This window comes from Streptococcus oralis (genome assembly GCF_001578935.1).
In the GTDB taxonomy this organism is placed as follows: domain Bacteria; phylum Bacillota; class Bacilli; order Lactobacillales; family Streptococcaceae; genus Streptococcus; species Streptococcus oralis_R.
This window is the reverse complement of sequence record NZ_KQ969521.1, coordinates 862,287-916,349: the sequence shown is the minus strand read 5'-3', so window position 1 is coordinate 916,349 and position 54,063 is coordinate 862,287. Positions and strand designations below refer to the sequence as shown.

At 40.8% G+C, this 54,063-nt stretch carries 41 protein-coding genes and 3 pseudogenes; 35 read left to right on the top strand and 9 right to left on the bottom strand.

Annotated elements, in window-relative coordinates; all coding sequences use genetic code 11:
• From SORDD15_RS04560 to metK, 6 genes and pseudogenes are all read left to right on the top strand, one after another.
• Nucleotides 1-1,947 (top strand): PTS transporter subunit IIBC (locus SORDD15_RS04560; RefSeq protein ID WP_231097632.1); only part of this gene is annotated, 1,947 nt, incomplete at its 5' end.
• 51 nt (nucleotides 1,948-1,998) lie between these two features.
• Nucleotides 1,999-2,814 carry an endonuclease/exonuclease/phosphatase family protein gene (locus SORDD15_RS04555; RefSeq protein WP_061414837.1) on the top strand — a complete coding sequence of 272 codons (816 nt, stop codon included), beginning with the start codon at nucleotides 1,999-2,001 and terminating at the stop codon, nucleotides 2,812-2,814.
• A gap of 103 nt (nucleotides 2,815-2,917) precedes the next feature.
• Entirely contained in the window at nucleotides 2,918-4,312 is a 1,395-nt protein-coding gene (locus SORDD15_RS04550; RefSeq protein WP_061414835.1) for a DEAD/DEAH box helicase, read from the top strand.
• Nucleotides 4,313-4,534: 222 nt separating this feature from the next.
• Nucleotides 4,535-5,009 (top strand): annotated as a pseudogene (gene tnpA / locus SORDD15_RS04545) (IS200/IS605 family transposase).
• Between the two features lie 345 nt (nucleotides 5,010-5,354).
• Complete coding sequence (locus SORDD15_RS04540; RefSeq protein ID WP_061414832.1) at nucleotides 5,355-6,734, top strand: VWA domain-containing protein; 1,380 nt, start codon at nucleotides 5,355-5,357, stop codon at nucleotides 6,732-6,734.
• Nucleotides 6,735-7,036: 302 nt separating this feature from the next.
• Nucleotides 7,037-8,227: a methionine adenosyltransferase gene (gene metK / locus SORDD15_RS04535; RefSeq protein ID WP_061414829.1), complete on the top strand. Its 1,191-nt coding sequence runs from the start codon at nucleotides 7,037-7,039 to the stop codon at nucleotides 8,225-8,227.
• 74 nt (nucleotides 8,228-8,301) lie between these two features.
• Here the strand turns inward: metK and SORDD15_RS04530 are convergent, their stop codons facing one another.
• Together SORDD15_RS04530 and SORDD15_RS04525 are read right to left on the bottom strand one after the other, a co-directional pair.
• Entirely contained in the window at nucleotides 8,302-8,601 is a 300-nt protein-coding gene (locus tag SORDD15_RS04530) for a DUF1827 family protein (RefSeq protein ID WP_061414826.1), read from the bottom strand.
• A 59-nt stretch (nucleotides 8,602-8,660) separates the two neighbouring features.
• Nucleotides 8,661-9,113: an NUDIX hydrolase gene (locus SORDD15_RS04525; RefSeq protein ID WP_061414823.1), complete on the bottom strand. Its 453-nt coding sequence runs from the start codon at nucleotides 9,111-9,113 to the stop codon at nucleotides 8,661-8,663.
• A gap of 176 nt (nucleotides 9,114-9,289) precedes the next feature.
• Here SORDD15_RS04525 and SORDD15_RS04520 point away from each other — a divergent pair, with 176 nt between their 5' ends.
• Complete coding sequence (locus SORDD15_RS04520) at nucleotides 9,290-10,192, top strand: helix-turn-helix transcriptional regulator (RefSeq protein ID WP_061414819.1); 903 nt, start codon at nucleotides 9,290-9,292, stop codon at nucleotides 10,190-10,192.
• A 54-nt stretch (nucleotides 10,193-10,246) separates the two neighbouring features.
• The gene (locus SORDD15_RS04515) at nucleotides 10,247-10,861 is read left to right on the top strand and encodes a GyrI-like domain-containing protein (RefSeq protein ID WP_061414816.1); all 615 of its coding nucleotides are present in this window, start codon (nucleotides 10,247-10,249) and stop codon (nucleotides 10,859-10,861) included.
• Nucleotides 10,862-10,903: 42 nt separating this feature from the next.
• On the opposite strand, the gene SORDD15_RS04510 is transcribed toward SORDD15_RS04515, so the two are convergent.
• Together SORDD15_RS04510 and SORDD15_RS04505 are read right to left on the bottom strand one after the other, a co-directional pair.
• Nucleotides 10,904-13,171 carry an ATP-dependent Clp protease ATP-binding subunit gene (locus SORDD15_RS04510; protein WP_061414813.1) on the bottom strand — a complete coding sequence of 756 codons (2,268 nt, stop codon included), beginning with the start codon at nucleotides 13,169-13,171 and terminating at the stop codon, nucleotides 10,904-10,906.
• A gap of 237 nt (nucleotides 13,172-13,408) precedes the next feature.
• Nucleotides 13,409-13,639: a DUF1797 family protein gene (locus SORDD15_RS04505; RefSeq protein WP_000443577.1), complete on the bottom strand. Its 231-nt coding sequence runs from the start codon at nucleotides 13,637-13,639 to the stop codon at nucleotides 13,409-13,411.
• A 189-nt stretch (nucleotides 13,640-13,828) separates the two neighbouring features.
• Here SORDD15_RS04505 and SORDD15_RS04500 point away from each other — a divergent pair, with 189 nt between their 5' ends.
• From SORDD15_RS04500 to SORDD15_RS04405, 20 genes and pseudogenes are all read left to right on the top strand, one after another.
• Entirely contained in the window at nucleotides 13,829-14,512 is a 684-nt protein-coding gene (locus SORDD15_RS04500; protein WP_001011622.1) for an amino acid ABC transporter permease, read from the top strand.
• A complete protein-coding gene (locus SORDD15_RS04495) occupies nucleotides 14,512-15,246 on the top strand; it encodes an amino acid ABC transporter ATP-binding protein (RefSeq protein ID WP_061414810.1) in 735 nt (244 codons plus the stop codon). Before SORDD15_RS04500 ends, SORDD15_RS04495 begins: the two co-directional genes overlap by 1 nt.
• A 33-nt stretch (nucleotides 15,247-15,279) precedes the next feature.
• Nucleotides 15,280-15,600 (top strand): annotated as a pseudogene (locus tag SORDD15_RS04490) (TfoX/Sxy family protein).
• A gap of 148 nt (nucleotides 15,601-15,748) precedes the next feature.
• Nucleotides 15,749-16,606: a bifunctional methylenetetrahydrofolate dehydrogenase/methenyltetrahydrofolate cyclohydrolase gene (locus SORDD15_RS04485; protein ID WP_061414807.1), complete on the top strand. Its 858-nt coding sequence runs from the start codon at nucleotides 15,749-15,751 to the stop codon at nucleotides 16,604-16,606.
• A 4-nt stretch (nucleotides 16,607-16,610) separates the two neighbouring features.
• Nucleotides 16,611-17,387 (top strand): HAD hydrolase family protein, encoded by a 777-nt coding sequence (locus SORDD15_RS04480; protein WP_061414804.1) that lies wholly within the window; start codon nucleotides 16,611-16,613, stop codon nucleotides 17,385-17,387.
• 52 nt (nucleotides 17,388-17,439) lie between these two features.
• Entirely contained in the window at nucleotides 17,440-18,291 is an 852-nt protein-coding gene (locus SORDD15_RS04475; protein ID WP_061414799.1) for an NAD(P)H-hydrate dehydratase, read from the top strand.
• A 199-nt stretch (nucleotides 18,292-18,490) separates the two neighbouring features.
• Complete coding sequence (locus SORDD15_RS04470; RefSeq protein WP_061415676.1) at nucleotides 18,491-20,980, top strand: bifunctional DnaQ family exonuclease/ATP-dependent helicase; 2,490 nt, start codon at nucleotides 18,491-18,493, stop codon at nucleotides 20,978-20,980.
• Nucleotides 20,981-20,985: 5 nt separating this feature from the next.
• Entirely contained in the window at nucleotides 20,986-22,209 is a 1,224-nt protein-coding gene (locus SORDD15_RS04465; protein WP_061414796.1) for an FtsW/RodA/SpoVE family cell cycle protein, read from the top strand.
• Between the two features lie 10 nt (nucleotides 22,210-22,219).
• A complete protein-coding gene (locus tag SORDD15_RS04460; RefSeq protein WP_061414793.1) occupies nucleotides 22,220-22,774 on the top strand; it encodes a DJ-1 family glyoxalase III in 555 nt (184 codons plus the stop codon).
• Nucleotides 22,775-23,148: 374 nt separating this feature from the next.
• Nucleotides 23,149-24,012, top strand: coding sequence for a helix-turn-helix domain-containing protein (locus tag SORDD15_RS04455; protein ID WP_061414791.1), 864 nt, complete (start codon nucleotides 23,149-23,151; stop codon nucleotides 24,010-24,012).
• 86 nt (nucleotides 24,013-24,098) lie between these two features.
• Nucleotides 24,099-28,826 carry a glycoside hydrolase family 70 protein gene (locus tag SORDD15_RS04450; RefSeq protein ID WP_061414788.1) on the top strand — a complete coding sequence of 1,576 codons (4,728 nt, stop codon included), beginning with the start codon at nucleotides 24,099-24,101 and terminating at the stop codon, nucleotides 28,824-28,826.
• Between the two features lie 460 nt (nucleotides 28,827-29,286).
• On the top strand, nucleotides 29,287-29,850 hold the full coding sequence (locus tag SORDD15_RS04445; protein ID WP_061415674.1) for an HAD-IA family hydrolase: 564 nt from the start codon (nucleotides 29,287-29,289) through the stop codon (nucleotides 29,848-29,850).
• A 13-nt stretch (nucleotides 29,851-29,863) separates the two neighbouring features.
• Entirely contained in the window at nucleotides 29,864-31,810 is a 1,947-nt protein-coding gene (gene gyrB / locus SORDD15_RS04440) for a DNA topoisomerase (ATP-hydrolyzing) subunit B (protein WP_061414785.1), read from the top strand.
• An 80-nt stretch (nucleotides 31,811-31,890) separates the two neighbouring features.
• Nucleotides 31,891-33,618 carry a septation ring formation regulator EzrA gene (gene ezrA, locus SORDD15_RS04435; RefSeq protein WP_061414782.1) on the top strand — a complete coding sequence of 576 codons (1,728 nt, stop codon included), beginning with the start codon at nucleotides 31,891-31,893 and terminating at the stop codon, nucleotides 33,616-33,618.
• A gap of 104 nt (nucleotides 33,619-33,722) precedes the next feature.
• Entirely contained in the window at nucleotides 33,723-35,114 is a 1,392-nt protein-coding gene (gene pgdA, locus SORDD15_RS04430; protein WP_061414779.1) for a peptidoglycan-N-acetylglucosamine deacetylase PgdA, read from the top strand.
• A 76-nt stretch (nucleotides 35,115-35,190) separates the two neighbouring features.
• A complete protein-coding gene (locus tag SORDD15_RS04425; protein WP_061414777.1) occupies nucleotides 35,191-36,033 on the top strand; it encodes an aldo/keto reductase in 843 nt (280 codons plus the stop codon).
• Between the two features lie 289 nt (nucleotides 36,034-36,322).
• On the top strand, nucleotides 36,323-40,834 hold the full coding sequence (locus SORDD15_RS04420) for a S8 family serine peptidase (protein WP_061414774.1): 4,512 nt from the start codon (nucleotides 36,323-36,325) through the stop codon (nucleotides 40,832-40,834).
• Nucleotides 40,835-41,331: 497 nt separating this feature from the next.
• A complete protein-coding gene (gene glyQ, locus SORDD15_RS04415) occupies nucleotides 41,332-42,249 on the top strand; it encodes a glycine--tRNA ligase subunit alpha (RefSeq protein ID WP_061414771.1) in 918 nt (305 codons plus the stop codon).
• A gap of 210 nt (nucleotides 42,250-42,459) precedes the next feature.
• Complete coding sequence (gene glyS / locus SORDD15_RS04410) at nucleotides 42,460-44,496, top strand: glycine--tRNA ligase subunit beta (RefSeq protein WP_061414768.1); 2,037 nt, start codon at nucleotides 42,460-42,462, stop codon at nucleotides 44,494-44,496.
• A gap of 42 nt (nucleotides 44,497-44,538) precedes the next feature.
• Entirely contained in the window at nucleotides 44,539-44,796 is a 258-nt protein-coding gene (locus tag SORDD15_RS04405; RefSeq protein ID WP_000371300.1) for a DUF896 family protein, read from the top strand.
• A gap of 82 nt (nucleotides 44,797-44,878) precedes the next feature.
• On the opposite strand, the gene SORDD15_RS04400 is transcribed toward SORDD15_RS04405, so the two are convergent.
• From SORDD15_RS04400 to SORDD15_RS04390, 3 genes are read right to left on the bottom strand one after another with little or no spacing between them, the layout of a single operon-like run.
• Nucleotides 44,879-46,123, bottom strand: coding sequence for an NAD(P)H-dependent oxidoreductase (locus tag SORDD15_RS04400; protein ID WP_061414765.1), 1,245 nt, complete (start codon nucleotides 46,121-46,123; stop codon nucleotides 44,879-44,881).
• A gap of 17 nt (nucleotides 46,124-46,140) precedes the next feature.
• Nucleotides 46,141-46,746 carry an NADPH-dependent FMN reductase gene (locus tag SORDD15_RS04395; RefSeq protein ID WP_000915930.1) on the bottom strand — a complete coding sequence of 202 codons (606 nt, stop codon included), beginning with the start codon at nucleotides 46,744-46,746 and terminating at the stop codon, nucleotides 46,141-46,143.
• Between the two features lie 18 nt (nucleotides 46,747-46,764).
• The gene (locus tag SORDD15_RS04390) at nucleotides 46,765-47,694 is read right to left on the bottom strand and encodes an FAD:protein FMN transferase (RefSeq protein WP_061415672.1); all 930 of its coding nucleotides are present in this window, start codon (nucleotides 47,692-47,694) and stop codon (nucleotides 46,765-46,767) included.
• A gap of 307 nt (nucleotides 47,695-48,001) precedes the next feature.
• Here SORDD15_RS04390 and nox point away from each other — a divergent pair, with 307 nt between their 5' ends.
• From nox to pdxT, 3 genes are all read left to right on the top strand, one after another.
• The gene (gene nox, locus SORDD15_RS04385) at nucleotides 48,002-49,381 is read left to right on the top strand and encodes a H2O-forming NADH oxidase (RefSeq protein ID WP_061414763.1); all 1,380 of its coding nucleotides are present in this window, start codon (nucleotides 48,002-48,004) and stop codon (nucleotides 49,379-49,381) included.
• Between the two features lie 257 nt (nucleotides 49,382-49,638).
• Nucleotides 49,639-50,514 carry a pyridoxal 5'-phosphate synthase lyase subunit PdxS gene (gene pdxS / locus SORDD15_RS04380; RefSeq protein ID WP_061414760.1) on the top strand — a complete coding sequence of 292 codons (876 nt, stop codon included), beginning with the start codon at nucleotides 49,639-49,641 and terminating at the stop codon, nucleotides 50,512-50,514.
• Nucleotides 50,515-51,096: a pyridoxal 5'-phosphate synthase glutaminase subunit PdxT gene (pdxT, locus tag SORDD15_RS04375; protein WP_061414757.1), complete on the top strand. Its 582-nt coding sequence runs from the start codon at nucleotides 50,515-50,517 to the stop codon at nucleotides 51,094-51,096. It abuts the gene before it with no gap.
• Between the two features lie 19 nt (nucleotides 51,097-51,115).
• Here the strand turns inward: pdxT and trhA are convergent, their stop codons facing one another.
• Together trhA and SORDD15_RS04365 are read right to left on the bottom strand one after the other, a co-directional pair.
• Nucleotides 51,116-51,763, bottom strand: coding sequence for a PAQR family membrane homeostasis protein TrhA (trhA, locus tag SORDD15_RS04370; RefSeq protein WP_061414754.1), 648 nt, complete (start codon nucleotides 51,761-51,763; stop codon nucleotides 51,116-51,118).
• Nucleotides 51,760-52,206, bottom strand: coding sequence for a DUF1836 domain-containing protein (locus SORDD15_RS04365; RefSeq protein ID WP_061414751.1), 447 nt, complete (start codon nucleotides 52,204-52,206; stop codon nucleotides 51,760-51,762). The genes trhA and SORDD15_RS04365 overlap by 4 nt, the downstream gene beginning before the upstream one ends.
• A gap of 134 nt (nucleotides 52,207-52,340) precedes the next feature.
• Here SORDD15_RS04365 and SORDD15_RS04360 point away from each other — a divergent pair, with 134 nt between their 5' ends.
• The 4 genes and pseudogenes from SORDD15_RS04360 to SORDD15_RS04345 all read left to right on the top strand — a co-directional run.
• Nucleotides 52,341-52,835 (top strand): GNAT family N-acetyltransferase, encoded by a 495-nt coding sequence (locus SORDD15_RS04360; protein WP_061414748.1) that lies wholly within the window; start codon nucleotides 52,341-52,343, stop codon nucleotides 52,833-52,835.
• Entirely contained in the window at nucleotides 52,832-53,347 is a 516-nt protein-coding gene (locus SORDD15_RS04355) for a methylated-DNA--[protein]-cysteine S-methyltransferase (protein ID WP_061414745.1), read from the top strand. The genes SORDD15_RS04360 and SORDD15_RS04355 overlap by 4 nt, the downstream gene beginning before the upstream one ends.
• 12 nt (nucleotides 53,348-53,359) lie before the next feature.
• The gene (locus SORDD15_RS04350; protein WP_061414740.1) at nucleotides 53,360-53,716 is read left to right on the top strand and encodes an arsenate reductase family protein; all 357 of its coding nucleotides are present in this window, start codon (nucleotides 53,360-53,362) and stop codon (nucleotides 53,714-53,716) included.
• 156 nt (nucleotides 53,717-53,872) lie between these two features.
• Nucleotides 53,873-54,063, top strand: a pseudogene (locus SORDD15_RS04345) (amino acid ABC transporter permease); the annotation flags it as partial.

The window sequence follows — 54,063 nt, the reverse complement described above, 5'->3', positions numbered from 1 at the left end:
AGCTGGGCAAAAGAACGTGCAGGTGGTGCATTTGCAGCCGGGCTTGCCTTTATCTTGATTAACCGTATCACAGGTACTATCTTTGGAGTTACAAGTGATATGCTGAAAAACCCTGAGGCTATGGTCACTACTCTCTTTGGGGGCTCAATCAAAGTTGCTGATTACTTCATCAGTGTTCTTGAAGCACCAGCATTGAACATGGGTGTTTTTGTAGGGATTATCTCTGGTTTTGTAGGGGCAACAGCTTATAACAAATACTACAACTTCCGTAAACTTCCTGATGCCCTTTCATTCTTTAACGGGAAACGTTTCGTACCATTTGTAGTTATTCTTCGTTCAGCAATCGCTGCAATCGTACTTTCAGCTTTTTGGCCAGTAGTTCAAACAGGTATCAATAACTTTGGTATTTGGATTGCCAACTCTCAAGAAACTGCGCCAGTTCTCGCACCATTCTTGTATGGTACTTTGGAGCGTTTGCTCTTGCCATTTGGTCTTCACCACATGTTGACAATCCCAATGAACTATACAGCTCTTGGTGGAACATACGAAATCCTTACTGGTGCAGCTAAAGGAACTCAAGTATTTGGTCAAGACCCACTTTGGCTTGCTTGGGTAACAGACCTTGTTAACCTTAAAGGTTCAAATGCTGACCAATACCAACACCTTCTTACAACAATCACCCCAGCTCGTTTCAAAGTTGGTCAAATGATCGGTTCATTCGGTATCTTGATGGGTATCATCGTTGCTATCTACCGCAATGTTGACGCTGACAAGAAACACCAATACAAGGGTATGATGATTGCGACAGCCCTTGCAACATTCTTGACAGGGGTTACTGAACCTATCGAGTATATGTTTATGTTCATCGCAACACCTCTTTACCTAGTGTATGCTCTTGTTCAAGGTGCTGCCTTTGCTATGGCGGATATTGTTCACCTTCGTATGCACTCATTCGGTTCAATTGAATTTTTAACTCGTACTCCGCTCGCTATCAACGCTGGTCTTGGTATGGATATCATTAACTTTATCTGGGTAACTGTCCTCTTTGCAGTCATCATGTACTTCATTGCCGACTTCATGATTAAGAAATTCAACTATGCAACTCCAGGACGTAACGGAAACTATGAAACTGCTGAAGGAGCATCAGAAGATGCAGCTCCAGGAGAAACAAAAGTTGCAGCAGCTTCTCAAGCTGTAAATATCATTAACCTTCTTGGTGGTCGTGCAAACATCGTAGATGTAGATGCATGTATGACTCGTCTTCGTGTAACTGTTAAGGATGCAGATCGTGTTGGTACTGAGGAACAATGGAAAGCTGAAGGAGCTATGGGTCTTGTCATGAAAGGACAAGGTGTCCAAGCTATCTATGGACCAAAAGCTGACGTATTGAAATCTGATATCCAAGATATCCTTGACTCAGGTGAAGTAATTCCTGAAACTCTTCCAAGCCAAATGACAGAAGCTCAAAAGAATACTGTACATTTTAAAGGTGTAACTGAGGAAGTTTACTCAGTAGCTGACGGTCAAGTTATTGCCTTGGAACAAGTGAAAGATCCAGTCTTTGCTCAAAAAATGATGGGTGATGGTTTTGCAGTAGAACCAGCAAATGGAAACATTGTATCTCCAGTTACAGGTACTGTATCAAGTATCTTCCCAACAAAACATGCTCTTGGTCTTGTGACTGAAGCAGGTCTTGAAGTATTGGTTCACATTGGTTTAGACACAGTAAGCCTTGAAGGAAAACCATTTACTGTTCACGTTTCTGAAGGACAAAAGGTTGCAGCAGGTGATCTTCTTGTGACAGCTGACTTGGATGCTATCCGTACAGCAGGTCGTGAAACATCAACAGTGGTTGTCTTTACAAATGGTGATGCTATCAAATCAGTTAAATTAGAACAAACAGGTTCTCTTGTGGCTAAAACAGCAGTTGCTAAAGTAGAATTGTAATATACTCGAGGTTGGAATCTGTTTTCTAACCTCTTGTTTTAGGAGAAAAGCATGAAATTTTTAACACTCAATACTCATAGTTGGATGGAAAAAGAAGCAGAGGAAAAATTCCAGCTCTTGCTCCAAGATATTCTTGACAAAGCTTATGATTTAATTTGTTTTCAAGAAATCAATCAAGAAATGACTTCGCCGGAGGTAGAGGTTAACAATCACTATCAAGCTTTGCCATCAGCAGAACCTATTCATCAGGATCACTATGTACGGCTCCTGATTGAAAAATTGGCTGAGAAAGGGAAAACCTACTACTGGACTTGGGCTTACAATCATATCGGCTATGACCGCTACCATGAAGGTGTAGCCATCTTATCCAAAACACCGATTAAGGCGCGTGAAATTTTAGTGTCAGATGTAGATGATCCAACGGACTACCATACTCGCCGTGTTGCCTTGGCGGAGACAGAGGTTGAAGGCAAGGAACTTGCTCTTGCAAGTGTCCATCTCTCTTGGTGGGATAAAGGTTTCCAAGAAGAGTGGGCACGATTTGAGGCTGTATTAAAAGAATTGGACAAACCTCTGATTTTAGCAGGTGATTTTAATAATCCAGCTGGTCAGGAAGGTTATCAAGCGATTTTAGCTAGCCCATTAGGAATACAAGATGCGTTTGAAGTTGCAAAAGAAAGAAGTGGTAGCTATACCGTTCCACCAGAAATTGATGGTTGGAAAGGCAATACTGAACCACTACGAATCGACTACGTCTTTACGACCAAAGAGTTAGAAGTAGAGAGTTTACAAGTAGTTTTTGATGGAGAAAATAGTCCACAAGTCAGTGATCACTATGGTTTGAATGCTGTATTGACCTGGAAATAAAAATGAAAGGAAGTAATTCCTTTCATTTTTTGTTTCTCGAACTGGACTACTGAAAATGTTTAAAATATGGTATAATGGTTAGATGAATAGAATTGAGGATAATATGTCATTTACGAAATTTCAGTTTAAAAACTATATAGAAAAGGCATTGGAGGAGTTGAAGTTTGCGACTCCTACCGAAGTTCAGGAAAAGTTGATTCCTATTGTCTTGGCGGGTCGTGACTTGGTGGGCGAGTCAAAAACAGGTTCAGGAAAAACCCACACTTTCTTACTCCCCATTTTTCAGCAATTAGATGAAACCAGCGATAGTGTGCAAGCAGTCATTACTGCACCAAGTCGTGAGTTAGCCACTCAAATCTACCAAGCAGCTCGTCAGATTGCAGCTCACTCAGATGTCGAAGTTCGTGTGGTTAATTATGTAGGTGGTACGGATAAGGCGCGTCAGATTGAAAAACTTGCCAGCAACCAACCACATATCGTTATCGGAACGCCAGGTCGCATCTATGACTTGGTCAAATCTGGTGATTTGGCTATTCACAAGGCCAAGACCTTTGTAATTGATGAAGCGGATATGACCTTGGATATGGGCTTCTTGGAAACCGTTGATAAGATTGCAGGAAGCCTTCCAAAAGACTTGCAATTCATGGTTTTTTCAGCGACTATTCCACAAAAATTGCAACCGTTCTTGAAGAAATACTTGTCAAATCCTGTCATGGAAAAAATCAAGACTAAAACAGTTATCTCAGATACGATTGACAACTGGTTGATTTCGACCAAGGGCCGCGACAAGAATGCTCAAATTTATCAGCTGACTCAGTTGATGCAGCCTTATTTGGCAATGTTCTTCGTTAATACCAAAACACGTGCTGATGAATTACATTCTTATTTGACAGCTCAAGGTTTAAAAGTGGCAAAAATCCATGGAGATATTCCCCCACGGGAGCGCAAGCGGATCATGAATCAGGTGAAAAATATGGATTTTGAGTACATTGTCGCAACGGACTTGGCAGCGCGTGGAATTGACATTGAAGGGGTCAGCCATGTTATCAATGATGCCATTCCGCAAGACTTGTCCTTCTTTGTTCACCGTGTTGGACGAACTGGACGCAATGGTCTACCTGGTACAGCGATTACCCTTTACCAGCCTAGTGATGACTCGGATATCCGTGAGTTGGAGAAATTAGGAATCAAGTTTACTCCTAAGATGGTCAAAGACGGAGAGTTTCAAGATACCTATGACCGTGATCGTCGTGCTAATCGTGAAAAGAAGCAGGATAAGCTTGATATTGAAATGATTGGCTTGGTTAAAAAGAAAAGAAAAAAGTCAAACCAGGCTATAAGAAGAAGATTCAATGGGCGGTGGATGAAAAACGCCGCAAAACCAAGCGTGCTGAAAATCGCGCACGTGGGCGTGCTGAGCGAAAAGCCAAACGCCAAACATTTTAAAAACTCAGTAGAATCACCTGACTCTACTGAGTTTTTATTATGTGACTATTAGTCCGTCTCGCTCCATTAGGTGCGAGACAAAAAAACCACCCGCTATGCGGGTGCGCTATCTACGGTTATACCAAAAAACTCCAAACGCGATACAATAAAGGTGTTCAAGTCAATTGTAAAGCGAAAGGAGAAGAAAAATTATCCAGTGGATGATTTTTGCCGAAACCTAAAAATAAAGAAGTTGAGGGCACAAAAGGCACATAGTTTATCACACACAAAGTGGATGTGTTCTATCATATTGTGTTCACCCCTAAGTATAGACGAAAAATCATTTATAAACAATATCGAAGTAGTTTGGGAGAAATATTCCACCGATTATGTAGTTATAAAGGTGTTGAGATTATCGAAGGTCACTTAATGCCTGATCATGTACATATGTTAGTCAGTATTCCACCGAGGATAAGTGTTTCAAGTTTCATGGGGTATTTAAAAGGTAAAAGTGCACTCATGATGTTTGACAAACACGCCAACCTCAAGTATAAGTTTGGAAATCGGCATTTCTGGGCAGAAGATTATTATGTAAGTACAGCAGGACTTAATGAAGCCACAATTAGGAAATATATTCAAGATTAAAGAAATGATCCAGTGGATGATTTCTTCACGAGTCTAAAAAGAGAAGAACGAGTAAAGCATGATATAGCACTAGACTCTTAAGTGTAAAAGAATATGAGGCTCCCTTTAGGGATAGTGGTAAGTAGTACCAAGGTCTCTTTAAGAGGCAAGTGACGAGTCAAGAGCAATGAGGCTTGAACAACGTGAAAGCCAGCGTCTTTAGGCGCTGGCTGGTAATGTGGGCTTATAGCTCTGGTGCAAACCACCCGTTAGACGGGTGGTTATGATTTTACGAAATATTCAAAATTGGTAATAATTATATATTTTAAATAATTTGAATCATAAAACAGTAACTGTTTTAAAGCTTGTTTTTAGACTGATATTTTATTTAAAACGTAAGGAAAAAATTGAAAACTATACAAATTTGTGTTATTATACTATAAAACAATCGGATTATACTATTTGATCCGTAAAAAGAAAAGGGGACTTCTATGGATAAAACATTTATGAAACAACAACGTTTTTCATTCCGTAAAATGAAAGTTGGGTTGGCTTCTGTAGCAATTTTGTTTGCTTTTGCTCAGGTAGGACAAGTGTCTGCAGATGAAACAACAAAACCGGCATCTACTTCAACTGAAACAGTAAAGAAAACTGAAGCAAGTAAATCGGCAGTCGAAACTGCTGTAGCAGAAATCAAAGCTGACGAGGCAAAACCAGTCGTTAACAAATCAGATGCAAAACCTGGAGAACTTGTTGATGTTTCTAAGAAGGTTTCACCTATTGACGTGAAAGAACGCCAAGAAGGTGATCAAAAGATTCATGAAGAAACTGCAACAGTAGAAGTTACAAAGACAGAAGTGGCACCTGTAAAAAGCGAAGAACTTCCTGCTCCAAAGACTGAAACAACTGAGAGTACAGTGAGTGGGAAAGATGAAGATGGAAATTCTTATACCCAATATGAACGTGTTGATAAAACAACTACAGTCGAAATCAAGAAAGCGACAAGAACGATTTCAAAATCTAAATCAGCCGATATCGTTTTTGTTGTTGATCGTTCGCTCTCAATGCAGACTGTTATTGATACTGTCCGAGATAATGTTAATGAGTTTGTTAATAATCTCTCGAAAGATGGTGTGGCAGCACGCTTTGGTTTAGCAACATTTAGCGATGAGGTTTATGGGCGTAAGTATAAAAAAACAAATGAAGGTACAATTCTAACAAAATTTGGTGGCTCTTATTTCACATCTGATCCAGCTGAACTAAAAAAAGCACTCGCTGCAATTGAGCTTGCTCATGGAGGAGATTCTAAGGAAACGTCAACACCTGCACTAAATCAAATTGTTTCGACATATGATTGGTCTAAATCACCTAAAAACAAAAAGTTTGCGGTCCTATTATCAGATAATCCAATTAAAGAAGATCCATCAGTTCCAAAAATTGCAGATACAATTGCAACATTAACTGCAAATGGTATTGAGAGAATTGTAGTAACGTCTAGCATATTTAAAAAAGACTACAAGGATTTTACTAATGATGATAAAATTCTGGATTACCGTAAGAAATTTGGAGATACCTTGACTAAAGATGTGGCGTCTTTGATTGTTGAAACTGTGACTGAAGGACACAATTACAAGGTAACGAAAGATAATTACCAATTCTACCTAGAACGCCGTACAACACTACCTATTGCTCAGACAGGAAGTGCGACTCCAACTTCCACAGTTCAGGTAGCTACAGCTTATAAAAAAGAAGTGGCGAAACTCCCTGATACAGGAAGTATTGATACAGCAAACTATGGTATTGTAGGACTTGGCCTCCTAATGGCTGGACTTGGCTTAACTGTAAGCAATAGAAAGTCAAAGGAACAGTAAGTCTAACTGGAAGATTGTTTGTAAGAACATTGTGATAAAAAATAGGTAGTTTGTAAACGAAGTATGCAGATAAGCATAGGTATGATCTTCTGTATTATGGAGTACAAACCGAATTTTTATGACGAGAAAAGAGCCGTAAGGTTCTTTTTTTCGATTTAGAGAAAATACTGCAAAAAAAAGTAAAAAGTGGTATAATGATAAGGTTATATAGTCCCGATAAGGTGGTAGGTATTCATTACTAGTAGTTTTCCTATCAGTACTTTGTAACTCTATAACAATATTTTTTAAGGGGGGACATTTTTATGTCAGAACGTAAATTATTCACGTCTGAATCTGTATCTGAGGGGCATCCGGATAAGATTGCAGACCAAATTTCAGATGCGATTTTGGATGCTATTTTAGCAAAGGATCCAGAGGCGCACGTTGCTGCTGAGACAGCTGTGTACACGGGTTCTGTCCATGTTTTTGGTGAAATTTCTACGAATGCCTATGTAGATATTAACCGTGTGGTTCGTGATACCATTGCAGAGATTGGTTATACCAATGCAGAATATGGTTTTTCTGCGGAGACGGTGGGAGTTCATCCGTCACTTGTTGAGCAGTCACCAGATATTGCCCAAGGTGTTAACGAAGCCTTGGAGGTCCGTGGAAATGCAGACCAAGATCCACTTGACTTGATTGGAGCTGGAGATCAAGGTCTCATGTTCGGGTTTGCAGTGGATGAGACAGAAGAACTCATGCCTTTGCCAATCTCACTTAGCCACAAGTTGGTTCGTCGTTTGGCAGAACTTCGTAAGTCTGGTGAAATCAGCTATCTCCGTCCAGATGCCAAATCACAAGTTACAGTTGAGTATGATGAAAATGACCGTCCGGTACGTGTGGACACAGTCGTTATTTCAACTCAGCACGATCCAGAAGCTACTAATGAACAAATCCACAAAGATGTGATTGACAAGGTTATCAAAGAAGTTATTCCAGCTTCCTACTTGGATGATCAAACAAAATTCTTCATCAATCCGACTGGCCGCTTTGTAATTGGTGGACCTCAAGGAGACTCAGGTTTGACTGGTCGTAAGATTATCGTGGATACCTATGGTGGCTACTCTCGTCATGGTGGTGGTGCCTTCTCTGGTAAGGATGCGACGAAGGTGGACCGTTCAGCCTCTTATGCAGCTCGCTACATTGCCAAGAATATCGTGGCAGCAGGTCTTGCTAAGAAAGCAGAAGTGCAATTGGCTTATGCTATCGGGGTAGCGCAGCCTGTTTCTGTTCGTATTGATACTTTTGGTACAGGAACAGTAGCTGAAAGTAAGCTTGAAAAAGCAGCGCGTCAAATCTTTGACCTTCGCCCTGCAGGAATTATCCAAATGCTGAATCTTAAATGTCCAATTTACCGTCAAACAGCGGCTTATGGACACATGGGACGTACAGATATTGACCTTCCATGGGAACGTTTGGACAAGGTAGATGCTTTGAAAGAAGCAGTGAAATAAAATGAAAAAAGATTGGTAGTTGCATACTGCCAATCTTTTTTGTGAGTGAAAACCAGCTTTCCCGACCAATCTTCTTATTTTATAGGGATTGAAATCTCAATCAATTTATCTGAATAGATAGTTTTGATATTGGCTTCGTCTACGGTTCCTTTATCTATTTTACGTTTCATGAAAAAGTCTTGGATAATTTCGATTTCAGAGTCACGAATAGCCCGGTGTTTGTTTGAAATGAGGATTTCATAGTGAAGCGGGGCTTGTGTAAAAACCACATCAGTATTTCCTGCAGAATAGACTTCAACAAGTGTTGCGTCTGTGCTTTCTAATTGACTTTTAACGAGATGCGAGTGCGAGTTTGTCGTATTGATGAGCTTCATAGTATACCCTCCTGTATTTCTAACTCTATTATAGCACTTTTTGGATAAAATCGTGTATTTTAGTCAATCCCATGCTGGATTTTCCATGCTTCAATGCCCCATTTGTGGCTACCACGTTTGAGTTTTTCAATTGCTTCATCAATAGGAAACCAAGCAATATGATTAAAATTTTCCAATGGTTTTTGTACTTCTTGGAAAGAAATAGCTTCATAGAGGTAAGCTGGATTGTAGTAGTAGGTATCACGGTGGCGAGAGTAGAAATACTCATCAGCTTGCCCATAATAGGTTCCAATCTCAGCTGTAAAGCCAAGTTCTTCGATTAGTTCTCTCTTCAGTGCTTCTTGATGATCTTCGCCTGCTTCAATCTCTCCACCTGGCAAGAACCAAGCACCATTGGGAGCTTGGACTAAGACGATTTGTTTTTTTTCTGCATCAGGAATAACTGCGTACACACCATGGCGGGGCTGGTAGGTCACATTCTCTTTTTTATCACCAAAAGTTGGGTTTGCCATTGCATTTTCCTCATTCTCTAGTATCTTTATTATTATCATAATGGACGAGGCGCTAGCTGTCAAGAATAAACCAACGAACTTGTGCAGAAAAAGCTACTTTGTCTTGATCAATACTTGTCTCGTTAAATTTTCCAATCCTAGCACTACAACTGGTATAATAAAAGAGAGGTGATTTTATGGCAGAATCAAGACTATTTCGTATCCTATATCTACTTTTAGAAAAAGGCAGTACAACGGCTCCTGAATTAGCCCGATTATTTGAAGTATCTGTACGAACGATTTATCGTGATATCGAGCGGTTGAGTATGGCGGGGATTCCCCTTTATTCGATACCTGGGAAGGCGGGCGGAATCTTTTTAATGAAAGACTTTGTTCTGGATCGTGCTCTCATATCTGAGGATGAAAAAATAGAACTTCTGTCAGCTTTGCAAGGGATTCAAGCCCTGACTGATGATAGGCAAGACCTGTTACTTGAAAAATTGGAATCTATTTTTCAAGTTTCTACCAGTCCTTGGATAGAAGTAGACTTGACTGACTGGAGAAAGCGAGAAGGTCAAAAAGAATTATTTGATAACATCAAACAAGCTATTCTTGAGAAAAGACGGCTGGTAATCACTTATCTAGGTGGGGGTGGTCAGAAAACGATTCGTGCAGTTGAACCTTTTAAACTCGTATTTAAAAAGAGAGATTGGTATCTTCATGCCTACTGTTGTTTGAAGGAAGAGTGGCGTTTTTTCAAATTGTCTAGAATTAGGAATTATCACCTAACAACTGAAACTGTGAAGCAGAAAAATGTGCTGGATTCCGTTGATAGTTCAGATCAAGTGGCAAATCAAATCGAAGTTTCCTTGAAGTTTAGCCCCAAGCTTGCTTTCCGGGTTTATGAAGATTTTTCAGAAGATGAGATTAGTTTGGGGAGAGATGGCTACTACTATGTCAAGACAGTCTTACCAGAGCACGAAAGTCTGTATACTTACCTTCTATCTTATCTAGATGGGGTGGAAACACTCGTCCCCAATCATCTGAAGAAGGAATTGCTTTCTAGATTAGAAAAAATCCAAAAACTTTACAAATCTTGACAGAAGATGTCAGGTTTTTGGTGCTATACTAGAGATAGAAAGGAGAAGAACCAAATGAAGTACGAATGGAGAAAAGAAGCGAAAGATCTTTATCAAGTGAAGGCTAAGCCCACTATATTGCAGGTATCTGGTCAATCCTATATCGTGATTGATGGTAAAGGCGATCCAAACCAAGAAGATTTTTCAGAACGAGTAGGGGCCTTATATGTCTTAGCCTATGCGATAAAGATGAAGTATAAAAAAACTCCTCTGGATGAGGTTTACACTGATTTTACTGTCTTTCCTTTAGAAGGTATCTGGAAAAAGGAGAAGGAAGGAGAACTGGTAAAAAGTGAGCTTTCTTATAGTATTATGATTGGGCAACCCGATTTTATTACGAGAGAACTATTTGAAAAAGCTTTGGAAGAGGTCAAAATCAAGAAGCCAAATCTTCTTTATGAGGCTATTCGTTTTGAAATGATAGAAGAAGGCCAAATCCTTGCTATGCTTCATGTAGGACCTTTTGATACTGAAAATGAGACTTTTGCAGAGATGGAGCATTTTTGTCAACTTCATAAACTCAAAAGAACTTCGGAAGTCCACCGAGAAATCTATCTCAATAATATTCATCGAACGGAGCCAAGTAAATTGAAAACAATTCTTCGCTATCAAGTTCAAGAAGAGAATTAAAAAAGAACAGGAAATCTTGTTTCCTGTTCTTTTTTACGAGTTCTAATCTTCTCTTTCAGAAGCAATTTCTTCTGCTTTCTCGATTTTTTTGGCAGATTTGATTTGAATCTTACCATTGCTTGTCATAACTGCCTTGAGTTCTTTTTCACTTGGGTTTTCAAGGTAGTAGTCTGTGATGGCATCCTCGATATGGTCTTGAATGGTACGACGGAGTGGGCGTGCTCCCATTTTTGGATCATATCCCAAGTCAACCAACTTTTCCTTGACCTTATCTGTCACATCGAGATGGATGTTGTTACTAGAGAGGCGTTTGTTGACATCCGCTAGCATAAGTTCGACGATTTGGAGAAGGTTGTCCTTGCTGAGAGGTTTAAATTCGATGATGCCGTCAAAACGGTTCATAAACTCTGGGCTAAAGAAGTTACCGAGTTCACCGAGAACAGAGTTGGTTCGACCTTCACGAGCTGCCCCAAAACCAACACTGGCTTCGGCCTTACCTGTACCTGCATTTGAGGTCATGATAATAATGGCGTCCTTGAAGCTAACGGTACGTCCTTGCCCATCTGTTAAACGGCCATCGTCCAAGACTTGGAGGAACATGTGCATCACATCTGGATGGGCTTTCTCGACTTCATCGAGAAGGATGAGAGAGTAAGGATTGCGACGAACTTTTTCTGTTAATTGACCCGCTTCATCGTAGCCTACATAACCTGGAGGGGCACCGACTAATTTAGCCACGCTGTGTTTTTCCATGTATTCGCTCATGTCAAAGCGAATCATGCTGTCAGCAGAACCAAAGAGCTCAATGGCTAGTTGTTTGGAAAGTTCTGTCTTACCGACACCAGTTGGTCCGACAAAGAGGAAGCTTCCGATTGGGCGGTTAGGAGTTCCAAGTCCAACACGATTTCGACGGATGGCTTTGGCAATCTTATCGACAGCTTCATCTTGACCAATGACATGAGCTTTGAGGTCGTCTGCTAGATGGATAAGCTGAGATTGTTCCTTTTCTTTGAGTTCTCCAACAGGGATATTGGTTTTCTGCTCAATGATATGTTCAATGGTTTTCTCGCTGATGATTGGAGTATCCTGATCGGTCACCTTGTTCTTTTGCATTTCCTTGTACTTGGCAATCTGATCGCGGAAATAAGCGGCTTTTTCAAAGTCTTCCTCTCGTGTAGCTTGAGCCTTGAGATTTTCAGCCTCAATTAAGCGCTGATCAATCACTTTAGGATCAATAAAGTTCAGCGTCAGATTCATCTTTGAACCAGCTTCATCTAACAGGTCAATAGCCTTGTCTGGTAAGAAGCGGTCTTGGATGTAGCGGTTGGAAAGATTTGCAGCAGCTTCGATAGCAGCATCAGTATACTTGACGTGATGGTAGTCTTCGTATTTCTTTTGAACCCCTTTAAGGATGATAATGGTTTCTTCGACAGTTGGTTCATCTACCTTGACAGGTTGCATACGGCGCTCTAGGGCAGCATCTTTTTCAATGATGCGGTATTCATTGAGAGTAGTGGCACCGACCAATTGCAATTCACCACGGGCAAGGGCTGGTTTGAGGATATTTCCTGCATCCATATTGCCATCGCCCGCCGAACCTGCACCGACAATTTCATGGATTTCATCGATAAAGAGGATGATGTCCTCTCGTTTGCGGATTTCTTCCATGAGCTTTTGCATACGTTCTTCAAATTGGCCTCGGATCCCTGTTCCTTGAACTAGACTGACCACATCCAAACGGATAACTTGCTTGCCTTGGAGTTTGTGTGGTACATCGCCATCAACGATTTTCTGAGCTAGACCTTCGACAACGGCAGTTTTACCAACACCTGGTTCTCCGATAAGGACAGGATTATTCTTGGTTCTACGATTGAGAATCTCGATGACACGGATAATCTCATCATCGCGCCCAATAACGGGATCGATATCGCCACGACGGGCAATCTCAGTTACGTTGATACCAAATTCTTCAAGCAGGCCTTTTTCTTGGCTTGGAGGCGGAGTTTGGGCAGGTCCACGATTTTGGGAACCATAACCGCCGTTTCCACCGTAACCTCCACCTGATTGGGTCGGGGGAGTAGGAGGAGTGTTGTTAGAAGGTCTGAAATTGTTTAGATCGTTGAAGAAATCGCCGAAAGGATCAAAGTCATGATTGTTTAAGTCAGTCATTCCTTTAAAGAGGGTATTATTTGGATCTGTTTTGATAATTTTATAGCAATTTTGACAGAGATCAATTTGCTTTTGTTGTCCATTGATATTGGTATACAGATGAATTGTTGAGTCGTTAATTTTACAGTTTTGACAGAGCATACATCTACCTCATTTCATTCTTATTCTTGGCCTAAGAAAAAGGTCAAGAATAGTCAAAGTTTTATACTCTCATTATAGCATGATTAAGGTGTAAAGCAAGTAAAAAGATTGGGAAGTGGTCGTTTTTAAAAGACGGATTCATGGAGAATCAAGCGACATTGAAGTTAAGAAAAAATCCCATTTGCGGTGACAAAAAGGATTCTCATTCATCGGGCCTTACTGCCCGTTGTTTTTATATTAGTAAAGGAGTTCGTAGATCTCCATTGCAATCAAATCAATGCTATCAAAGGTATAAGTTTCACGAGCTTCTACATCGCGAAGGGTGAAGAGTGATCCGTTTTCTTCGTCGTGGCTGTATGCAACTTCTGCGACGACAACACCTTCACGTTCAAAATTACGTTTTAGATTTCCACCATCTTTTGTCATTGCTTCTAGGCGGTTAATGATTCTAACCAAATGTGATTCCATTTTGATTCTCCTCCATTTCTTATCGTTTCTATTTTACCATAAACAAGAGGTAGTTGACTAGAAAAAAACTGTGATTTCTCTCTATTTCTCCATTCTATCAAGTTAATTGTTAAAATTAGAGAAAAAGGATTGCATTTTAATTCAATTCATGTTATAATCATACAAAAATGCATAGAAAGTTGATTGAATATGAATTTTTCTTTTTTACCAAAGTATTTACCATATTTTAACTATGGTGCTCTGATTACCGTTTTGATTTCCATCCTTGTTGTCTGCTTAGGGACCATTATAGGTGTGTTACTGGCCTTTGCTCAGCGATCACGCTTTAAACCGCTCGTTTGGTTTGCAAATGTGTATGTTTGGATCTTCCGTGGAACTCCGATGATGGTTCAAATAATGATTGCCTTTGCTCTTATGCATATCAATGCTCCGACTATCCAAGTGGGAATTTTAGGAGTTGATCTTTCTCGTTTGATTCCTGGTATTCTGATTATTTCTATGAACAGTGGAGCTTACGTTTCAGAAACTGTTCGTGCGGGGATCAATGCGGTTCCTAAAGGGCAGTTAGAGGCCGCTTACTCTCTTGGTATTCGTCCGAAAAATGCCATGCGTTATGTCATTTTGCCACAAGCTATCAAGAATATTCTTCCAGCTCTTGGAAATGAATTTATCACCATTATCAAGGATAGTTCTCTCTTATCAGCGATTGGGGTGATGGAGTTATGGAACGGTGCAACGACTGTAGCAACAACAACTTATTTACCATTGACTCCCCTTTTATTTGCAGCCTTTTACTATTTGATTATGACCTCTGTTTTGACAGTGGCGTTGAAAGCATTTGAAAAACATATTGGACAAGGAGACAAAAAATAATGGCAGAAACCTTGATTAAAATTGAAGAACTACATAAGTCTTTTGGGAAAAATGAAGTTTTAAAAGGCATCAATCTTGAGATTAAACGTGGAGAAGTTGTGGTCATTATCGGTCCGTCAGGGAGCGGGAAATCAACTCTCCTTCGTTCGATGAATCTCCTTGAAAAAGCAAGTAAAGGTAAGGTTATCTTTGAAGGAGTTGATATCACTGATAAGAAAAATGACCTTTTTGCCATGCGTGAAAAGATGGGCATGGTATTCCAACAATTCAACCTCTTTCCCAATATGACGGTGATGGAAAATATCACGTTGTCACCAATTAAAACCAAAGGTGAAAGCAAGGAAGTTGCGGAGAAAAGAGCACAGGAACTGTTAGAAAAAGTTGGTTTGCCAGATAAGGCAACGGCCTATCCACAGAGTTTGTCAGGTGGTCAGCAACAACGGATTGCCATTGCACGTGGACTTGCTATGGAACCAGATGTTTTGCTCTTTGATGAGCCGACGTCAGCCCTAGACCCTGAGATGGTTGGAGAAGTTTTAGCCGTTATGCAAGACCTTGCCAAGTCAGGGATGACTATGGTGATTGTGACGCATGAAATGGGCTTTGCGCGTGAGGTAGCAGACCGTGTTATCTTTATGGCGGATGGAGTTGTTGTCGAAGATGGTACGCCAGAAGAGATTTTCGATCAAACAAAAGAACAACGGACCAAGGAATTTTTGAGTAAGGTTTTGTAATACTTCATTTTTAGAAGAAATGGAATAGGCATCATGGCTTCCAGTAAGGAATATTTAGATTTCATTCTCGAACAGCTATCAGAGCTAGAGGAGATGAGTTATCGTCCAATGATGGGATAGTATATCCTTTATTAACGTGGGAAGATTATTGGGGGAATCTATGATAATCGTTTGTTACTGAAGCCTGTGAAGGTGGTCATGGATCAACTGAGACAGACTAGACTTGAACGTCCTTATGAAGAATCTAAGGAGATGATTTTGATAGAAGACATTGAAGATAAGTCATTTCTAACGAGATTAATCAAGGAGATGTATGAAGTCTTACCGGCTCCAAAAGTCAAAAAGAAAGCATGACAGATTTACCTAGTATAAATAGGCACAAAAGCTCGATATGAGCTTTTTCTTATAGTTTCAGACTATAAGGTCTATTAGTCAAGAAATGTTAGAATGACAAGGTATTTTTTGTTATAATAAAGGATATTTGATAGAAAAGAGAAGAGATATGGCACAGATTATTGATGGGAAGGCTCTTGCAGCTAAGTTACAAGGACAGTTAGCTGAAAAGACTGCCAAACTAAAAGAAGAAACAGGTTTAGTTCCAGGCTTGGTGGTGATTTTGGTGGGGAACAATCCAGCCAGCCAAGTCTACGTTCGCAACAAGGAACGGTCAGCTCTCGCTGCTGGCTTCCGTAGTGAAGTAGTGCGAGTTCCTGAAACCATTACACAAGCGGAATTGTTAGACTTGATTGCCAAATACAATCAAGATCCAGCTTGGCATGGGATTTTGGTCCAGTTACCATTACCAAGACATATTGATGAAGAGGCCGTTTTATTAGCCATTGACCCTGAAAAAGACGTGGATGGTTTTCATCCCCTAAACATGGGTCGCCTCTGGTCTGGTCATCCAGTTATGATTCCTTCAACACCAGCAGGAATTATGGAGATGTTTCATGAGTATGGGATTGATCTAGAAGGTAAACATGCGGTTGTTATCGGTCGCTCAAATATCGTTGGAAAACCGATGGCTCAGCTTCTTTTGGCTAAAAATGCAACAGTGACCTTGACTCACTCACGTACCCATCATCTTGCCAAGGTGGCTGCTAAGGCGGATATTCTTGTGGTTGCAATCGGTCGCGCTAAGTTTGTGACTGCTGACTTTGTCAAACCAGGAGCGGTTGTCATTGACGTTGGGATGAACCGAGATGAAAATGGCAAGCTTTGTGGAGATGTTGATTATGATGCTGTTGCACCACTTGCTAGTCACATCACACCTGTACCTGGTGGAGTTGGTCCTATGACCATTACTATGCTTATGGAGCAAACCTATCAGGCAGCGCTTCGAACACTGAACAAGGATTAGGAAGATGAAATTCGTATTTGACCTGGATGGAACGCTATCTTTTGACTACATGACCATAGATGAGGAGATTCAGCAGGTTCTTTTAAGGGCTGAAGATTATGGGCATGAGGTTGTGTTTGCTTCAGCTCGCTCTTATCGGGATTGTTTGGGTTTATTAGGTTCCGAACTCAGTCAGCGCTTGGTCATAGGGTTGAATGGAGGCGTAGCCTATCATCTGGGGAAGGCTATCTTTAAAAGGAATCTCGATGCTAAAGTTTATCAGGCGCTAGTGGATTATTGCCAGACTTATAATCTCCCTTTCTTTGTAGATGATTGCTTTGACTATAGTGGTCAGATTGTGGAGAAGATTCCATTTATTTCCAGTGTGGATCCCCTAAAGGTGGCTCGTCATCAGAAACTCGATGACTTAGGGACTCCGATTAAGGTAGTCGTTTATATGGGCGACCACGAGGAGTTGCTTGATGATCTGCTTGGTCAGCTAGAAAGGCTGGGGCAGGCTCATCTCTCCTATCATGCGCATGAAAAGTGCCTTTATGTTAATCCCTTGGATACTCATAAGGCGACAACTGTTGAAAAGTTATGTGGGGAGAACTTCATCGCTTTTGGAAATGACCAAAACGATATTGAACTATTTAAAACGTCTCTCTATTCAGTCCAGATAGGAGATTTTGCTGGCCTTACTCCATATGCAGATGACACGTTAGAGCTAAAAGGAGCTCCTTATCCAGCAGTGGCAGCTAAAATTTTACAGACCTTTGCGGAATTTAAGGGAAATAGATAGAAGGAGGTTTGCCCCTCCTTTTGTAGTATAATGGAGTGAGAGGGAAAAATCGATGAAAGTGATTGATCAAGCTTTATTAGAAAAGGTCATTATTGAACGGCCTCGTCACAGCCACAAGGGAGATTACGGGCGTCTGCTCTTGCTGGGAGGGACCTATCCATATGGAGGAGCTATCATTATGTCAGCCATTGCAGCTGTTAAAAGTGGGGCAGGGTTGGTGACTGTTGGTACAGATAAGGAGAATATTCCGGCTCTGCACAGCCATTTACCTGAGGCCATGGCTTTCTCTCTTCAAGACCAGCAATTGTTAGAAGAACAGTTGGTAAAGGCAGAAGTTGTCTTGTTAGGTCCGGGTTTGCGAGAGGATGCATTTGGAGAAGAACTCGTAAAACGGGTATTAGATAGGCTCAAAAATGACCAGATTTTGATTGCAGATGGCGGTGCTTTGGGCATCTTAGCAAACGGCCAGTTACCATTTCCTTCCAGTCAGCTCATCCTAACTCCCCACCAAAAGGAATGGGAAAGACTGTCTGGTATAGTTCTTGACCATCAAAATACAGAGACGACTGCTAGGGCTCTTTCAGCTTTTCCTCAAGGAACGATTCTTGTCGAGAAAGGTCCAGCGACTCGTATCTGGAAAGCTGGTCAGCCTGAATATTATCAGTTAGAAGTTGGAGGTCCCTATCAAGCAACTGGTGGGATGGGAGATACTCTGGCTGGGATGATTGCAGGTTTTGCAGGTCAGTTTCACCAAGTCAGTCTCTATCAGAGAGTGGTGGCAGCAACTCACCTTCATTCAGCTATTGCGCAAGAACTAGCTCAAGAAAACTACCTTGTCTTGCCTACCGAAATTAGTAAAGCTCTTCCGAAAACAATGAAAAAAATATCTCAAAAAGGCAGCTAATACCTTAGTTGTCTTTTTATGTTGATGTAGCTTTGTTAATAAGGTTTTCAAATACCTCAGAACCAGGAATCAACTGCTGAACTTGCGTGAAATTCTCACTTTTAAGGTCTGGGTTTTTACTCAAACTCACAAGGAAAGTGAGATTGTTATCAAAGTTGAGGGGTGTCAAATCATGCTTTTTTTGATATAATTTTTAATGATGAATGCGAGAAATGATCGGTATGTAGTCGTTGATTTAGAGGCGACCAGCACCGGAAGCAAGGCAAAAATTATTCAAGTAGGCATTGTGGTGATTGAGAATGGTGACATCATCGATCAGTATGCGACCGATGTCAATCCCCACGAACCCTTGGATTCTCATATCAAAGAATTAACGGGTCTGACCGATCAGCGTTTGGCTGCGGCACCAGAATTTTCTCAGGTGGCCGGAAAAATTTTTGAATTGGTTAAGGACGGTATTTTTGTTGCGCACAATGTACAGTTTGATGCTAACCTTCTTGCAGAATTCCTCTTTTTTGAAGGATATGAATTGCGTACACCGCGGGTGGATACAGTTGAGCTTGCCCAGATTCTGTATCCTCAGTTTGAAAAGTATAACTTAGGTATCCTTTGTCAAGAGCTGGGCATTGAGCTGGAACATGCCCATACTGCCCTATCAGATGCTCAGGCAACAGCTGAACTCTTGCTTTACATGCGTCAAAAACTTTTTGAACTACCTAAAGGGCTTTTAGAAAGCTTGTTAGACCTTGCAGACAACCTTCTCTATGAAAGTTATCTGGTGATTGAGGAGGTCTATCAGCAACAATCTCTCTTGTCTTCGCCAGACTTGATGGAACTTCATGGGCTTTTTCTCAGAAAGGAAAGCAAAGGCTTAGTCCCACGAAAGTTATCCAAAGACTTTGCTAAAAATATTTCTTTATTGGGGCTGGAGGAGCGACCGCAACAGTTGGAATTTGCGGAGAAGATTGAGCAATTATTGGAAGAACACCAGACATCCTTTATCCAAGCCCAAACGGGACTGGGCAAGACTTATGGTTATCTCCTCCCAGCTTTGAACTTGGAGAGTCAAGCAGGTATCCTAGTGAGCGTTCCGACCAAAATTCTTCAAAATCAAATCATGCAAGAAGAAGGTCAGCGTTTAAAAGAGGTCTTCCATCTGGAAATTCATAGTCTCAAGGGGCCTCAAAATTACTTGAAATTGGATGCTTTTCACCAAGTCCTCCATCGACCGGAGTCCAATCGTCTATTTACTCGCTTTAAAATGCAGTTACTTATCTGGCTAACAGAGACAGAGACAGGTGATTTGGACGAAATCGGGCAACTTTATCGCTACCAGCATTTTCTACCAGAACTAGTCCACGATGGCAAGCTTTCAAAGAAAAGTTTATTTGCTATGGAGGATTTTTGGAAACGAGGGCAGGAAAAGGCCAAGACCAGTCGTGTTCTTCTGACCAATCATGCCTATCTGGTCACTCGTTTGGAAGACAATCCAGAGTTTGTTGATAACCGTTTGGTAATTTTGGATGAAGCTCAAAAAATGCTGCTAGCCCTTGAAAATCTAGCCCAGCAGGCTTACCGCCTTGAGGAACTTGTAACTCAAATTGAAAAGTCCTTAGAGTCAGAGGAAGATTTGGTTCAGAAACGCTTGCTTGAGAGTATAGGTTTTGAATGTCGTTACTTGATGGAGCAGTATCAATCAGGTCTTAAGAATGGAAAGTGGTTGGATTCTCTTGAACAGTTGCGCCAGCATTTCTCGGAGTTAGCTCTCCCAGAGTATAGAGAGATTGCAAACTTTTTCACCTCGGACCGTGAATTTTGGCTTGCTGCAACTGAGAAGTCTAGCAAGGACGTCTTGATTTGTTCAAGCAAAAAAGGACGCTTTATACTAGCAGATTTATTGCCAGAAGACTGTAGGCTCCTAGGAGTATCTGCCACTCTTGAAATCAGCAATCGGGTTTCCCTAGCAGATTTATTGGGATTTCCAGATGCTCCGCTTGTTAAGCTTGATGTAGCAAAGCAGGGGCAACAAGAAGTCTTTCTAGTCGATGATTTTCCTCTTGTGACAGAAGTTTCACCTTTTGACTATGCTAGTGAAGTGGCTTCTGTTATCCGAAGCTTACAAGCCTTTCAAGAACCTATACTGGTCTTGTTTACCTCAAAAGAAATGTTACTGGCAGTTTCGGACCTGCTCGACCAATCGCATCTAGCTCAGTATAAAAATGGGGAACCAAGCCAACTGAAAAAACGTTTTGAAAAAGGTGAACGCCAGATCTTGCTTGGAACAGGTAGTTTCTGGGAAGGGGTTGATTTTTCAACACATCCTTGCGTGATTCAAGTGATTCCGAGATTGCCTTTCCAAAATCCCCAAGAACCTTTAACTAAAAAATTAAACCAAGAACTGCGCCAAGAAGGGAAAAATCCTTTCTATGATTATCAGTTGCCGATGGCGATCATTCGGCTAAAACAAGCCCTGGGCCGTACTGTTAGACGATCTGACCAAGGTTCGATTGCTCTAATCTTAGACAGCCGTGTCGTCAGCAAGCGTTACGGCAAACAAATCGCTCAGGCCTTGTCAAAAGAAAGGGCGGTTCAGGTTCTTTCTAGAGAACAGCTAGAGCCTGCTGTAGCTGATTTTCTCCAATCTCGTCGCAATAGAATGAAAGAAAAATCCAAGAAAGAGAAAAGGTAAAAAATATGAAACGTTCCTTCGACTCTCGAGTCGATTATAGCCTCCTCCTACCAGTGTTTTGTTTACTGGTGATTGGAGTAGTGGCCATTTATATAGCAGTTAGTCATGACTATCCAAATAATGTATTACCAATTCTAGGTCAGCAAATCGCTTGGATTTCCTTGGGGCTTGTCATTGGATTTGTGGTCATGTTCTTTAATACCGAGTTTTTATGGAAGGTGACTCCCTATCTTTATGGTCTAGGGCTAGCTTTGATGGTCCTCCCCCTTGTTTTCTACAATCCAAATCTTGTAGCGTCAACAGGTGCTAAGAACTGGGTATCGATTGGTGGAACGACACTTTTCCAGCCATCGGAGTTCATGAAGATTTCCTATATCTTGATGTTGGCTCGAGCCATTGTAAGATTCACTCAAAAACACAAGGAATGGCGACGGACTATTCCCTTGGATTTCCTACTGATTGGTTGGATGATTGCCTTTACCATACCAGTCTTGATCCTCTTAGCCCTACAAAGTGACTTGGGGACGGCCTTGGTCTTTGTAGCTATTTTTTCCGGTATGGTCCTCCTTTCAGGTGTTTCGTGGAAGATTATCATTCCTGTTTTTGCGACAGGAGTGACTGCAGTTGCAGGCTTTATGGCCATCTTTATAAGCAAGGATGGACGTGCCTTCTTGCATCAGATTGGGATGCCAACTTACCAGATCAACCGCATCTTGGCTTGGCTCAATCCCTTTGACTTTGCGCAAACAACGACATATCAACAGGCGCAGGGACAAATTGCGATTGGAAGTGGTGGCTTGTTTGGACAAGGTTTCAATGTGTCCAATCTCCTCATTCCAGTACGCGAAAGTGATATGATTTTCACCGTAATCGCTGAAGATTTTGGCTTTATTGGTTCAGTCTTTGTTGTTGCCCTGTACTTGCTTCTTATTTACCGGATGTTGAAGATTACACTTAAGTCAAACAACCAGTTTTACACCTATATTTCGACTGGTTTTATCATGATGTTGCTCTTCCATATCTTTGAAAATATCGGTGCCGTGACAGGCTTACTTCCTTTGACAGGGATTCCTCTGCCTTTCATTTCTCAAGGGGGCTCTGCGATTATAAGTAACCTCATTGGTGTTGGTCTCCTCTTATCTATGAGTTACCAGACAAATCTAGCAGAAGAGAAAAGTGGAAAAGTTCCATTCAAACGAAAGAAAGTCGTCCTAAAACAAATCAAATAAGGAGGCCACCATGGCAAAAGTAGCAGTTATTTTAGCCCAAGGTTTTGAAGAAATTGAAGCCTTGACAGTAGTCGATGTCTTGCGTCGAGCAAACATTTCTTGTGATATGGTAGGATTTGAAGAGCAGGTGACAGGGTCACATGACATTCAGGTAAAAGCCGACCGTATCTTTGATGGTGATTTGTCCGACTATGACTTAGTAGTTCTTCCAGGTGGCATGCCAGGCTCAGCTCACCTACGAGATAATCAAGCGCTCATTTCACAGATTAAAGCCTTTGATCAAGCAGGAAAGAAAATTGCTGCCATCTGTGCAGCCCCAATCGCTCTTCATCAAGCAGGTGTCCTGAAAGGCAAGCACTTTACTTGTTATGACGGAGTTCAGGAGCAAATTACTGACGGAATTTATCAAAAGCAAACAGTGGTTGTAGATGGCAATCTAACAACAAGCCGAGGACCGTCAACCGCACTTGCCTTTGCCTATAAGCTCGTAGAGCAATTAGGAGGAGATGCTGAAAGTTTACGAGACGGCATGCTCTATCGAGATGTCTTTGGAAATCAACAGTAAGACGAGAGTTCGGCTCTCGTTTTTTTATTTACTCCATCTCTAAAAAATATTTCATATGATTGTCCTGCGCTTTTATATCAATCTTTTATAAATCAACCAAGATTCGTTTAACATAAGAAGGAACTCTATCTCTAGAAATGTTAGTGTTTTCAAGTTGTTAGATAGAATACTTCAGATTGTTACTGAAATCAATAGATTCTTGAAAAAGATAGAATATTCAATAAATGCTATATTAAAATGCTTTATCATGCGAATTAATCTGCTTGTATTAATTTGAAATATAAAGTACTTTCTCTGTAATATAATTGAAACGTGTTACTAGTATATTAAAATTAGTAAGAATTTTTTGCATATACGAAACTGGGGGGAGTGATATGTTGAAAGCATTTGGAAAAATATTCAAAGTCATTAGAGAATCAAAAAAAATGTCCCTGAAAGAGGTAGCTGCTGGTGATATTTCCGTGGCTCAGCTATCTCGTTTTGAACGGGGAGTCAATGGGATCACACTTGATTCTTTTTATTGCTGTTTAAAAAATATGGCCGTTTCCCTAGAGGAGTTTCAGTATGTTTACCATAATTACATTGATTCAGATGATGTGCTGTTCTCAAAAAAAGTAGCTGATGCATATCAGGAAAACAATGTTGTCAAGCTCCAGAATATTTTGTCTAGCTCAGAAGCTTTGACCGAACAGTTTCCTGAGAAGAAAAACTATAAACTCAATACGATCATTGTCAGAGCTCTTCTGTCTTCCTGTTGCCCAGATTTTCAGATTAGCAAGAAGGATATAGAATTTCTGACGGATCATCTCTTTTCTGTTGAGGAGTGGGGGCGTTATGAACTCTGGCTCTTTACAAACAGTGTTGATTTGATGACCTTGGAAACGCTGGAAACCTTTGCTAGTGAGATGATCAATCGTACCCAGTTTTATAACAACCTACCTGAAAATCGCCGCCGTATTATCAAGATGCTACTTAATGTCATTAGCGTCTGTATAGAAGGAAACCATCTGCTAGTTGCTATGAGGTTTCTCAATTATCTCGATCACTCTAAAATTCCTGAAACAGATCTATATGATCGAACGCTGATTAAGTATCATAGGGCTCTGTATGCCTACAAGGTCGGGAATACCAATGCTTTAAATGATATCGAGCAATGTCTATCATTTTTTGAATTTTTAGATTCCTTTGGTGTTGCCCAAAAGCTTAAAGAACAGTTTGAAAGAATTTGCCTTTCATAGTTGTAGATGTGCAACAAAAAATGATCATTTTGAAAAATATACTAGAATAAGGGCATAACTTTATACTAAATTCAGAAGGAGGTTTTATGATGGAGAAAAAGATTCATTATAAGATGCATAAAGTTAAGAAAAACTGGGTAGCCATTGCTTTGACTACCTTGGCACTTATTGTAGCACCAAAGGTACTTGGTCTAGAACCAGGCGTTGTCCATGCGGATGATGTAAAGCAGGTTGTAGTTCAAGAACCTGCTACAGCTCAGACTAGTGGTCCGGGTCAGCAAACTCCAGCCCAAGCTAACGTAGCTTCTGAGAAAGAAGCAGAAAAAGCAACCCCTGCAGACAAGATGACAGGCGATGTTGCTGCTAGTGAAAAACCTGCTAAACCAGCAGAAAATACGGAAGCAACAGTTCAAACCAATGCTCAAGAGCCTGCTAAACCAGCAGATACGAAAGAAGCATCTACAGAAAAGGTTGCTGTTGCTGAAGAAGTTAAAGCTGCTAATGCAATCACAGAAAACCCTAAAACAGAAGTAGCAGAGCAGAATAAACAAGCAAGGCCAACAACTGCCCAAGAGCAAGATGACAGCAAACAAGAAAAAACGGCTGTTGCAGATAAGATTGTTGAAAATTCAAATATTGCAAAGAAAGATCGCTTGCCCGAACCTGCTCAAAAACAGGAAGCAATAGCTGAAAGAATGGTGGCAGATCAGGCTCAACCTGCACCTGTAAATGCTGACCACGATGATAATGTCCTATCTCACATCAAGACCATTGATGGTAAAAATTACTATGTTCAGGACGATGGTACAGTTAAAAAGAATTTTGCAGTTGAACTTAATGGGAGAATACTTTATTTTGATGCAGAAACTGGTGCCTTAGTTGATTCAAACGAATATCAGTTCCAACAAGGAACCAGCAGTCTCAATAATGAATTCTCCCAAAAGAATGCTTTCTATGGTACGACTGACAAGGATATTGAAACTGTAGACGGTTATTTGACAGCAGATAGCTGGTATCGTCCAAAGTTCATCTTAAAAGATGGAAAAACATGGACGGCTTCGACAGAAACAGACTTACGTCCCCTTTTGATGGCTTGGTGGCCTGATAAACGTACTCAAATTAATTACCTCAACTATATGAACCAGCAAGGTCTGGGAGCAGGTGCTTTTGAAAACAAAGTTGAACAAGCTCTCCTGACAGGAGCTTCTCAGCAGGTTCAGCGCAAAATTGAGGAAAAAATTGGTAAAGAAGGCGATACCAAATGGTTGAGAACGCTGATGGGTGCCTTTGTCAAAACCCAGCCAAACTGGAATATCAAGTCAGAGTCTGAAACAACTGGTACTAAAAAGGACCACTTGCAGGGTGGAGCTTTGCTTTATACCAATAATGAGAAGAGCTCTCATGCTAACTCTAAATTCCGTTTGCTTAACCGTACCCCTACTAGTCAAACAGGTACACCTAAGTACTTTATTGACAAGTCAAACGGTGGTTATGAGTTCTTGCTCGCTAACGACTTTGACAACTCTAATCCAGCTGTTCAGGCCGAACAACTCAACTGGTTGCATTTTATGATGAACTTTGGAAGCATCGTAGCCAATGATCCGACTGCTAATTTTGACGGAGTTCGTGTCGATGCGGTGGACAATGTTAACGCAGACTTGCTCCAAATCGCATCTGACTACTTCAAGTCTCGCTACAAGGTTGGAGAAAGTGAAGAAGAAGCTATTAAGCATTTGTCTATCTTGGAAGCTTGGTCTGATAACGATCCTGACTACAACAAAGATACTAAAGGCGCTCAACTAGCAATTGACAACAAGCTACGCTTGTCCTTGCTTTATTCATTCATGCGTAATCTATCTATCCGTAGCGGAGTAGAGCCAACGATTACAAATAGTCTAAATGACCGTTCTTCTGAAAAGAAAAATGGCGAACGGATGGCTAACTATATCTTTGTTCGGGCTCATGACAGTGAAGTACAAACCGTTATTGCCGACATCATCCGGGAAAATATCAATCCAAATACGGATGGTTTGACCTTTACCATGGATGAACTCAAGCAAGCCTTCAAGATCTACAACGAAGATATGCGCAAGGCAGACAAGAAGTATACGCAGTTCAACATCCCAACTGCTCATGCTCTCATGCTCTCCAATAAAGACTCTATCACTCGGGTCTACTATGGTGACCTCTATACCGATGATGGTCAATACATGGAGAAAAAATCTCCTTACCACGACGCTATCGATGCCTTGTTGCGTGCTCGTATTAAGTATGTAGCAGGTGGACAAGACATGAAAGTCACTTATATGGGTGTACCTCGTGAGGCTGATAAATGGTCTTACAATGGTATTTTGACTTCTGTGCGCTACGGTACTGGTGCCAATGAGGCAACAGATGAAGGAACAGCAGAAACTCGTACTCAAGGTATGGCTGTGATTGCTTCAAACAACCCTAATCTCAAGTTAAATGTATGGGATAAACTGCAAGTCAATATGGGAGCAGCCCACAAGAATCAATACTATCGCCCTGTACTTTTGACGACCAAAGATGGCATTTCCCGCTATCTAACTGACGAAGAAGTGCCACAGTCGCTCTGGAAGAAGACAGATGCTAATGGTATTTTAACCTTTGATATGAATGATATTGCAGGCTATAGCAATGTACAGGTTTCTGGATATCTGGCTGTTTGGGTACCAGTTGGCGCTAAGGCAGATCAGGATGCCCGTACAACAGCAAGCAAGAAGAAAAACGCTAGTGGTCAGGTCTACGAATCTAGCGCAGCCCTTGATTCTCAGTTGATTTACGAAGGATTTTCTAACTTCCAGGACTTTGCAACCCGCGATGACCAATATACCAATAAAGTCATTGCTAAAAATGTCAACCTCTTCAAGGAATGGGGAGTAACTTCATTTGAGCTACCACCTCAGTATGTATCTAGCCAAGACGGTACTTTCTTAGATTCTATCATTCAGAATGGTTATGCCTTTGAAGACCGCTACGATATGGCGATGAGCAAGAATAATAAATATGGTTCTCTAAAAGATTTGCTCAATGCTCTTCGTGCGCTTCACAGTGTCAATATCCAAGCCATCGCGGACTGGGTACCAGACCAAATCTATAACCTACCAGGTAAGGAAGTGGTAACAGCAACACGTGTCAATAACTATGGAACCTACCGTGAAGGTGCAGAAATCAAGGAAAAACTCTATGTAGCTAATAGTAAGACCAATGGGACTGATTTCCAAGGTAAGTACGGTGGAGCCTACTTGGATGAGCTTAAAGCTAAATATCCAGAGATCTTTGAACGAGTACAGATTTCCAATGGTCAAAAGATGACAACAGATGAGAAGATTACCAAGTGGTCGGCTAAGTACTTCAATGGTACCAATATCTTAGGTCGTGGTGCTTACTATGTTCTTAAAGACTGGGCTAGCAACGACTATCTCACTAACAAAAATGGCGAGATAGTATTGCCTAAGCAATTAGTTAATAAGAATGCTTACACAGGATTTGTTAGTGATGCCAATGGTACTAAGTTCTATTCAACTAGTGGTTATCAAGCAAAAAATTCCTTTATCCAAGATGAAAATGGAAATTGGTATTACTTCGATAAACGAGGCTATCTTGTAACAGGTGCTCATGAAATTGATGGCAAGCACATTTATTTCTTGAAGAATGGTATTCAACTTCGTGATTCTATCCGTGAAGATGAAAATGGTAATCAGTACTACTATGATCAAACTGGTGCCCAAGTTCTTAACCGTTACTACACTACTGATGGTCAAAACTGGCGTTACTTTGATGCTAAGGGTGTTATGGCTCGAGGTCTTGTCAAGATAGGAGATGGACAGCAATACTTTGACCAAAATGGTTATCAAGTCAAGGGCAAGATTGTGAGTGCTAAGGATGGCAAACTTCGTTACTTTGACAAGGATTCAGGAAATGCTGGTACAAACCGCTTTGCCCAAGGTGATAACCCAAATGATTGGTACTATTTCGGAGCAGATGGAGTTGCTGTGACAGGCCTTCAGAAGATTGGCAAACAAACACTTTACTTTGACCAAGATGGCAAGCAAGTCAAGGGTAAAGTAGTAACTTTGGCTGATAAAACCATCCGTTACTTTGATGCCAATTCAGGAGAAATGGCAGTCGGCAAGTTTGCAGAAGGTGCCAAGAGCGAATGGTATTACTTTGACCAAACTGGAAAAGCAGTGACAGGTCTCCAAAAGATTGGCAAACAAACACTTTACTTTGACCAAGATGGTAAGCAAGTCAAGGGTAAAGTAGTAACTTTGGCTGATAAAACCATCCGTTACTTTGATGCCAATTCAGGAGAAATGGCAGTCGGCAAGTTTGCAGAAGGTGCCAAGAGCGAATGGTATTACTTTGACCAAACTGGAAAAGTAGTAACAGGTCTTCAAAAGATTGGCAAACAAACACTTTACTTCGACCAAGATGGCAAGCAAGTCAAGGGCAAAATCGTGACACTTTCAGATAAGAGTATCCGTTACTTTGATGCTAACTCAGGAGAGATGGCAATCAACAAGTTTGTCGAAGGTTCCCAAAATGAGTGGTATTATTTTGATCAAGCTGGAAAAGCAGTGACAGGCTTGCAGCAGGTTGGTCAACAGACTCTTTATTTCACGCAAGACGGCAAGCAAGTCAAAGGAAAAGTTGTTGATGTGAATGGAGTTAGTCGATATTTCGATGTCAATTCAGGGGATATGGCTCGAAGCAAATGGATTCAACTTGAAGATGGAAGTTGGATGTATTTTGACCGCGATGGTAGAGGTCAAAACTTCGGAAGAAACTAATCGAATTTAGCTCAATAAAAATCAAACTTTATCTGACGATATACAAAAACGATAACTCCTTTAAAGGACGTTATCGTTTTTTGCCTGTTTGGAGAAGAAATTACAATTGAAAAGAAAGATGGAATCATTGGAAACTGAAATGAATTAACAAGAGATTCCATATTGGAATAATCTTTTTCTGCTCTCTAATGTGGTATTCAAAGCAATGAGGATTCTATTTTTAAAGTTTGGAAATCCAAAAGCGTTTCGTTTGCGAATAATGATGTAGTTGTTAGTAGTTTCTATTTTTTAATTTGTACATTTGAGATAGGAAAGATTTTGCTTGATTATTCATAGAGGAGCTTTTCTTCACAAAAAGACTCTATAGATGCAATAGTGTTTTACCCTCTATAGAAATTATAGAGCCGAAAAATCTAGGAAATCATCGCTTTTTTCATAAAAAAATGGTATAATGAAGGGTATGAAATATCACGACTATATATGGGATTTAGGTGGTACCCTATTGGATAATTATGAGTCTTCTACAGCAGCCTTTGTAGAAACCTTAGCCCAATACGGAATAGAGCAAGAACACGACCGTGTCTACGAAGCTTTGAAGGTTTCGACAGCTTTTGCCATTGAGAAGTTTGCACCAAATATCGAGGGGGTTTTAGAGAACTACAAAGAAAATGAAGCGCGTGAGCTAGAGCATCCAGTTTTGTTTGAGGGAATTCCAGAATTACTCAAAGACATTTCGGACAAGGGTGGTCGCCATTTCTTGGTTTCTCATCGAAATGACCAAGTGCTAGAACTTCTTGCTAAGACCCAGATAGCGAACTACTTCACCGAGGTGGTGACTGCCAGTTCTGGCTTTAAACGAAAACCAGATCCTGAATCCATGATTTATTTACGTGATAAATATCACATTACATCTGGTTTGGTCATTGGTGACAGAAATATTGATGTAGAAGCAGGTGAAGCTGCCGGCTTAGATGCCTATCTTTTTAAAAACGTTGTGACACTGAGACAAGCAATAGACATGTAAGAAAAGGGAAAAAATGACAGAAGAAATCAAAAATCAACAGGCACAAGATTATGATGCCAGTCAAATTCAAGTTTTGGAGGGACTTGAAGCTGTTCGTATGCGTCCAGGTATGTATATTGGATCGACTTCAAAAGAAGGTCTTCACCATCTAGTATGGGAAATCGTTGATAACTCAATTGACGAAGCCCTAGCTGGATTTGCCAGTCACATCCAAGTCTTTATAGAGCCTGATAATTCCATCACCGTTGTGGATGATGGGCGTGGAATTCCTGTTGATATTCAGGAAAAGACAGGACGTCCCGCTGTTGAGACCGTTTTTACAGTCCTTCACGCTGGAGGAAAATTCGGCGGTGGCGGATACAAGGTTTCAGGTGGATTGCACGGTGTAGGTTCATCAGTAGTAAATGCTCTCTCAACTCAACTAGATGTTCATGTTCATAAAAACGGTAAGATTCATTACCAAGAATACCGTCGTGGTCATGTTGTTGCAGATCTTGAGGTGGTTGGGGACACAGATAGAACTGGAACAACAGTTCATTTTACACCGGATCCAGAAATCTTCACTGAAACAACAACTTTTGATTTTGATAAATTAAATAAACGGATTCAAGAGTTAGCCTTTCTAAATCGCGGTCTTCAAATCTCCATCACAGATAAGCGTGAAGGTCTGGAACAAATCAATCATTACCACTATGAAGGTGGGATTGCTAGCTACGTTGAATATATCAACGAGAACAAGGATGTGATCTTTGATACACCAATCTACACAGACGGTGAGATGGATGATATCACAGTTGAAGTAGCCATGCAGTACACAACCGGTTACCACGAAAACGTCATGAGTTTCGCCAATAACATTCACACCCATGAAGGTGGTACGCATGAGCAAGGTTTCCGTACAGCACTGACGCGTGTTATCAACGATTATGCTCGTAAGAATAAGTTGCTTAAAGATAATGAAGACAACTTAACAGGGGAAGATGTTCGCGAAGGATTAACTGCGGTAATTTCAGTTAAACACCCAAATCCACAGTTTGAAGGACAAACTAAGACCAAACTTGGAAATAGCGAAGTAGTTAAGATTACCAATCGTCTCTTCAGTGATGCTTTCTCTGATTTTCTCATGGAAAATCCTCAGATTGCCAAGCGTATCGTGGAAAAAGGAATTTTAGCTGCCAAGGCTCGTGTAGCTGCCAAGCGTGCGCGTGAAGTCACACGCAAGAAATCTGGTTTGGAAATTTCCAATCTTCCTGGAAAACTAGCAGACTGTTCTTCGAACAACCCTGCTGAAACCGAACTCTTCATCGTCGAAGGAGACTCAGCTGGTGGATCAGCCAAATCTGGTCGTAACCGTGAGTTCCAAGCTATCTTACCAATTCGTGGTAAGATCTTGAACGTTGAAAAGGCTAGCATGGATAAAATTCTTGCTAACGAAGAAATTCGGAGTCTCTTCACAGCCATGGGGACAGGATTTGGTGCAGAATTTGATGTTACTAAGGCTCGTTACCAAAAACTCGTTTTGATGACCGATGCCGATGTTGATGGAGCCCACATTCGAACTCTCTTGCTAACCTTGATTTATCGCTATATGAAACCAATCTTAGAGGCTGGTTATGTCTACATTGCCCAACCACCGATTTATGGGGTTAAAGTTGGAAGTGAGATCAAAGAATACATTCAACCTGGTGCAGATCAAGAAACTAAACTCCAAGAAGCCCTAGCACGTCACAGTGAAGGGCGTTCAAAACCAACCATCCAACGTTATAAAGGTTTGGGAGAAATGGATGACCACCAATTGTGGGAAACAACCATGGATCCTGAACATCGCTTGATGGCGCGTGTTTCGGTAGATGATGCTGCCGAAGCAGATAAAATCTTTGATATGTTGATGGGAGATCGAGTGGAACCTCGTCGCGAATTTATCGAAGAAAACGCTGTTTACAGTACACTTGACGTCTAAAAAATGTGGGAAATAGTTCCCTTGGTTTAAAAAATATGATATAATCATTACGATTGTTTCTAGTATAAAAGGAGTTTAATATGTCTAACGGACAACTAATTTATCTTATGGTTGCAATTGCAGTCATTTTGATTCTAGCTTATGGAGTAGCCATATTTTTACGTAAGCGCAATGTAAGTAGGTTAACAGCTCTCGAAGAAAGAAAAGAAGAGCTTTACAATCTTCCTGTCAATGATGAAGTTGAAGCCGTTAAAAATATGCACTTGATTGGTCAAAGTCAGGTAACCTTTCGTGAATGGAATCAAAAATGGGTTGATTTATCTCTGAACTCATTTGCTGACATTGAAAATCATCTCTTTGAAGCTGAAGGCTACAATAATTCTTTCCGTTTCTTTAAGGCAACACACAAACTTGATCAAATTGAGAGCCAAATCGGCTTGATTGAAGAAGACATTGCTGCTATTCGCAATGCTCTCTCAGAACTTGAAAAACAAGAATCTAAGAACAGTGGTCGTGTCCTTCATGCCTTGGACTTGTTTGAATCCCTTCAACATACCGTTGCAGAAGATTCAGAGAAATATGGTAAGGCCCTTCCTGAGATTGAGAAACAATTGGAAAACATTCAATCTGAATTCTCTCAATTTGTTACCCTAAATTCATCAGGTGACCCAGTTGAAGCGGCTGCAATTCTTGATTCAACCGAAAATCATATTCTCGCTTTGACACACATCGTTGAGCGAATTCCAGCTCTTGTTGAAAACTTGACAAAAGAATTGCCAGACCAATTGGCAGATTTGGAAGAAGGCTATCGCAAGCTGTTGGATGCCAACTACCACTTTACAGAAACAGATATCGAGTCTCGTTTCCAACTTTTGCACGAATCTCTGAAAAATAATCAAGAAAATATTCGTCAGTTGGAATTGGACAATGCAGAGTATGAAAATAATCGCATCCAAGAAGAAATCAACGCACTTTATGATATCTTCACTCGTGAAATTGCAGCTCAAAAAGTAGTTGAAAGTCTTCTTGCTACATTACCAACTTATCTCAACCACTTGAAAGAAAATAATCAGGTGCTTGTTCAAGATCTTGAACGCTTGACTAAAACCTACCTTCTTCCTGAAAGTGATGGAAATCATGTTCGTCGTCTTCAAGCAGAATTGGCTGCACTTGATACGGCAATCATGGAAGTGACAGAGGATCAAGGTGAGTCAACACAAGCCTACTCTGTTCTTGAAGAACAGTTGGAAATGCTTCAAAGCAACCTCAAGGATATTGAGGATGAGCAAATCTCTGTTAGCGAACGACTTGCGCAAATTGAAAAAGACGACCTCAATGCTCGCCAAAAAGCAAATGTCTATGTGAACCGTTTGCATACCATCAAACGTTACATGGAGAAGAGAAACTTGCCAGGTATTCCTCAAAGTTTCTTGAAACTTTTCTTTACTGCGAGTCATAACACAGAAGATCTGATGGCAGAGTTAGAACAACCGCAAGTGAATATTGAATCGGTTAAACGCGTTCTTGAAATTGCAACAAATGATATGGAAGCACTTGAAACAGAAACCTATGATATCGTTCAATATGCAACCTTGACGGAGCAACTCTTGCAATACTCAAACCGTTACCGTTCATTCGATGAACGTATCCAAGAAGCATTCAACGAAGCGCTTGAAATTTTTGAAAAAGAGTTTGACTACAAGGCATCATTTGAAAAAATTTCACAAGCCTTGGAAGTTGCTGAACCAGGGGTTACAAACCGTTTTGTAACCTCATATGAGAAAACACGTGAAGCGATTCGTTTTTAAAAATAGAAGCTTAGAAGATTTCTAAGCTTTTTTATTTTCCTAAAAAGAAGCCAGAATCCCTGTTTATCATTGAAATAATAGCCTCGATTTGATATGATGGAAATATGAAAAAAAATAGAGCGAAACGTGTTTCTCACGATAAAACGAGAAGGCTATTGCTTTCCCTTATTGGAATCTTTGGAATTGCTACGATTCTATTAGGGAGTGCTATTGGTTATAAGCTACTACAAAAGCAATCTTACGAACAAAAAATTGAAGTGCTAAAAAGCGAAAAGGACCAGCAATTTAACTCAGGTAGTCAGAAGGACCATTTTCGAAAAGGTCAAGCTGAGGTGATTGCCTACTACCCTCTGCAAGGAGAGGAAGTCATTGCGTCTGTTAGAGAAAAAATCAACCAGGATATTAAAGAAAAGCTGGAAGATAAAGAGGATTTGGTCTTTTATTATACTGAACAGTTGGATCCTGTCTTAAAGGGAGTTGTTGCTCGTAATATCAGCAAGCAAGTCTACGATTTATCTGCATCAAAGGTTGAAGAAAAAGAAAAGACTTCTTTAGGGAAAATTTTCTTGACTGAAGATGGGAAAGATTTTGACCTCAGCAAACTCTTCAAAGATGCAAGCAAGGCTAAGGAACTCTTACTGACTCAAATCAAATCAACTCTAGAAGATAAGAAACTTGACCAGGCAAAAATTGATCAAGTTATAAAGAGCTTCACAGACCAAGAATTGACATCTTGGACTTTTGATTATAAGGATAGTCAAATCATCCTTTATCCTGCTAATGCTGGAGAGACTGTTGAGGAAATTGCTTTACCAATATCCAGTTTCTTTGATGTCGTTGAGTCCTCTTATCTATTAGAAAAGGACGCTGAACTCTACCAAGCTTACTTTGTAAAGAAAAATAAAAAAGTTGTAGCCCTCACATTTGATGATGGTCCAAATCCGTCTACAACTCCACAAGCTTTGGATACTTTAGCTAAGTACGGTGTAAAAGCAACCTTCTTTGTACTTGGAAAAAACATCTCAGGTAATGAAGACCTTCTCAAGCGTATGAAATCTGAAGGTCATGTTATTGGAAATCATAGTTGGGATCATCCTGTTCTTTCTAAATTGTCTCTTGAAGATGCTAAAAAGCAAATCACTGATACAGAAGATTTGTTAATTCAAGTTCTAGGCTCAAGCTCTAAACTGATGCGTCCACCTTATGGAGCAATCACTGATGATATTCAAAATAATCTTGACTTGAGTTTTATCATGTGGGATGTGGATAGTTTGGACTGGAAGAGTAGAAATGAAACAGCTATTTTAACAGAGATTCAGCATCAGGCACGTAATGGTTCCATTATTCTCATGCACGATATCCATGAGACAACAGTTCATTGTTTACCTAAAGTTATTGAGTATTTGAAGAGTGAAGGGTATGAATTTGTAACGGTTCCAGAGTTGCTCAACGGTCGCTTAAAGGCGCATGAACTCTACTATGATAATAATCAATAAGCATAAAATCTAGAGAGAATGTTCGGCTTTCCCGAAGTAATCTCTTTAGATTTTCTTGTATGTGAAAGGAAATAGAATGAAAAATTACCAATTAAATAATGGAGTGGAAATTCCTGTCTTAGGATTTGGAACATGGAAAGTTGAAAATGGAGAGGTAGCCTACCAAGCCGTTTTAGAAGCCTTAAAGGCTGGTTATCGTCATATCGATACTGCAGCTATCTATAAAAATGAGGAGAGTGTTGGTCGTGTTATACGAGATAGCGGTATTTCACGCCAAGAAATCTTTGTAACGACCAAACTCTGGAATACCAATCACAGCTATGATGAAGCTCGCCAAGCATTTGAAGAATCAATGGAAAAACTGGGCTTGGATTATCTAGATTTGTACCTTATCCATTGGCCAAATCCAAAACCACTAAGAGAAAATGACGAATGGAAAATTCGCAATGCTGAAGTCTGGAGAGCGATGGAGGACCTTTATAAAGAAGGTAAAATCCGTGCTATCGGCGTTAGTAATTTTCTTCCCCATCATTTGGATGCTTTGCTTGAGACAGCAAGAGTCATTCCAGCGGTCAATCAGGTGCGCTTGGCGCCAGGGGTTTACCAAGAGGAAGTGGTTGACTACTGTAGAGAGAGAGGAATTCTCTTAGAGTCTTGGGGACCATTTGGGCAAGGGGAGTTGTTTGAACAGAAAGAAGTCCGAGAAATTGCTGCTAAGCATGGGAAATCAGTAGCTCAAATTGCCTTGGCTTGGAGTTTGGCAGAAGGATTTTTACCTCTACCTAAGTCAGTGACAGCCTCTCGTATCCAGAGCAATCTTGACTGTTTTGGGATTGAACTCAGCAAAGAAGAGAGAGAAGTCTTAAAGACCATCTCGGTGACTTCTGGTGCACCGCGTGTGGATGAGATGGATTTTTAGATTGTAAAATCTATTTATACCGAAATAACAAAGACTAGGAATTTTAAATCCTAGTCTTTTTGTGTATAAAAAATCTAAATTGTTTGTATAATGAAATAATTCTATGGATTGAAATATAGGAACGAACTTAGAAAATATTGGTTTGATAGAGCAAATAACACGAATGATAAAATTAAATAAGTAAAACATATACGTAAATATTACATTTTTGTGACAATTCAGATTTTTATGAAAATTTATGGTTATTTGCGTTATAATAGGTATACTTTAAAGAAAAAGGAGATTATTTATGAATAGACGACAACGTTTTTCATTACGGAAATACAAATTTGGTCTTGCTTCAGTTTTATTGGGAACTGCTTTGGTTTTTGGAGCAAGTCAAGTCAGTGCCAATGAGCAGAGTACAGGTGAAAATCAAGCACAAACTCAGGCAATCAAGACAGAGCTAAAAGACGATAAACACTCAAACTCTTCAACAGACCAAACCAAAACTAATGTGATAGCTCCAGTAGTTGGAGAGAAACAAGAAGCTGAAACTTCTAAAGAGGATGCTAGTAAACAAGATGCTAAGGTAGAAGCTCCGGTTGATAAAACTGCTGAAGCCCAAGAATCAGGGAAAGATAGCGCAGTTGCAAATGAAGAAAATCAAGGTGTCGTTCAAAAAGAAACAACAGTAGATACCAGTCCAGCGCCTGCTACTGAGAAGGCTTTTGACTTGGAGAAAAAAGAGGCTAAAGTAACGACAGCTCCGAAAACTACTGGCGAGACAGCAACTACTGAAAAGGAAAAACAAAATACTGAATCTGCAAAACCCAATAGTCTTTCAAGTAATGATATCATCACAGTACCGAAAACTTGGAAGGCTGGTTACAAGGGGACAGGGACCGTTGTTGCCATTATTGACTCAGGGATTGATTTGAATCATGAGGTTCTTCGAATTTCGGATCCGTCAAAAGCAAAATTTAAAAACAAGGAAGCCATCGAAGCAGCTAAAAAGGCTACTGGAATCGACTACGGTAAATGGTATAGTGATAAGGTTGTCTATGCCTATGATTACTTTGACGGAACAGATAGAATCAAAGAAGCAGAAAGAACTTCTCATGGAATGCACGTAACAGGGATTGCAGCTGGAAACCCTGATAAAGAAGCACCAAATGGTGAAAAGGTCTATGGTGTGGCGCCAGAAGCCCAAGTTATGTTTATGCGTGTCTTTTCAGACCGCCAAAAAACGACCAGTTCTGCCCTTTATGTAAAGGCGATTGATGACGCAGTTGCCTTGGGAGCAGATGCCATTAATATGAGTTTGGGATCTAGCACTGGTTCTATGGTAGATGCTGGTTCTGATATTGTGGATGCCATCAAACGGGCTCGTACCAAGGGAGTTTCTGTTCTTATCTCAGCAGGAAATAGCAATACATTCGGAAATGGTTATTCAAAACCACTAGCCGAAAACCCAGACTATGGCTTGGTTGGAAATCCATCCACTGTTGAGGATTCGATTTCAGTTGCTTCTGTCAACAACAAAACATTGACAACAGCGGTTTTTGAAGTCAAAGGTCTAGAGGGAAATGCCGGTCTTCATAACGGAAAATTTGATTATAATCAACCTGAAGCAGATAAGGACTTTGAAAAAGGAAAAGAGTATGAATACGTCGAAGCAGGGTTAGGTCGTGAAGAAGACTTTGCGAAGTTGGATTTAACTGGGAAACTTGCCCTCATTCAGCGAGGAGCTATGAACTTTTCAGAGAAGATCAAAAATGCACGAAAACACGGTGCAGTTGGTGCTTTGATCTACAATAATGTAGAAGGTGCAAACATCAATATGTCTATTGATGATGAGGCAAAGAAAATTCCTTCCGTATTTATTTCTAAACAGTATGGTGAAGCCTTAAAATCAGGAAACTACAAGATTGTTTTTAATGGTAAGATGGACAATCGTCCTTCGGATGTAGCCAATCAGCTATCTGACTTTTCAAGTTGGGGAGTGACCACCGATGGACAATTGAAACCGGATGTGACAGCTCCTGGCGGCAATATCTACTCATCCTTTAACGACAATACCTATGGTAGTATCAGCGGAACCAGTATGGCGGCTCCTCACGTTACGGGTGTTGCAGTTCTGGTTAAGGAATACCTTCAAAAACACCATTCAGAATTGACTCCTGAGCAAGTATCAGAGACTGTCAAGGCCTTGATTATGTCAACTGCAAAACCACATGTTAATAAGGATACAGGCACTTATACCTCACCTCGTCAGCAAGGTTCTGGTATTGTGGATACAGCTGCTGCAGTTTCAACCGACCTCTATGTAACTGGTGAAAATGGTTATCCGAGTGTGACTTTGGGAAATGTTGGAGACCAATTTACTTTTAAGGTTACTGTACACAATATTTCAGATACTGACCGTACTCTCAAGATGGTAGTGAATACCAATACAGATGATATCCAAGATGGAAAATTCACCCTTCGACCTCGAAAACTAACGGAGACAGTCTGGCCTGAAGTGATGGTCAAAGCCCACAGCAGTCAAACAGTCACTGTTAAAGTGGATGCTCGAAAATTTGCTGATCAACTCAGCAAACAAATGCCAAATGGCTATTTCCTTGAAGGTTTTGTTCGCTTTGTAGATCCAGCAGATGATGGGGATATTGTGAGTCTTGCATTTATGGGCTTTCGAGGAGAATTCCAAAATCTCCCCGCTGTCGAAAAACCAATTTACAATCTTGTCCGAGAAGGGAAAAATGGATTTTACACGGAAGTTGACAAGGAAAATCCTGCCGTTAACTACTCTAATGATGCCACCTATCTCGCTACCTTGCAAAATGATCTTCTAGTTTCTAAAGGTCAACGCCAAGGACGCCGAATTACCGTTCTTGGAATCGAACAAAATGCTGAAGGCAAGCATGTTCTTCAGTTGGACGAAAAAGGGAATGTCCGTCTTGCTATTTCTCCAAACGATGATGGAAACAAAGACCTAGTTGAATACAAAACGGTTGCTTTGAGAAATCTTGTAAATCTTCGGGCTACAGTTTATGCGGCTACGGATACCAAGCATGAACATCCTATTTGGGAGGGCGATGCAAAGGATCTTCGTAAGAATTATTTTGATGGAGACAGTAGAAATCTGAAGAGTTATATTCTAGATAATACCGCTTGGAGAGGTCAGGATTTTGATGGCAATACCGTTGCAGATGGTTTATATGACTATGTTATTAGTTACACACCAGATGTTCCAGGAGCCAAAGAACAATACACGACCTTCAAAATTCAAATTGATACTCAAAAACCTGTCATCACAAGTGGTTATATTCGCTTTAAAGATGGAAACCAAGAATTCGTAGCTCGCAAACCCAAAGATGTGGGTCAAGGCGGTATCCTTTCAGAAAAAGTCTTCTATATCACACCATTTGACCAGAATGGGACCATGGTTCTATCTGAGAAAGACCAGTCTGGAACTCGTGCGCTTGAGAACACCCATCTGATTAAGGCCAATGCTGACGGTAGTTATACACTTCCTAAGGATGTTGACAAGGCTAATATTTACTATCTTGTTGAGGATCATGCAGGAAATGTAGACTATATCTCACTTGCTGAACTTGTGCGCGATCAAAATAGTGGTCGAGTGAAAATTGCCTTGAAGGATGCAAAAACAAACCAGGATATTGATACCCTCTACGTCTATCGAATCAAAAATAGCAAGGGACAATATGTTGATGTTGACAAGGCAAAAGCGATTCATTTTTTACAATTTGGTCATTATACAGCAGAAATTTTCAGTTATGATCGAACAGAATTGAAATTTATCAGTGCCTTGTCCCAAGAGTTTGACTTGACGGAAGAAAATAGTTTCCAAACCATTACCTTCCTAGCAAATCTCCTAGAATATGCACCTGTGTCTGTTTCCTTCAATCAAGCAGTTCCAAAGACGACTACTGTGGTTCTGAAAGGTGAAGATGGGACAAGTATCACTCTTCCTGCTGAAAAATACGGGCAATACGCCTTTGGTAAGAAAATTGCTACAGGTCGTTATACTGTAGAGGTCACCTTGCCAACTGGATATGAACTCATTGAAGATCTCGTTTCCTTGCTCGTTCAGCCAGGTCGAAACAATGCTTTGCGTCTATCTGTTGTGTCTAAGTTGGCCTTGCTTGCTGCGGTAAATCAACAAAAAGAACTGGTAGAAACGTCTCGCTACTTTAATAGTAGTGCAGATAAGAGAAAAGCTTATGACCAAGCTTTCCAAGTGGCGCAGTCAGCCTTGTCAAGCAAGTTGAAGCAAGAATTGATTGATGGCGTTCTCGCTAGTCTGGAAGCTGCTGGTAAGGCTTTGGATGGAAAAGATTCGAACGTTACAGCCTTGAAAGAAGCTATGAAAGCTTACTATGCAACAACTAAAACTGGACGATATGCTAATGCCAAGGAAAAAGTACGTCGAGCTTATGATCGTTCCTTCCAAGAAATTGCCTTACTAGTTGTGGATCCTAAAGTCAAACAGGATCAAATTGACCAATCTCTCATTGCTCTAGCAACAGCTAAAAGCAAATTAAATGGCAAAGCTACTGACTTCTCTAGTCTGAAGAAACTGATCAAGGATGAACGACTTTTCCAAGAAAAGAATGCGAGATTTATCTATGCAGACAAGAAAGAAAAAGTAGCTTATCTTCTAACTTTTAAAGAGGCACAGGAACTCCTTAATGATCCAGGAGCTAGCCAAGAAGATGTCAAAGATGCCATTACAGCCTTGAAACAAGCCAAGAGAAATTTGCATGGCAAAAAACCAAAGGCAAGAAGACTTCCTTAAACAGGACTTTCTGAAGCTTTACTATTAAATGAGTCTGGAACTTTGTTTTCAGACTCATTTTTTGTTTACACTAGCTAGAAAATCTGCTATAATACTAGCTAGGAAAGAAAGTCTTATGGCGTTCTTCAAGCGAGCTTGGGGTAGTGGGAGCCAAGTAGAACAAGGTAAGAAACTGGCGCTTTCTGTCGTATTTTTAAAAACAATGAAGTAATAAATTAGGGTGGAACCGCGTTTCAGACGCCCCTAGGTCACAGACTTAGGAGCAAAGACACGGTTCTTTTTGTATCCAAAGTCATAAGAATTTATAAAAAAGGAGTAAACAATGTCTAAAAAATTGACTTTCTACTGCGTCAGTGGCAGAGACCTCCTTATAGTCGGACTGCCCCACGCTCAGCACTAGGGTGCTGAGCTAGACGCAGTACTAACTCGTCTTGCCTCGTATAATCGACGAGGCAGACTCGTGTCGCAAGAAATCATTTTTTATTAAGGAGTATTCAATGTCTAAGAAATTAACATTTCAAGAAATTATTTTGACTTTGCAACAATTTTGGAATGGCCAAGGCTGTATGCTGATGCAGGCTTATGATAATGAGAAAGGTGCGGGGACGATGAGTCCTTACACTTTCCTTCGTGCTATCGGTCCTGAGCCATGGAATGCGGCTTATGTAGAGCCATCACGTCGTCCTGCTGACGGTCGTTACGGGGAAAATCCTAACCGCCTTTACCAACACCACCAATTTCAAGTGGTCATGAAGCCTTCTCCATCAAATATTCAAGAACTGTACCTTGAATCCTTGGAAAAATTGGGTATCAATCCTTTGGAGCACGATATTCGCTTCGTTGAAGATAACTGGGAAAATCCATCGACTGGTTCAGCTGGTCTTGGTTGGGAAGTTTGGCTTGATGGAATGGAAATCACTCAGTTCACTTATTTCCAACAAGTTGGTGGATTGGCAACGGGCCCTGTGACTGCGGAAGTTACCTATGGTTTGGAACGTTTGGCTTCTTACATTCAAGAAGTGGACTCTGTTTATGATATCGAGTGGGCCGATGGCGTAAAATATGGAGAAATTTTCATCCAGCCTGAGTACGAGCACTCAAAATATTCATTTGAAATTTCGGACCAAGAAATGTTACTTGAAAACTTTGATAAGTTTGAAAAAGAAGCTGGTCGTGCTTTGGAAGAAGGATTGGTTCACCCTGCCTATGACTATGTTCTCAAATGTTCACATACCTTTAACCTACTTGACGCGCGTGGTGCCGTATCCGTAACAGAGCGTGCAGGCTATATCGCTCGTATCCGTAACTTGGCCCGTGTCGTAGCCAAAACCTTTGTCGCAGAACGCAAACGCCTAGGCTACCCACTTTTGGATGAAGCAACACGAGCTAAACTCTTAGCAGAAGACGCAGAATAAAGAGAGTGACAAATTACGAAAATGGGCGAACAGAGTTAGCCCTGAGCCAGTTGCCACAGTGGTGAATGTATCCTTAGTGAAGCTAAGGATACTAGGCAAAATTGGAGACTTTTGGCTCCAATTTTAGCAATGAAACAACGAAGTTGGTTGCTTGCGTGCCAATCACATAAGGCCAACTGGAAAATAAAAAGATACTTTTCGGAGAAAAACATGACAAAAAACTTATTAGTAGAACTCGGTCTTGAAGAGTTACCAGCCTACGTAGTAACTCCAAGTGAAAAACAACTAGGTGAAAAAATGGCAGCCTTCCTCAAGGAAAACCGCCTGTCCTTTGAAGCCATTCAAACCTTCTCAACACCACGTCGTTTGGCTGTTCGTGTGACTGGTCTTGCAGACAAACAGTCTGATTTGACAGAGGATTTCAAGGGACCAGCAAAGAAAATTGCCTTGGATAGTGATGGAAACTTCACCAAAGCAGCTCAAGGATTTGTCCGTGGAAAAGGCTTGACAGTTGAAGATATTGAATTCCGTGAAATCAAGGGTGAAGAATATGTCTATGTTACCAAGGAAGAAGTGGGGCAACCAGTTGAAGCCATTGTTCCAGGTGTAGTAGACGTCTTGAAGTCACTAACTTTTCCTGTCAGCATGCACTGGGCTAACAACACTTTTGAATATATCCGCCCTGTACACACTTTGACAGTTCTTTTAGATGAAGAAGAGTTTGACTTGGATTTCCTTGATATTAAGGGCGGTCGTGTGAGTCGTGGTCATCGTTTCTTGGGACAAGAAACCAAGATTCAGTCAGCATTGAGCTACGAAGAAGACCTTCGTAAGCAGTTTGTAATCGCGGATCCACGTGAACGTGAGCAAATGATAGTTGACCAAATCAAAGCAATCGAAGCTGAACATGGCGTACGTATCGAAATTGATGCTGACTTACTGAACGAAGTCTTGAACTTGGTTGAATACCCAACTGCCTTTATGGGAAGTTTTGATGCCAAATACCTTGAAGTTCCAGAAGAAGTTTTGGTGACTTCGATGAAAGAGCACCAACGTTACTTCGTTGTTCGTGATCAAGACGGTAAACTCTTACCAAACTTCATTTCAGTCCGTAACGGGAACGCAGAGCATTTGGAAAATGTTATCAAGGGTAATGAAAAAGTCTTGGTAGCACGCCTGGAAGATGGAGAATTCTTCTGGCGTGAAGACCAAAAATTGGTGATTTCTGACCTTGTTGAAAAATTGAACCATGTGACCTTCCATGAAAAGATTGGTTCCCTTCGTGAACACATGATTCGTACAGGGCAGATTGCCATTCTTTTGGCAGAAAAAGCTGGTTTGTCAGTGGATGAAACAGTTGACCTAGCCCGTGCAGCAGCTATTTACAAATTTGACTTGTTGACAGGGATGGTTGGTGAGTTTGATGAACTCCAAGGAATTATGGGTGAGAAATATGCCCTTCTTGCTGGTGAAACTCCAGCAGTTGCAGCTGCTATTCGTGAACACTACATGCCGACAGCTGCTGAAGGAGAACTTCCAGAGAGTAAGGTAGGAGCCATTCTAGCCATTGCAGACAAATTGGATACGATTTTGAGTTTCTTCTCAGTAGGCTTGATTCCATCAGGTTCTAATGACCCTTATGCCCTTCGTCGTGCGACGCAAGGTGTGGTTCGTATCTTGGATGCTTTTGGTTGGCACATTGCTATGGATGAGTTGATTGATAGCCTTTATGCTTTGAAATTCGACAGCTTGACTTATGAAAATAAAGCAGAGGTTATGGACTTTATCAAGGCTCGTGTTGATAAGATGATGGGTTCAACTCCAAAAGACATTAAGGAAGCAGTTCTCGCAGGTTCAAACTTTATTGTGGCAGATATGCTAGAAGCAGCAAGTGCTCTTGTAGAAGCAAGCGAAAAAGAAGATTTCAAATCGTCTGTCGAATCTCTTTCTCGTGCCTTTAACTTGGCTGAAAAGGCCGAAGGAACTGATACTGTTGATCATGCTCTCTTTGAGAATGAAGAAGAGAAAGCCTTGGCGGAAGCCGTAGAATCTCTTGTTTTGTCAGGGGCTGCAAGTCAGCAATTAGAACAACTCTTTGCGCTTAGCCCAATTATTGATGCTTTCTTTGAAAATACCATGGTAATGGCTGAAGACCAGGCTGTCCGACAAAATCGCTTGGCTATCTTGTCGCAATTAACCAAGAAAGCAGCTAAACTTGCACGTTTCAACCAAATCAATACCAAATAAAATCTGGTAAATGGATTAAACCTTATCATAAAGGAGATAAACATGGATCCTAAAAAAATTGATCGTATTAACGAGCTTGCCAAAAAGAAAAAAACAGAAGGCTTAACTTCTGCTGAAAAAGTGGAACAAGCTAAACTTCGTGAGGAGTATATCGAAGGATATCGTCGTTCTGTTCGCCACCATATTGAAGGAATTAAAATTGTGGACGAGGAAGGAAATGATGTTACACCAGAAAAACTACGCCAAGTACAACGTGAAAAAGGTTTGCACGGCCGTAGTATAGATGATCCTAACTCATAAAATGAAAGGGGTTTGTAGATGATTTACAAGCCCCTTTTCTGTTGTAATAAAAAAAGGAGCCAAGTGGCTCCTTTTTGATTTCTTAGTTGCTTGCACCAGAAGTAGCGTCTGCGCCACCACCGTGGCCTCCCGCATCACCTGAATCCGAAGCGCCAGAAGTAGCATCGGCGTCTCCATGACCTCCAGCAGCAGGAGCAAATGGTCCGCTACCACCCACCAAACGTTGCCCAGTCTCTTTTAGGTACCAGTCAAGCCATGGTTGGAAGTTAAAGACGATTTCATTGATACCAGCGTATGATCCATCAGGATAGTACATTGCTTGGTAGTTGTGGGTGTTGATGACACCTGCAGGAGAGCCTGGAACAATCGTACGAACGTATTCTTGGTTTCCGTTGCGAAGTGTTCCGATAACCCACTCTACATTCTTCATACGTGCTGGTGGAAGAGAACCATGAACAGTAGACATACGGCTACCTGATTGAGGTGGTACACGTTTAGCAAACATGGTGTCTGGATCTTGGTGAGCGTTGTTGTAGTAGAGGAATTGGTTGTTGTCGTCAGCATATGTCAATTCAAATGGCATAGCTTTCAAGAACATATCGATTTGGTTAACTGTCAAGATACCGTGGTCCAATTTGACATAGGTATCACCAGAAACAGCTCCAGTGATTGCAGCAACTTTTTCTACCCATTCTGGATCGTCAGGATCAACTTCCGTAATGGTTGTAGCAATTGGTTTTCCACAATCCAAGTCTTCTGGTTCGATTGGTTTTGGTTTTTTCAATTTCGAAACGACTCCTACGTATTTTACAAAGTTATCTAAGCAAGTTTCAAGGAATTTAACAGTTCCTTCGTTGGTGATATTTCCGTCGTTATCAAAAGCTTCCTTAGCTTTACCAAGAAGGAATTCGTTACCTGGAAGCGTGTAGGCATTAACACCTGGAGCATCAAGGATTTTACGAAGGTGAACTTGGGCACGTGATGTTCCTTGGTCGTAGTATGATGCACCCACAATCATGACCGGCTTGTTTTCAAATGGATGAACTTCGTATGAAAGCCATTCAAGTAGAGATTTGAGTGAAGCTGAGATAGTGTGGTTGTGCTCAGGAGTGGCGATAATGACACCATCAGCACGTGTAATCTTGTTATACAAGAAACGCAATTGGAAGCTTTCGTCCCATTTTTCGTCTTGGTTAAACATTGGTACTTCGTCGATTTCAAGGACTTCTAATTCAAATTTGAATTTGAAATTGCGACGAATAAATTCCAAGAGTTTGCGGTTATATGATTGATCGTAGTTTGATCCAACAAGTCCAACAAATTTCATTCTTTCGGTCTCCTATCTTACAAATTTTCCCAGTCAAATTCTTCAGCATCTTTGCGAAGCAATTCTTGTGCATTGCGCAATTTTTCAGTAATTTTCACAAAGATACGGAAGTCATCAAAGATGGCATCCAATTTCTTGATGACGTCAAGGTCAACCAAGTCGCCACTTGGGTTAAATGCTTGAAGAGAGTGTGAAAGCAAGAATTCATCTGGTAGAACATTTGCCTTGATTTCAGGAGCGTTCAAGATTTGACGAAGTTGCAATTGGGCACGAGATGAACCAAGTGTACCATAGGAAGCACCAGTGATCATGATTGGTTTGTTCAAAAGTGGGTAGATACCGTAAGATAGCCAAGCAAGAGCGCTCATCAAAACTGCAGGGATAGAGTGGTCGTACTCAGGAGTACCGATAATCACACCATCAGCCTCTTCAATTTTAGCTGCAATTTCAAGAATTTCAGCGGGAAGAAGTTTATCTGCAGGTTTGTTGAAAACAGGGATATCCTTGATTTCAACGAGTTCAATTTCAGCTTTATCAGCAAAGTGTTTTTGCATGTATTGGAGCAATTGGCGGTTTGTAGAACGTTTAGAGTTCGTTCCAACAATGGCAATAAGTTTTAGCATGAGATTTCCTTTCTCTTTTTACATAATACAATTTTGAAGGCCTGAAGAACATGCAAGACGCCCCTCTTTGTCGATGAGGATGGCTTCAATGCCATCTATACTTTCGACTTGCCAGAGGATAGAAGCGCTTCGTTCTCCGAAAAGGCGAGTTGTCCATATCTCACCATCAACGGATTTATCAGAGACAATCGTTAGGCTAGCAAGATCGGTTTCGACAGGGAATCCTGTCTTACTATCAAAGATATGGTGATAGTCTTTTCCATCTACTGTCAGGTGGCGTTCATAGATACCTGAAGTGACAACGGATTTGTTAGAAGCAGGGATCGTTAGGAGATGATTGCCACGAGGATTTCGCGGATCTTGAATCCCAATCTGCCAGGCTTTCCCTTCTTTGGCTTGATTGTTCCCGATGGTGAGGATATTTCCTCCGAGATTGATCAAGGCAGAGGTGACACCGTGTTCTTTCAAATACTGGGCAACCTTATCTGCACTATAGCCCTTAGCTAAACAACCTAAATCAAGCTTCATTCCTTTCTTCTCTAAAAAGACAGTAGAGCTAGTCGGATCCAACTTGATAAAATGCGGGTCAACTAGAGGTAAGACAGCTTCGATTTCTTTAGAGTCTGGAAGCCGTGCATCTGCAAATCCGATTCGCCAGGTTTGAATCAAGGGGCCAATGCTGATGTTTAGATGGCTAGATGGAGCTAGGCTATGCTCAAGTCCAAGAGCAATCAGTTCAAATAGGTCAGGGTGAACCTTAACAGGTTTGATTCCAGCCTGGTAGTTGATTTCCATCAGTTCGGATTCTTGACTGTTGGCGTTAAAGCGGTATTCGAGTTCCTTGAGCAAATCAAAGGCTCCTTGAAGTAGGCAATCAGCCTGTTCATCTACTAATGAAATCGTGATCGTTGTTCCCATTAGCCGTTCAGAACGTGAATGAAGAGGCAAGCTACCAGCTCCTTTCTCTTTATAGGAAATCATTCAATATAAGGTCGTTAAAGAAAAATTAAACCCCTTACATTTTCTTTCCATGTATCTAGCATATCATAAAGTCAGCGTTTTCACAAATGAATTTTGACAAAAAGTCAAGAAATATGCTCAAAATTAATGTGAAAACGATAGAAAAATTAGATTTATCAATGTTAAGTGTATTTTTTTCTGAAAAAAAGAGAATTCTGAGCAAATGCCTTGTAAACGCTAACAGTAAATGATATACTAGAAAGGTAAATCAAAAATTAAAGGTAGGAATTTTTCTATGAGTAAAATCGTTGTAGTTGGTGCTAACCACGCTGGTACAGCTTGCATTAATACCATGTTGGACAACTTCGGACATGAGAACGAAATCGTAGTATTTGACCAAAACTCAAATATTTCATTCCTTGGTTGTGGAATGGCGCTTTGGATCGGGGAACAAATTGATGGCCCAGAAGGTCTCTTCTACTCTGATAAAGAAAAATTGGAAGCAAAAGGTGCTAAAGTTTACATGAACTCACCAGTTCTTTCAATTGACTACGATAACAAAGTTGTGACTGCAGAAGTTGAAGGTAAAGAACACAAAGAGTCTTATGATAAATTGATCTTTGCAACTGGTTCAACTCCAATTTTGCCACCAATAGAAGGTGTTGAAATTGTTAAAGGAAACCGCGAATTCAAAGCAACTCTTGAAAATGTACAATTTGTTAAATTGTACCAAAACGCTGAAGAAGTTATCGAAAAACTTGAAGACAAGAGCAAACACCTTGAGCGCATTGCCGTTGTTGGTGGTGGTTACATCGGTGTAGAACTTGCTGAAGCTTTTGAACGTCTTGGAAAAGAAGTTGTCCTTGTTGATATTGTAGATACTGTCTTGAACGGTTACTATGACAAAGACTTCACACAAATGATGGCGAAGAACTTGGAAGACCACAACATCCGCTTGGCTCTTGGTCAAACAGTTAAAGCCATTCAAGGTAATGGAAAAGTTGAACGCTTGGTGACAGACAAAGCAACATTTGATGTAGATATGGTGGTTCTTGCTGTTGGTTTCCGTCCAAACACAGCTCTTGCTGATGGTAAGATTGAACTCTTCCGCAACGGTGCCTTCCTTGTAGACAAGAAACAAGAAACTTCACTTCCAGGTGTATTTGCCGTTGGTGACTGTGCAACTGTTTATGACAATGCTCGTAAAGACACTAGCTACATCGCGCTTGCTTCAAACGCTGTTCGTACTGGAATCGTTGGTGCCTACAACGCTTGTGGACATGAATTGGAAGGAATCGGAGTTCAAGGATCAAATGGTATCTCTATCTACGGACTTCACATGGTTTCGACTGGTTTGACTCTTGAAAAAGCCAAGGCAGCTGGTTATAACGCAACTGAAACAGGCTTTAACGATCTTCAAAAACCAGAATTTATCAAACATGACAATCACGAAGTTGCCATCAAGATTGTCTTTGACAAAGACAGCCGTGAAATTCTTGGTGCACAAATGGTTTCACATGATGCCGCTATCAGTATGGGAATCCACATGTTCTCACTTGCTATCCAAGAGCATGTAACCATTGATAAATTGGCATTGACAGATCTATTCTTCTTGCCACACTTCAACAAACCATACAACTACATTACAATGGCTGCACTTACAGCTGAAAAATAAAAATTGACGAGCTATCTGGCCTTAGGTTAAGGTCAGATAGTTTTTTAGTTATACTCTTCGAAAATCAAATTCAAACCACGTCAGCTTCGCCTTACCGTACTCAAGTACAGCCTGCGGCTAGCTTCCTAGTTTGCTCTTTGATTTTCATTGAGTATCAATTTGTACCCATACAATTATCCTTTTTTTATCTTGTACTTCATTCTGTTCTGACTTAAAATGAAATGGTAGCTACCAATAAAAATGATGAGGATTAAGAAATGACTGAAAATCGTTATGAACTAAATAAAAACTTGGCACAGATGCTCAAAGGTGGGGTTATCATGGACGTTCAGAACCCTGAACAGGCTCGTATCGCAGAAGCTGCTGGTGCGGCAGCTGTGATGGCCTTGGAGCGGATTCCAGCAGATATTCGTGCTGCTGGTGGAGTTTCCCGCATGAGTGATCCAAAGATGATTAAGGAAATCCAAGAAGCAGTTAGCATTCCAGTGATGGCCAAGGTCAGAATCGGACATTTTGTTGAAGCTCAGATTTTAGAGGCTATTGAGATTGACTATATTGATGAGAGTGAAGTTCTATCTCCAGCTGACGATTGTTTCCATGTGGACAAGAAAGAATTCCAAGTTCCTTTTGTTTGTGGGGCTAAGGACTCGGGTGAAGCCTTGCGTCGTGTTGCTGAGGGAGCTTCCATGATTCGGACAAAAGGAGAACCCGGTACAGGAGATATCGTCCAAGCTGTTCGCCATATGCGCATGATGAATCAGGAAATTCGCCGCATTCAAAATCTACGTGAGGACGAACTTTATGTTGCTGCGAAGGACTTGCAAGTCCCTGTTGAATTGGTCCAATACGTTCATGAACATGGAAAATTGCCAGTTGTAAACTTCGCAGCTGGAGGTGTTGCAACACCAGCAGATGCTGCACTGATGATGCAATTGGGGGCAGAGGGCGTCTTTGTCGGTTCAGGTATTTTCAAGTCAGGCGACCCTGTTAAACGAGCAAGTGCTATTGTTAAGGCCGTAACCAACTACCAAAATCCTCAAATTCTGGCTCAAATCTCTGAAGACCTAGGGGAAGCCATGGTTGGTATCAATGAGAATGAAATTCAAATTCTCATGGCAGAGCGAGGAAAATAGATGAGAATTGGAATATTGGCCTTGCAAGGTGCCTTTGAAGAGCATGCAAAAGTGCTAGAAAAGTTAGGTGTTGCTAGTGTCGAAATCAGAAATTTAGATGATTTTCAACAAGGTCAGAGTGACTTGTCTGGTTTGATTTTGCCTGGTGGAGAATCTACAACCATGGGCAAACTCTTGCGTGACCAGCAGATGCTGCTTCCCATCCGAGAAGCCATTCTCAATGGCTTACCAGTCTTTGGAACCTGTGCGGGTTTGATTTTGCTAGCTAAGGAAGTCGCTTCCCAAGAAGAAAGTCATCTAGCGACTATGGACATAGTAGTAGAGCGCAATGCCTATGGGCGCCAACTAGGAAGTTTTTATACAGAAGCAGAATGTAAGGGAGTTGGTCAGATTCCCATGACCTTTATCCGTGGACCGATTATCAGCAGTGTTGGAGAGGGTGTAGAAATTCTAGCAACAGTAGACGATCAAATCGTTGCAGCTCAAGAACAGAATATGCTGGTAACTTCTTTTCATCCAGAATTGACAGATGATGCTCGCTTGCACCAGTATTTTATCAATATGTGTAAAGAAAAAAGTTGAGAAAAGATTCTCAACTTTTTTACATGTAATAAACAATCGCGATATATTGAAGTGCAGATGCTGCTAGGATAAAGAGATGCCAAATCATGTGGAAATAGGGTCTTTTCTTAGCGTAAAATCCAGCTCCAACTGTATAACAGAGTCCACCAGTTACCATAAGACTCCAGAAAATTGGCGTCGTTTGACTGATAATGGCAGGAATGATAGCCAGAACCAACCAGCCCATAATCAGGTAAAGGGCAAGGCTGAATTTCTCATTGACCTTTTTAGCAAAGATTTTATAGAGGATGCCAAAGATGGTCGTTCCCCACTGAATGGCAATAATTAGATATCCAAACCAGTTATTCATCAAAGTCAATACGACCGGCGTATAAGAGCCTGCGATAGCCACGTAAATCATAGAATGGTCGATGATTCGCAAGACGTATTTGTGGGTCGAACCATAGGCCATAGAGTGATAGATGGTTGACGAGAGGAACATGAGAAAGAGACTGATAACAAAGATAGAAACACCAAAAGATGATAAAAATCCATGTGCTTCATAACTATAGGTGGATGAAATAGGGAGCAAGATGAGCATGATAACGGCACCTACAGCATGGGTCACGCTATTAGCAATTTCCTCTCCAAAACTGAGTTTTTTACTGAGCTTTAGACGGGTGTTCATTGGATTTCCTCCTTGTCTTTACTAAGGATTAAGTCTAGAGTTTGATGATAGAGTTTAACCGTTTGACAGCTAGTTTGGATAATAGGATTTTCTGGATCAATCCCATGGTTCATGTAGTCTACAAAAGCGTCGTAGAGCTGGTCTGAGCTTGCTTGAGTTTGCAGAGTATTCAGTGTTTGAGCGATTTCTTGGATTGAAAAGACAGACTTGAGAGTGGTGATGGCAATCAAGCGGGCAATCTGTTTGCGTTGGTATTTTTTCTTGTCTGGCTTTGTCAGGTAACCATGTTTGACATAGTTATTGACCATGGATGCTGTTAGCCCTTTGTCCTTATCTGGAGAGATAGGGGCACAGACTTGATTGACATAAAGTAAAACCTGATCCAGATAGAGGTCAATGTTTGGAATGTCTTCCCATTTTGGGTAGGAAAAGTTAGAATTCATTTCCAACTCCTTTTTATCTAGTTTTGATAACTAGATTATAAAATAATAAAAAACAAAAGTCAAGTTTCAACTGCTTGTAGAAAGCTTTAAATTATGCTATGATGAGAGAAACTAGTCAGAAATGAGGAGAAAAGATGGAGATTCGTTTAGCTTTTCCAAATGAAGTAGATGCGATTATGCGGGTGATAGATGATGCTAAAAAACGTTTAGCAGATGCTGGTAGTGACCAGTGGCAAAATGGCTATCCAAATGCGGATGTTATTATCGATGATATCATCTCAGGTCAAGCCTATGTGGCCTTGGAAGAGGGAGAACTGTTAGCCTATGCTGCTGTGACCAAGAGTCCAGAGGAAGCCTATGAAGCCATTTATGAAGGAAGTTGGCAGGGGGGAGAATCAGAATATCTGGTCTTTCACCGTATCGCTGTGGCAGCAAATGTCCAAGGACAAGGTGTTGCTCAGACTTTCTTAGAAGGCTTGATTGAAGGTTTTGATTATCTAGATTTTCGTTCAGATACGCATGCACAAAACAAGGCTATGCAACATATTTTTGGAGAACTCGGTTTTAAACAGGTCGGTAAGGTGCCAGTAGATGGTGAACGCTTGGCCTATCAAAAATTAAAGAAATGAAGCAGAAAAAGTACGCAAAAATGCTCTACCCGTCGCCAATTGGAACCTTATCCTTAGTTGCTGATGACAATTATCTGTATGGCATTTGGGTGCAGGAGCAGAAGCATTTTGAGAGGGGATTAGGGGATGAAACGATAGAAGAAGTTGTTAGCCATCCTGTATTAGAGCAAGTTATTTCCTATTTAGATACCTATTTCGAAGGCAGTGGTGAGAATCTATCTGACTTACCTTTGGCTCCTATTGGAACAGATTTTGAAAAGCGGGTCTGGGCTTACTTACAGGACATTCCTTATGGTCAAATAGTAACTTACGGACAAATAGCTCAAGACCTGCAAGTGGCTTCTGCCCAAGCGATTGGCGGAGCAGTGGGGCGCAATCCTTGGTCCATCCTCGTTCCCTGTCACCGTGTGCTGGGGTCAGGCAATCGCTTGACAGGCTATGCATCGGGAGTCGAAAAGAAAGCCTGGCTCTTGCAACATGAAGGTGCAGCATTTCAAGAAAACAAAGAATAGAAAGCGAAGAAAATGTTAGAATTTATCGAATACCCAAAGTGTTCAACTTGTAAGAAAGCAAAAAATGAATTGAATCAACTTGGACTGGAATACCAAGCTGTCCACATCGTAGAAGAAACACCAAGTGAAGACGTGATTTTGAACTGGTTGGAAACTTCCGGATTTGAAGTGAAACAATTTTTCAATACTAGCGGGATCAAATACCGCGAACTGGGCCTAAAAGATAAGGTGGGAAGTCTGTCAAACCAAGAAGCAGCCAAGCTTCTAGCGAGCGATGGTATGTTATTGAAACGTCCAATTTTGGTGGAGAATGGTGCTGTTAAACAAATTGGCTATAGAAAACCCTATGAGAACTTAGGTTTGAGATAGTTTTTATTTATCTCCTTGATAGGTAAAATATATAGCCTCCCTGTTTTAAAGTGTGATAAACTAGAAGATAGACAAAGTCTGATCAGCCCGTAGCAAATAATTTGCTTGCGAGCAGAAGTATGATAGAATGAATCATTATCAGGAGAGGATGTTTTTATGACTGTTACAACATTTTTAGCATCAGATTGGTATCAAAGTTTGATGCAACTCATTCCGGATGGTAAGCTCTTTAGTTTGCGTTCGGTCTTTGATGGAATTCCAAGGATTGTCCAACAACTGCCGACAACCTTGATGTTGACGCTTGGGGGGGCTCTCTTTGGTTTAGTACTAGCTTTGATTTTTGCCAT

Coding starts and splice junctions, on each gene's coding strand:
- SORDD15_RS04555 (WP_061414837.1), top strand. CDS start 1,999: ATGAAATTTTTAACACTCAATACTCATAGTTGGATGGAAAAAGAAGCA.
- SORDD15_RS04550 (WP_061414835.1), top strand. CDS start 2,918: ATGTCATTTACGAAATTTCAGTTTAAAAACTATATAGAAAAGGCATTG.
- SORDD15_RS04540 (WP_061414832.1), top strand. CDS start 5,355: ATGGATAAAACATTTATGAAACAACAACGTTTTTCATTCCGTAAAATG.
- metK (WP_061414829.1), top strand. CDS start 7,037: ATGTCAGAACGTAAATTATTCACGTCTGAATCTGTATCTGAGGGGCAT.
- SORDD15_RS04530 (WP_061414826.1), bottom strand. CDS start 8,601: ATGAAGCTCATCAATACGACAAACTCGCACTCGCATCTCGTTAAAAGT.
- SORDD15_RS04525 (WP_061414823.1), bottom strand. CDS start 9,113: ATGGCAAACCCAACTTTTGGTGATAAAAAAGAGAATGTGACCTACCAG.
- SORDD15_RS04520 (WP_061414819.1), top strand. CDS start 9,290: ATGGCAGAATCAAGACTATTTCGTATCCTATATCTACTTTTAGAAAAA.
- SORDD15_RS04515 (WP_061414816.1), top strand. CDS start 10,247: ATGAAGTACGAATGGAGAAAAGAAGCGAAAGATCTTTATCAAGTGAAG.
- SORDD15_RS04510 (WP_061414813.1), bottom strand. CDS start 13,171: ATGCTCTGTCAAAACTGTAAAATTAACGACTCAACAATTCATCTGTAT.
- SORDD15_RS04505 (WP_000443577.1), bottom strand. CDS start 13,639: ATGGAATCACATTTGGTTAGAATCATTAACCGCCTAGAAGCAATGACA.
- SORDD15_RS04500 (WP_001011622.1), top strand. CDS start 13,829: ATGAATTTTTCTTTTTTACCAAAGTATTTACCATATTTTAACTATGGT.
- SORDD15_RS04495 (WP_061414810.1), top strand. CDS start 14,512: ATGGCAGAAACCTTGATTAAAATTGAAGAACTACATAAGTCTTTTGGG.
- SORDD15_RS04485 (WP_061414807.1), top strand. CDS start 15,749: ATGGCACAGATTATTGATGGGAAGGCTCTTGCAGCTAAGTTACAAGGA.
- SORDD15_RS04480 (WP_061414804.1), top strand. CDS start 16,611: ATGAAATTCGTATTTGACCTGGATGGAACGCTATCTTTTGACTACATG.
- SORDD15_RS04475 (WP_061414799.1), top strand. CDS start 17,440: ATGAAAGTGATTGATCAAGCTTTATTAGAAAAGGTCATTATTGAACGG.
- SORDD15_RS04470 (WP_061415676.1), top strand. CDS start 18,491: ATGAATGCGAGAAATGATCGGTATGTAGTCGTTGATTTAGAGGCGACC.
- SORDD15_RS04465 (WP_061414796.1), top strand. CDS start 20,986: ATGAAACGTTCCTTCGACTCTCGAGTCGATTATAGCCTCCTCCTACCA.
- SORDD15_RS04460 (WP_061414793.1), top strand. CDS start 22,220: ATGGCAAAAGTAGCAGTTATTTTAGCCCAAGGTTTTGAAGAAATTGAA.
- SORDD15_RS04455 (WP_061414791.1), top strand. CDS start 23,149: ATGTTGAAAGCATTTGGAAAAATATTCAAAGTCATTAGAGAATCAAAA.
- SORDD15_RS04450 (WP_061414788.1), top strand. CDS start 24,099: ATGATGGAGAAAAAGATTCATTATAAGATGCATAAAGTTAAGAAAAAC.
- SORDD15_RS04445 (WP_061415674.1), top strand. CDS start 29,287: ATGAAATATCACGACTATATATGGGATTTAGGTGGTACCCTATTGGAT.
- gyrB (WP_061414785.1), top strand. CDS start 29,864: ATGACAGAAGAAATCAAAAATCAACAGGCACAAGATTATGATGCCAGT.
- ezrA (WP_061414782.1), top strand. CDS start 31,891: ATGTCTAACGGACAACTAATTTATCTTATGGTTGCAATTGCAGTCATT.
- pgdA (WP_061414779.1), top strand. CDS start 33,723: ATGAAAAAAAATAGAGCGAAACGTGTTTCTCACGATAAAACGAGAAGG.
- SORDD15_RS04425 (WP_061414777.1), top strand. CDS start 35,191: ATGAAAAATTACCAATTAAATAATGGAGTGGAAATTCCTGTCTTAGGA.
- SORDD15_RS04420 (WP_061414774.1), top strand. CDS start 36,323: ATGAATAGACGACAACGTTTTTCATTACGGAAATACAAATTTGGTCTT.
- glyQ (WP_061414771.1), top strand. CDS start 41,332: ATGTCTAAGAAATTAACATTTCAAGAAATTATTTTGACTTTGCAACAA.
- glyS (WP_061414768.1), top strand. CDS start 42,460: ATGACAAAAAACTTATTAGTAGAACTCGGTCTTGAAGAGTTACCAGCC.
- SORDD15_RS04405 (WP_000371300.1), top strand. CDS start 44,539: ATGGATCCTAAAAAAATTGATCGTATTAACGAGCTTGCCAAAAAGAAA.
- SORDD15_RS04400 (WP_061414765.1), bottom strand. CDS start 46,123: ATGAAATTTGTTGGACTTGTTGGATCAAACTACGATCAATCATATAAC.
- SORDD15_RS04395 (WP_000915930.1), bottom strand. CDS start 46,746: ATGCTAAAACTTATTGCCATTGTTGGAACGAACTCTAAACGTTCTACA.
- nox (WP_061414763.1), top strand. CDS start 48,002: ATGAGTAAAATCGTTGTAGTTGGTGCTAACCACGCTGGTACAGCTTGC.
- pdxS (WP_061414760.1), top strand. CDS start 49,639: ATGACTGAAAATCGTTATGAACTAAATAAAAACTTGGCACAGATGCTC.
- pdxT (WP_061414757.1), top strand. CDS start 50,515: ATGAGAATTGGAATATTGGCCTTGCAAGGTGCCTTTGAAGAGCATGCA.
- trhA (WP_061414754.1), bottom strand. CDS start 51,763: ATGAACACCCGTCTAAAGCTCAGTAAAAAACTCAGTTTTGGAGAGGAA.
- SORDD15_RS04365 (WP_061414751.1), bottom strand. CDS start 52,206: ATGAATTCTAACTTTTCCTACCCAAAATGGGAAGACATTCCAAACATT.
- SORDD15_RS04360 (WP_061414748.1), top strand. CDS start 52,341: ATGGAGATTCGTTTAGCTTTTCCAAATGAAGTAGATGCGATTATGCGG.
- SORDD15_RS04355 (WP_061414745.1), top strand. CDS start 52,832: ATGAAGCAGAAAAAGTACGCAAAAATGCTCTACCCGTCGCCAATTGGA.
- SORDD15_RS04350 (WP_061414740.1), top strand. CDS start 53,360: ATGTTAGAATTTATCGAATACCCAAAGTGTTCAACTTGTAAGAAAGCA.